Annotated in this window: 56 protein-coding genes and 1 pseudogene; 26 read left to right on the top strand and 31 right to left on the bottom strand. The window is 51.9% G+C overall.

Annotated features, from left to right (window positions below):
* Positions 1–30: 30 nt before the first annotated feature.
* A complete protein-coding gene (gene mutL, locus AC5JO6_RS10215) occupies positions 31–1830 on the bottom strand; it encodes a DNA mismatch repair endonuclease MutL (RefSeq protein ID WP_496080956.1) in 1800 nt (599 codons plus the stop codon).
* Positions 1831–1897: 67 nt separating this feature from the next.
* Positions 1898–3169, bottom strand: a complete 1272-nt coding sequence (locus AC5JO6_RS10210; protein WP_496080955.1) for an NAD(P)/FAD-dependent oxidoreductase — start codon at positions 3167–3169, stop codon at positions 1898–1900.
* A gap of 191 nt (positions 3170–3360) precedes the next feature.
* Between AC5JO6_RS10210 and AC5JO6_RS10205 the strand changes: the two genes are divergently transcribed.
* The 3 genes from AC5JO6_RS10205 (at position 3361) to AC5JO6_RS10195 (ending at position 5815) form a co-directional block, all read left to right on the top strand.
* Positions 3361–3741, top strand: coding sequence for a rhodanese-like domain-containing protein (locus AC5JO6_RS10205; protein ID WP_496080954.1), 381 nt, complete (start codon positions 3361–3363; stop codon positions 3739–3741).
* A gap of 214 nt (positions 3742–3955) precedes the next feature.
* The gene (locus AC5JO6_RS10200; protein ID WP_496080953.1) at positions 3956–4612 is read left to right on the top strand and encodes an SOS response-associated peptidase; all 657 of its coding nucleotides are present in this window, start codon (positions 3956–3958) and stop codon (positions 4610–4612) included.
* Positions 4613–4756: 144 nt separating this feature from the next.
* On the top strand, positions 4757–5815 hold the full coding sequence (locus AC5JO6_RS10195) for a hypothetical protein (RefSeq protein ID WP_496080952.1): 1059 nt from the start codon (positions 4757–4759) through the stop codon (positions 5813–5815).
* Positions 5816–5842: 27 nt separating this feature from the next.
* On the opposite strand, the gene AC5JO6_RS10190 is transcribed toward AC5JO6_RS10195, so the two are convergent.
* Entirely contained in the window at positions 5843–6088 is a 246-nt protein-coding gene (locus AC5JO6_RS10190; protein ID WP_496080951.1) for a transporter suffix domain-containing protein, read from the bottom strand.
* Between the two features lie 35 nt (positions 6089–6123).
* Here AC5JO6_RS10190 and AC5JO6_RS10185 point away from each other — a divergent pair, with 35 nt between their 5' ends.
* The 3 genes from AC5JO6_RS10185 (at position 6124) to AC5JO6_RS10175 (ending at position 8283) form a co-directional block, all read left to right on the top strand.
* Complete coding sequence (locus AC5JO6_RS10185) at positions 6124–6708, top strand: LOG family protein (protein ID WP_496080950.1); 585 nt, start codon at positions 6124–6126, stop codon at positions 6706–6708.
* 213 nt (positions 6709–6921) lie between these two features.
* Positions 6922–7581, top strand: a complete 660-nt coding sequence (locus tag AC5JO6_RS10180; RefSeq protein ID WP_496080949.1) for a general stress protein — start codon at positions 6922–6924, stop codon at positions 7579–7581.
* Positions 7582–7821: 240 nt separating this feature from the next.
* Entirely contained in the window at positions 7822–8283 is a 462-nt protein-coding gene (locus AC5JO6_RS10175; protein WP_496080948.1) for a BON domain-containing protein, read from the top strand.
* A 114-nt stretch (positions 8284–8397) separates the two neighbouring features.
* Here AC5JO6_RS10175 and AC5JO6_RS10170 read toward each other — a convergent pair whose 3' ends face one another.
* From AC5JO6_RS10170 to AC5JO6_RS10130, 9 genes are all read right to left on the bottom strand, one after another.
* Positions 8398–10089 carry an asparagine synthetase B family protein gene (locus AC5JO6_RS10170; protein WP_496080974.1) on the bottom strand — a complete coding sequence of 564 codons (1692 nt, stop codon included), beginning with the start codon at positions 10087–10089 and terminating at the stop codon, positions 8398–8400.
* 356 nt (positions 10090–10445) lie between these two features.
* Positions 10446–10922 carry a hypothetical protein gene (locus AC5JO6_RS10165; RefSeq protein ID WP_496080947.1) on the bottom strand — a complete coding sequence of 159 codons (477 nt, stop codon included), beginning with the start codon at positions 10920–10922 and terminating at the stop codon, positions 10446–10448.
* Between the two features lie 345 nt (positions 10923–11267).
* A complete protein-coding gene (locus AC5JO6_RS10160) occupies positions 11268–11759 on the bottom strand; it encodes a DinB family protein (protein ID WP_496080946.1) in 492 nt (163 codons plus the stop codon).
* Positions 11760–11968: 209 nt separating this feature from the next.
* Entirely contained in the window at positions 11969–14647 is a 2679-nt protein-coding gene (locus AC5JO6_RS10155; RefSeq protein ID WP_496080945.1) for a tetratricopeptide repeat protein, read from the bottom strand.
* Positions 14648–14933: 286 nt separating this feature from the next.
* Positions 14934–15104: a photosystem II assembly protein Psb34 gene (gene psb34, locus AC5JO6_RS10150; protein WP_496080944.1), complete on the bottom strand. Its 171-nt coding sequence runs from the start codon at positions 15102–15104 to the stop codon at positions 14934–14936.
* Between the two features lie 266 nt (positions 15105–15370).
* Positions 15371–16204, bottom strand: a complete 834-nt coding sequence (locus AC5JO6_RS10145; protein ID WP_496080943.1) for a thiazole synthase — start codon at positions 16202–16204, stop codon at positions 15371–15373.
* A gap of 12 nt (positions 16205–16216) precedes the next feature.
* On the bottom strand, positions 16217–16948 hold the full coding sequence (locus tag AC5JO6_RS10140; protein ID WP_496080942.1) for a Uma2 family endonuclease: 732 nt from the start codon (positions 16946–16948) through the stop codon (positions 16217–16219).
* Between the two features lie 206 nt (positions 16949–17154).
* Complete coding sequence (locus AC5JO6_RS10135) at positions 17155–17559, bottom strand: hypothetical protein (RefSeq protein WP_496080941.1); 405 nt, start codon at positions 17557–17559, stop codon at positions 17155–17157.
* 3 nt (positions 17560–17562) lie between these two features.
* A complete protein-coding gene (locus AC5JO6_RS10130; RefSeq protein WP_496080940.1) occupies positions 17563–17778 on the bottom strand; it encodes a hypothetical protein in 216 nt (71 codons plus the stop codon).
* Between the two features lie 166 nt (positions 17779–17944).
* Here AC5JO6_RS10130 and AC5JO6_RS10125 point away from each other — a divergent pair, with 166 nt between their 5' ends.
* The 6 genes from AC5JO6_RS10125 (at position 17945) to AC5JO6_RS10100 (ending at position 20650) form a co-directional block, all read left to right on the top strand.
* Positions 17945–18883: an HNH endonuclease gene (locus AC5JO6_RS10125; protein ID WP_496080939.1), complete on the top strand. Its 939-nt coding sequence runs from the start codon at positions 17945–17947 to the stop codon at positions 18881–18883.
* Positions 18884–19095: 212 nt separating this feature from the next.
* Complete coding sequence (locus tag AC5JO6_RS10120) at positions 19096–19314, top strand: transferase hexapeptide repeat containing protein (RefSeq protein WP_496080938.1); 219 nt, start codon at positions 19096–19098, stop codon at positions 19312–19314.
* Entirely contained in the window at positions 19311–19739 is a 429-nt protein-coding gene (locus AC5JO6_RS10115) for a type II toxin-antitoxin system VapC family toxin (RefSeq protein WP_496080937.1), read from the top strand. Before AC5JO6_RS10120 ends, AC5JO6_RS10115 begins: the two co-directional genes overlap by 4 nt.
* A gap of 104 nt (positions 19740–19843) precedes the next feature.
* Positions 19844–20116, top strand: a complete 273-nt coding sequence (locus AC5JO6_RS10110) for a hypothetical protein (RefSeq protein WP_496080936.1) — start codon at positions 19844–19846, stop codon at positions 20114–20116.
* Entirely contained in the window at positions 20113–20490 is a 378-nt protein-coding gene (locus tag AC5JO6_RS10105) for a clan AA aspartic protease (RefSeq protein ID WP_496080935.1), read from the top strand. The genes AC5JO6_RS10110 and AC5JO6_RS10105 overlap by 4 nt, the downstream gene beginning before the upstream one ends.
* Before the next feature lie 22 nt (positions 20491–20512).
* Complete coding sequence (locus AC5JO6_RS10100; RefSeq protein ID WP_496080934.1) at positions 20513–20650, top strand: hypothetical protein; 138 nt, start codon at positions 20513–20515, stop codon at positions 20648–20650.
* On the opposite strand, the gene AC5JO6_RS10095 is transcribed toward AC5JO6_RS10100, so the two are convergent.
* The gene (locus AC5JO6_RS10095) at positions 20642–21778 is read right to left on the bottom strand and encodes an ABC transporter permease (RefSeq protein WP_496080933.1); all 1137 of its coding nucleotides are present in this window, start codon (positions 21776–21778) and stop codon (positions 20642–20644) included. The genes AC5JO6_RS10100 and AC5JO6_RS10095 overlap by 9 nt on opposite strands.
* 780 nt (positions 21779–22558) lie before the next feature.
* On the opposite strand from AC5JO6_RS10095, the gene AC5JO6_RS10090 reads away from it, so the two are divergent.
* Positions 22559–22759 carry a DUF2811 domain-containing protein gene (locus AC5JO6_RS10090; protein ID WP_496080932.1) on the top strand — a complete coding sequence of 67 codons (201 nt, stop codon included), beginning with the start codon at positions 22559–22561 and terminating at the stop codon, positions 22757–22759.
* A gap of 84 nt (positions 22760–22843) precedes the next feature.
* Complete coding sequence (hemJ, locus tag AC5JO6_RS10085) at positions 22844–23437, top strand: protoporphyrinogen oxidase HemJ (RefSeq protein ID WP_496080931.1); 594 nt, start codon at positions 22844–22846, stop codon at positions 23435–23437.
* Between the two features lie 229 nt (positions 23438–23666).
* Here hemJ and psaC read toward each other — a convergent pair whose 3' ends face one another.
* The 6 genes from psaC to AC5JO6_RS10055 form a co-directional block, all read right to left on the bottom strand.
* Positions 23667–23912 (bottom strand): photosystem I iron-sulfur center protein PsaC, encoded by a 246-nt coding sequence (gene psaC, locus AC5JO6_RS10080; RefSeq protein WP_106255483.1) that lies wholly within the window; start codon positions 23910–23912, stop codon positions 23667–23669.
* A 162-nt stretch (positions 23913–24074) separates the two neighbouring features.
* Positions 24075–24347, bottom strand: coding sequence for a DUF3143 domain-containing protein (locus AC5JO6_RS10075; protein WP_496080930.1), 273 nt, complete (start codon positions 24345–24347; stop codon positions 24075–24077).
* Positions 24348–24404: 57 nt separating this feature from the next.
* The gene (locus AC5JO6_RS10070; protein ID WP_496080973.1) at positions 24405–24950 is read right to left on the bottom strand and encodes a J domain-containing protein; all 546 of its coding nucleotides are present in this window, start codon (positions 24948–24950) and stop codon (positions 24405–24407) included.
* Positions 24951–25204: 254 nt separating this feature from the next.
* Positions 25205–26677: an O-antigen ligase family protein gene (locus AC5JO6_RS10065; protein WP_496080929.1), complete on the bottom strand. Its 1473-nt coding sequence runs from the start codon at positions 26675–26677 to the stop codon at positions 25205–25207.
* Positions 26678–26701: 24 nt separating this feature from the next.
* Entirely contained in the window at positions 26702–27544 is an 843-nt protein-coding gene (locus tag AC5JO6_RS10060) for a YaaW family protein (protein ID WP_496080928.1), read from the bottom strand.
* A 42-nt stretch (positions 27545–27586) separates the two neighbouring features.
* Complete coding sequence (locus AC5JO6_RS10055) at positions 27587–27769, bottom strand: hypothetical protein (protein ID WP_496080927.1); 183 nt, start codon at positions 27767–27769, stop codon at positions 27587–27589.
* Positions 27770–27820: 51 nt separating this feature from the next.
* Here AC5JO6_RS10055 and AC5JO6_RS10050 point away from each other — a divergent pair, with 51 nt between their 5' ends.
* Positions 27821–28903, top strand: a complete 1083-nt coding sequence (locus AC5JO6_RS10050; RefSeq protein WP_496080926.1) for an NAD(P)/FAD-dependent oxidoreductase — start codon at positions 27821–27823, stop codon at positions 28901–28903.
* Between the two features lie 138 nt (positions 28904–29041).
* On the opposite strand, the gene AC5JO6_RS10045 is transcribed toward AC5JO6_RS10050, so the two are convergent.
* The gene (locus AC5JO6_RS10045) at positions 29042–29230 is read right to left on the bottom strand and encodes a hypothetical protein (RefSeq protein ID WP_496080925.1); all 189 of its coding nucleotides are present in this window, start codon (positions 29228–29230) and stop codon (positions 29042–29044) included.
* 342 nt (positions 29231–29572) lie between these two features.
* Entirely contained in the window at positions 29573–31003 is a 1431-nt protein-coding gene (locus tag AC5JO6_RS10040; protein WP_496080924.1) for a tRNA nucleotidyltransferase/poly(A) polymerase-related protein, read from the bottom strand.
* A 229-nt stretch (positions 31004–31232) separates the two neighbouring features.
* On the opposite strand from AC5JO6_RS10040, the gene AC5JO6_RS10035 reads away from it, so the two are divergent.
* Positions 31233–31481 carry a Ycf34 family protein gene (locus AC5JO6_RS10035; RefSeq protein WP_496080923.1) on the top strand — a complete coding sequence of 83 codons (249 nt, stop codon included), beginning with the start codon at positions 31233–31235 and terminating at the stop codon, positions 31479–31481.
* A 49-nt stretch (positions 31482–31530) separates the two neighbouring features.
* Here AC5JO6_RS10035 and arfB read toward each other — a convergent pair whose 3' ends face one another.
* Both arfB and AC5JO6_RS10025 read right to left on the bottom strand, forming a co-directional pair.
* Positions 31531–31944 (bottom strand): alternative ribosome rescue aminoacyl-tRNA hydrolase ArfB, encoded by a 414-nt coding sequence (gene arfB, locus AC5JO6_RS10030; RefSeq protein WP_496080922.1) that lies wholly within the window; start codon positions 31942–31944, stop codon positions 31531–31533.
* A gap of 119 nt (positions 31945–32063) precedes the next feature.
* Entirely contained in the window at positions 32064–33575 is a 1512-nt protein-coding gene (locus AC5JO6_RS10025) for a UbiD family decarboxylase (protein ID WP_496080921.1), read from the bottom strand.
* A 911-nt stretch (positions 33576–34486) separates the two neighbouring features.
* On the opposite strand from AC5JO6_RS10025, the gene AC5JO6_RS10020 reads away from it, so the two are divergent.
* Entirely contained in the window at positions 34487–35782 is a 1296-nt protein-coding gene (locus AC5JO6_RS10020) for a glycosyltransferase family 4 protein (RefSeq protein WP_496080920.1), read from the top strand.
* A 17-nt stretch (positions 35783–35799) separates the two neighbouring features.
* Here the strand turns inward: AC5JO6_RS10020 and AC5JO6_RS10015 are convergent, their stop codons facing one another.
* On the bottom strand, positions 35800–36546 hold the full coding sequence (locus AC5JO6_RS10015; RefSeq protein ID WP_496080919.1) for a 4'-phosphopantetheinyl transferase family protein: 747 nt from the start codon (positions 36544–36546) through the stop codon (positions 35800–35802).
* A gap of 3 nt (positions 36547–36549) precedes the next feature.
* Positions 36550–37437 (bottom strand): alpha/beta fold hydrolase, encoded by an 888-nt coding sequence (locus tag AC5JO6_RS10010; protein ID WP_496080918.1) that lies wholly within the window; start codon positions 37435–37437, stop codon positions 36550–36552.
* Positions 37438–37519: 82 nt separating this feature from the next.
* Here AC5JO6_RS10010 and AC5JO6_RS10005 point away from each other — a divergent pair, with 82 nt between their 5' ends.
* The 6 genes from AC5JO6_RS10005 (at position 37520) to AC5JO6_RS09980 (ending at position 45127) form a co-directional block, all read left to right on the top strand.
* Complete coding sequence (locus AC5JO6_RS10005) at positions 37520–38008, top strand: MEKHLA domain-containing protein (RefSeq protein WP_496080917.1); 489 nt, start codon at positions 37520–37522, stop codon at positions 38006–38008.
* Positions 38009–38164: 156 nt separating this feature from the next.
* Positions 38165–39082 carry a histone deacetylase family protein gene (locus tag AC5JO6_RS10000; protein ID WP_496080916.1) on the top strand — a complete coding sequence of 306 codons (918 nt, stop codon included), beginning with the start codon at positions 38165–38167 and terminating at the stop codon, positions 39080–39082.
* 134 nt (positions 39083–39216) lie between these two features.
* Positions 39217–40569, top strand: a complete 1353-nt coding sequence (aptA, locus tag AC5JO6_RS09995; protein ID WP_496080915.1) for an omega-aminotransferase AptA — start codon at positions 39217–39219, stop codon at positions 40567–40569.
* A 458-nt stretch (positions 40570–41027) separates the two neighbouring features.
* Positions 41028–41297, top strand: coding sequence for a hypothetical protein (locus AC5JO6_RS09990; protein ID WP_496080914.1), 270 nt, complete (start codon positions 41028–41030; stop codon positions 41295–41297).
* 510 nt (positions 41298–41807) lie between these two features.
* Positions 41808–42152, top strand: coding sequence for a hypothetical protein (locus AC5JO6_RS09985; RefSeq protein WP_496080913.1), 345 nt, complete (start codon positions 41808–41810; stop codon positions 42150–42152).
* Between the two features lie 293 nt (positions 42153–42445).
* On the top strand, positions 42446–45127 hold the full coding sequence (locus tag AC5JO6_RS09980) for a GAF domain-containing protein (RefSeq protein ID WP_496080912.1): 2682 nt from the start codon (positions 42446–42448) through the stop codon (positions 45125–45127).
* Between the two features lie 31 nt (positions 45128–45158).
* Here the strand turns inward: AC5JO6_RS09980 and AC5JO6_RS09975 are convergent, their stop codons facing one another.
* The 4 genes from AC5JO6_RS09975 to AC5JO6_RS09960 form a co-directional block, all read right to left on the bottom strand.
* Positions 45159–46364: a PAS domain-containing protein gene (locus AC5JO6_RS09975; RefSeq protein WP_496080911.1), complete on the bottom strand. Its 1206-nt coding sequence runs from the start codon at positions 46362–46364 to the stop codon at positions 45159–45161.
* Positions 46365–47006: 642 nt separating this feature from the next.
* Positions 47007–48299: an FGGY-family carbohydrate kinase gene (locus AC5JO6_RS09970; protein WP_496080910.1), complete on the bottom strand. Its 1293-nt coding sequence runs from the start codon at positions 48297–48299 to the stop codon at positions 47007–47009.
* A 276-nt stretch (positions 48300–48575) separates the two neighbouring features.
* Positions 48576–48887: a hypothetical protein gene (locus AC5JO6_RS09965; protein ID WP_496080909.1), complete on the bottom strand. Its 312-nt coding sequence runs from the start codon at positions 48885–48887 to the stop codon at positions 48576–48578.
* A gap of 403 nt (positions 48888–49290) precedes the next feature.
* Complete coding sequence (locus AC5JO6_RS09960; protein ID WP_496080908.1) at positions 49291–50484, bottom strand: quinone-dependent dihydroorotate dehydrogenase; 1194 nt, start codon at positions 50482–50484, stop codon at positions 49291–49293.
* Positions 50485–50787: 303 nt separating this feature from the next.
* On the opposite strand from AC5JO6_RS09960, the gene AC5JO6_RS09955 reads away from it, so the two are divergent.
* Positions 50788–53601 carry a sensor histidine kinase gene (locus AC5JO6_RS09955; RefSeq protein WP_496080907.1) on the top strand — a complete coding sequence of 938 codons (2814 nt, stop codon included), beginning with the start codon at positions 50788–50790 and terminating at the stop codon, positions 53599–53601.
* Between the two features lie 34 nt (positions 53602–53635).
* Here AC5JO6_RS09955 and cofG read toward each other — a convergent pair whose 3' ends face one another.
* Both cofG and AC5JO6_RS09945 read right to left on the bottom strand, forming a co-directional pair.
* Positions 53636–54607 (bottom strand): 7,8-didemethyl-8-hydroxy-5-deazariboflavin synthase subunit CofG, encoded by a 972-nt coding sequence (gene cofG, locus AC5JO6_RS09950; protein ID WP_496080906.1) that lies wholly within the window; start codon positions 54605–54607, stop codon positions 53636–53638.
* 234 nt (positions 54608–54841) lie between these two features.
* Complete coding sequence (locus AC5JO6_RS09945) at positions 54842–55579, bottom strand: helix-turn-helix transcriptional regulator (protein ID WP_496080905.1); 738 nt, start codon at positions 55577–55579, stop codon at positions 54842–54844.
* Positions 55580–56191: 612 nt separating this feature from the next.
* Here AC5JO6_RS09945 and AC5JO6_RS09940 point away from each other — a divergent pair.
* Both AC5JO6_RS09940 and AC5JO6_RS09935 read left to right on the top strand, forming a co-directional pair.
* Positions 56192–57250 carry a hypothetical protein gene (locus AC5JO6_RS09940; protein ID WP_496080904.1) on the top strand — a complete coding sequence of 353 codons (1059 nt, stop codon included), beginning with the start codon at positions 56192–56194 and terminating at the stop codon, positions 57248–57250.
* 291 nt (positions 57251–57541) lie between these two features.
* Positions 57542–57671: pseudogene (locus AC5JO6_RS09935) on the top strand (photosystem II q(b) protein); the annotation flags it as partial.

Here is a 57671-nt window from a genome sequence, read left to right as displayed (position 1 = left end):
GTTCAAGACAGGGTGGGTTTCCCATTGACTCTAAATGCCGTGGCTTTTGCCAATCACCCAATGGCGGCGGAAGAAGCGCGACAACGACGATTCTTCCAGCGTGAGGCAAATGGGGCGACCGTGGGGACACGTACGTGGACTGCGGGTTTGCTGCCACTGATCGAGCAACGTTTGCATTGCTTGCAGTGTGAGTGATGTGCCATTGCGAATGGCGCTACGACAGGCTGTAGCAACTTGTGCGGTTTGTAAATCGCCGCCCAGACTGAGTTCCAACAGCGCTTCGGTGCAGTCGTCTCGCTGTGCCAGTATTGCGGGAGCCGATCGCACCATCCACACCTGTTCGCCAAACGGCTCGATTTCTAAGCCTAACCGTTGCAACTGCTCAACCTGAGCCACCGACAATTGGTGCAACATCACAGCGGCTTCTAAGGAAACCAGTTGCCAGCGATCGCATAACTGCTCGTACAACACCCGCTCATGGGCAATATGCTGCTCGATCAGCCAAACGCCAGTAGGGTGCTCAGCGAGAATGTAAGTGTTGTGGACTTGGGCAAGGGCTTTGAGCGGTGAGGAGTGAGGGGTGAGGGGTGAGGGGTGAGTTACTTCTGCTCCCCTGCTCCCCTGCTCCCCTGCTTCTGACTGCTGAACCCTTCTAGCGCCATAGCCGCTTTCGGCTTCAGCAGTCTTTATTAACGTCCCAACTCGCTGAGAGTAAAGAGTGCTAGAGAGGTTCATCGGACTCAGACGGAGTGCCTGCTCGATCGCGCTAGCAATCTGTTCTCGCCAGTCGTCTAAATGATGCAGGTAGATTTCGGCTTTGGCTGGGTGACGGTTCCAGTCAATTTGGTCGGGAGGCACCTGGAGATGCACGATGCAAATGGGGAACCGATCGCGCGGCAACACTTGCCGAAAGCTTGACAGGATCGTCTGCTCTAGCGCTGGCATTGCTACAAAGCGCCCGTTGATGGCGACCCGGAGCCAATCTGGGCGGTGGCGATGACAGCGATCGGGTAAACCGAGAAGAAGATAAAGAGACGGCTGACGGCTGACGGCTGAAAGCTGAAGGGAATTTTGACTCTCGTCACCTTTTATCCTTTCGCCTTCATCCTTTATCCTTTCACCTTCTACCGTCAGTTCTTGCAAGTCTCCCATCTGTACATCGCGCAGAATTTGAGGCAGGATTTGCTGTGCGGTTTTACCAGACCAGAGATGAAACCAATCGCGATCGCGGGGAGACCCACTGTGAGTATCGGTTTGCTGCACCTGCCAGGTGACGTGAGGATGACAGAGCGCAAGTTGATGAATCATCGCTTGTACGGCTCTCATCTGTTGCGCGAGAGGAGGCAAGCCTTGACGACGAGCAGTCCAGTTACCAAAGAGGCGATCGACTGTTACAACCGTACCGGGCGCGATCGCCACAGGTTCTACCTGCAGTGGCTTGCCCTGGTTGTCGTAGCTGACTTGCCAACCCTCAGCCGCGTCGGCAGGGCGGCTCAAAATTTCTAAAGTGGCGAGTTGAGCGAGGCTGTGTAGCGCTTCGCCACGAAAGCCCAGGCTGGCAATGCGCCAAAGATCCTGGCGGTCTCGAATTTTGCTGGTGCTATGGGGTGCTGCGGCTTGCTTCAGGTCTGCTAAGCTCATACCCCCGCCGTTATCGGCAACGCGAAGTCGCCACTGCTCAGGGTAAAGCGAAATGGTAATGCGTGTTGCGCCTGCATCGAGCGAATTTTCTGCCAACTCTCGCACCACTGCTGCCAGCGAGTCAATCACTTCACCCGCTGCAATGAGATGCACAACCTCTACTGGTAAAGCTTCAATCCCAGATGCCATAGCTCCTAGTGTAGGCGAGGCAGGGGTAACTGGACTTGAGTTTTCCAGGAAGGCTGGAAGCTAAAAGCTAAAGTCTTACACTCGGTTTAACCGATGACAAGCTGCTAATCATCCCTGTCCCAATGCGACGGAGAGCGCGACCGAGAATCGCGTTAAAGGGCAGATCGCCTGCAAGCAGTTGGGTGGCAATGTGGGCGGCTTTGGGATTCTTAACACCATATTGATAGAAAATTTTGGGGTATTGGTAGAAGAAATAAGCCAGTCTACGGGCGGCATTAAAACTGTTGGCGAATTCGTCGTGGATGCGATCGCTATAGGCTTGAGTCGTCCCGCTAGTCACGCATGTTGCCGCGATGATGCCGCTTTTTGCTGCATGTAAAATGCCATCACCAAAGAGTGGATTGATCAGCCCAGCCGCATCGCCAACGAGCAAAATGCGTCCATCGGCTGTATTAAGTCGTTCTTTGCCGCACCAGATTGGTAGGGGATGGGCATGGAACTTCATTTGCGCGCGATCGTATGGGAGTTGCAGCATCTCTAGATAGTCGAAGATTGACTGTCGCAGTGCTTCTCGAATCTGACGATCGCTGCGGGCATCTTGACGAGCCGGACGAAACAAACCAGCCCCGATATTTAAGTGATCGGCTTTGGGAAACACCCAGGCATAGCCATGCTTCACGGCACCATATTCTAAGTGAGCCACATCTGATTGCAGATCGGGATGTCCAGTGCCCCACTCATGCGGAAACTCGACTTCCATACCCAGCGCGATCGCTCGTGTTTGCCGTAGTTTTGCTGCTTTTGCTGTCACGCCATTCGCACCATCTGCACCAATGACTGTGCGTGCCGTTGCCACAAAGGCATCACCCTTGCTGAGAGTGCCGTTGGCTTTAGTCACCTGAGCACGGACGCGGACACCATCATTCTCCACTTCTACAGAACGGACTGCCAGACCATCCCGCAACTCTGCTCCTGCCCGCACGGCTCTCTGCGCCAAGGCATTGTCAAACACAGAACGCTGCATCATCCAGATCGACAGTGGGCGATCGACACCCAGCGGATTAATCGCAGCCAGATAGGGATCATCAAAATGCCACGTCTGCCGTAGAGAGACCACATCGGATTCGACAAATGCCTCCGGTGCTAAATCGTAGAGCAGCGATTGCATCACCATCGGTGTGCCGCCGCCACAGGTTTTATGACGCGGCAGAATTTGCTTTTCCAGCAATGCTACCTTCAGACCCGCTTGAGCCGCAGTCGCTGCTGCCATTGCACCCGCTGGTCCCGCACCACAAACAATGAGGTCATAGTTCAACACCGATCGTTTCGCTCCAGACACTTATTCCAGTTAACACTACGCGACGCAGAAATGGGTCAGCGCAGGGAGAGGGGGGAGTTGAGACGATTTAGACACGATGCCTAACAGGACAAACCTGCACAAGCAGGGAAATTTGTAAACGTTTCAGCACAAATTTTTGCAAATTGTAAATTAACTTGTTACATTGCAAATATCGCTGATAAGGATTCCTCATGCACCATCTCTTCGGTATCATTCCCCTGCCGCCACCACTCAAGGCGCGATCGTTAGTTTATGACCTCAAAGCCCGTCTCGACTGGGGCAAGCCAGCGCTGACCATTTTAGATGTGCGCGATCGCAGCCTTTTTAACGCCAGTCATATCTCAGGCGCGCTGTCGATGCCAGTTGATGGACTGATCGATCGGGCGCGTATCAGCCTGCCGCTCAACCGCGATCTCTACATCTACGGCGAAACGGATGAAGACAGTGCTGAGATCGCCAATCGGCTTCGTGCGGCTGGTTACCGAAACGTCTCTGAAATTCGAGGTGGCGTGTCTGCCTGGAAAGCGGTCGGCTTTCCGATCGAGTCTGTGCTCACGATCGCCGAAATCTAGCCAGAGGGTAAGAGAGTTTTGCGTTTGACAGTGTAAGTTTTGGTTGAGATCACTTAGTTGAGATCAATTAGGTAGTTGAGATCAATTAGGAGTTGTACAGAAATAACAGCATGGTCTGTAGCCGTCAGCGAAAAGCTGATAGCTGATAGCTAATCCAAGCGTGTGCAGTGATTTTTTAGCAAGCTCTTCCAACGCAGTTCTCTGGTTTGCTCTCATGTGTGGACGATTTAGCCTCACTCAATCAACGGCAGCGCTTGCGGAAACATTCCAACTGGAGGAACTACCCGCATGGCAGCCACGTTACAACATTGCACCGACTCAAACGGTGATTGCGATCGCCAACGCATCCGGCTCACCACAAGCGCGACTGCTGCGTTGGGGGTTGATACCCAGTTGGGCTAAGAATCAGACAATTGGGGCAAAGCTCATCAATGCTCGTGCTGAGACTGTGGCTGAAAAGCCTTCGTTCCGTGCGGCATTCAAGCAGCGGCGTTGCTTGATTCTGGCAGATGGTTTTTATGAGTGGCAGCGAGTCGATCGCAAGACCAAGCAACCCTATTACTTTCAATTAGCTAACAAGCAGCCGTTTGCCTTTGCAGGGCTGTGGGAGCGCTGGCAGGGTGATGGTGATGTCGTTGAAACCTGCACGATTCTCACCACGCAGGCGAATGAGTTGTTGCAGCCCCTTCACGATCGGATGCCCGTCATGATTGATTCACAGGATTACGATCGCTGGCTAGAGCCAACGCTGGCACCTGATCACCAAGCCTTACTGCACCCCTACAATGCTGCTTTGATGCAAGGCTATCGTGTGAGCGATCGAGTCAATCGCGCTACGAACGAAAGCCCTGACTGTATAAATCCGCTTTAGTTTCTCTTTCCTCACAGGCTGAAACGATTAGCGCGTGAGGTAGCAATGTGAGGCACTGACTCACTCACCAACAACTTCCACTCTCCCTCTTCCAGCCTTCCCCAAGCCGTGCAATAATGATGCGACTGTCGTCCGAGCACGCTAATGGTACAAGCACCCCAACGTCTAGACGCTATCCATAGCGTTTCAAGAGCTTTTGAGCCGAGTGTCGATCTCCACTTTCGGTTACCTGACCCAGAAGATGAGCTGATCCCAGAACTGGAGTTTCAGGAGCAGGTGGAGCAGGCGTGGCAGGTGTGCGATCGCTTTGACCTGCAAACCGACATCTGGCGCGGACGCATTTTACGGGCAGTACGCGATCGTGAAAAGCGACATGGAGACGGACGCGGTACAGGCTTTCTCAACTGGCTGAAAGACCGCGAAATCAGCAAAAGTCAGGCGTACACCATGATTGAGCTGGCGAACAGTGCCGATACGCTCTTGGACGGTGGCTATCTGGAACCCGAAGATGTCAACCAGTTTAGCAAACGAGCGTTTGTAGAAACGGCGCAATCGGCTCCCGAAGTGCAGCAAATGGTGAGTGATGCGGCTCATCGCGGCGATCGCATTACCCGTCGTGAAGTCCGTCAGCTTTCGGATGACTGGACGGCGATGACATCAGATCTGCTGCCTACTGAAGTGAAACAAAAAGCGGCTGACCATACCATTCCGGCAAAATATCTTGCGCCGTTGGTCAAGGAAATGCAAAAACTACCAGAGAGCCACCAGGTTTCGATTCGCGCTGCCGTTGCGGAAACGCCCGACGTGGATACCCTCAAGCAAGCCACCTCTGAGGCACGCTATCTATGGCGCTACCTGGAAGCTGCTGCAAATGTGCAGGCACTCAACAACGAATCCCTCAATTTGGAATTGGCGCTTGAAGAAGCGCTCCGCCTTGGCTGTCTCAGTTCTGCTGCTGATTTGGTCAACCATGCTGCTCAGCTTGAGCAAACGGTGACGAAGCTTTATCTCACCTGGAAGCGCCTGAATGCTCTTTCTGAGCGACTCTACCTTGACAGCGGTGCGAGTACGCCGCATTTGCGATCGCTCCTCAGTTGTCTTGCGCCCCTCTCTGGCGACATCATTGAAACCTCACTGACAGGCGGCGGCGATCGAACGATTCGTCTCCAGGTGTTGTCGAATGCAGACGTGGAAACGCCTTAACCATTTACGCCGCCTACTTTACGCTGCCTACTTTCGCAGCACTTGCCTGAATCTTGCCCACAGATGGCGCGGATTAAGCCAATGGCGATATCGTTGTGCCACCTCTTTGCCCGCTAGCAACGCCCCAATCCAGAAAAAGATCTCGCCAAGAATGAGCAATCCTGGTACAAGCACAGCTTTCTGAGCCAGGGTAACTGGCATCAGGGGTATAGCCACGATCGCCAGCCACATCAGGCAAGAAAAGACAATGAGAAAGAACCCAAATTGCTTCATTCTGAACGTTTAGCACCTCTGAACCGTTCCCTCCCATGATGAAACATATCTGCGTTTTCTGCGGCTCTAATCATGGAGTCCGATCGAGTTACAAAGCAGCGGCTCAAGCACTTGGGCAAGCGTTGGTCAGGCACGAGTTGGGTCTGGTGTATGGCGGCGGTAATGTCGGCTTGATGGGCACGATCGCTGACGCTGTTCTTGCTGCTGGAGGCACGGCGATCGGCGTGATGCCCCAGGCTTTAGTTGACAAAGAGCTGGCTCATAAGGGACTAACTCAACTGCATATCGTTGGTTCTATGCACGAACGCAAAGCGCTGATGGCAGAGCTGTCCGACGGCTTCATCGCACTTCCCGGCGGCTTCGGCACCTTTGAAGAGTTTTGCGAGGTGCTTACCTGGTCACAGCTAGGGTTTCACCAAAAGCCGTGTGGCTTGCTGAATGTCGATGACTATTACAGTCCGCTGATCGCCATGTTCGATCACGCTACCAGTGAGCAGTTTGTACGTCCTCCCCATCGATCGCTCGTCCTGGAAGCACAAGACCCCGATCGCTTGCTAGAAAAACTCGCAGCCTACAAGCCGATTGCCGTTCCGAAATGGATCGATCGCCAAGAAATTTAGTAGTGAGAATGAGTGCCGCTTTCGCCCTTTCTACTGCCCCCTTTCTCACCCACGTCCTACTTCCTACTTCCCATTCCCTCTCTTAAGTCTGAGTACAGGTCATCTCTTCAGGACGAGGGAAATGTCGATCGCGCAAGACAGAATTAGTAGCGTAGATAACAAATTTAATTCCAAGTGAGCGAGACTTGATCTCTGCCGCTGGAAGGAGGAAAAATGGCTTTAGGACATCACAAGCGCGCAGTTGGTACCTTTTCTAACTATAGCGATGCCGAAACGGCTGTGCGTGAGTTAAGAGATAGCGATTTCCCAATGGATCGAGTTTCGGTTGTCGGTCGTGACACCGATCGTGCCGCTGATATTGCTGGTGCGGGTGCTGGCGACAGCCTCGGAGACAAAAGTAAGCAGGTGGCTCACGATACGCAAGCCGACGAAGGCGCAAAGAAAGGTGCCGCAGCAGGTGGTGCATTAGGTGGGCTGACAGGTCTACTGGTTGGGTTAGGTGCCCTTGCTATTCCTGGGATTGGTCCAGTGATGCTGGGTGGCGCGTTGGCAACCGCATTGGCAACGACTATTTCTGGTGGTGCGATCGGTGCCGCAGCGGGTGGTCTAGTCGGCGGTCTGGTTGGCTTAGGTATTCCTGAAGACCGTGCCAGAGTTTATAACGATAGCGTCTCTAAAGGCGGCTACCTGGTGATTGTTGACGGTTCTGAAGACGAAATCCGACGTGCAGAAACCGTCTTGAGCCATCGTGGTATTCAAGAATGGGGTGTTTATGACTCACCTGTGACGGATGCCGATCGGACAACTTACCCTACAGGCACTGGCACTGCCTATACAACGAGTGAAACGACGCGGCGTGACCCTTTGCTCTAGGGCGCGTTATCAATTAGCTCCAAAACCCTGCGGTATCAGCCTGATCGCGCCCGCCCCAACACACCGGGCTAGGGGCTGGCACACTTGCTGAAAAGCATGTGTAGTTGTAATTGATGACAGCCCCTAGCCACTGCCAGTGCTCGAAGTGCCTTGTAGAGGTGAGCCTCAGCCCGTCTCTACAGGTCTCCTTTAACCAATACGATTTCAAACGAATACGATTTCAAACGAAGGATGAAAACAATGAAAAAGATTATACCCCTGCTGCTAGGTGGCTTTTTGCTGGTAAGCACAGCCGCTTGCAACAATGCCAAAACTACGTCAGATGCTCCGAATGCCACCGACAACAATGGTCAGGTGCCCAAAGCCCAAGACGCTAAAACGGCTCAGGATGATGCGACGAACGACATTCGCAAGAAGCAAATGGAATCTGACATTCGGGCACGTGAGCAGCGCAACGAAGCTGGTGGCGATCAGATGAAACGAGCCGATGGTGATCTGGAAAGTGAAGTTCGTACCAAACTGGAAGCCAATATCCCCAACGGAAAACTTGTGGTCGATGCTAAAGATGGTGCAGTAACGGTCGGTGGCACTGTGCCAACACAGGCGCAGCTTGCTAAAGTTGAACCCTTAGCGAAGGAAATCAAGGGTGTTAAGAACGTTGCAGTTAAAGCAACCGTAGCTGCTCCCGCCGCCAAGCAGTAGACGCACAATCTAGTTAACGCTTTGTAAGGGGAGGCATCGCTTCCCCTTCTTTTGTAGTTGGCTCGATCTATGCGTTCTAACCACGCTTCCATCGTCTTCTGATGAACCAATCCATCACGGTTGATGTGCTGACTGCCGCGCCTGTAGCCAGTATTCCAGACTCACCAGCAACCAAAGCTTTACGCCATAGCGTCCCCAGATATCACCGTTGTACTCTAACCAGTTGCGGATGAGGGTTTGATTGAGATACGGAGCGATCGCGGCGTTGCGGCTTAGTAAGAGCGATCGTGCTTGGCGGTTCCAATGCTCCCGAAACCCAAGCTGTACGGGCACCATCATGCCGCTCTTGGAACGGTGAACAATCGCTGCTGGCAACAAATCGGCAACGGCTTGCTTCAGAACAGCTTTTTCCTGTACGCCTGAGAGCTTGTAATCTGGCGGTATGGTCATGCTTAACTCAATAACCCGTGGATCGAAGAGCGGCGATCGACCATCAATACCTGCCGCACGAGTCAGGTTATTCACTTTCGTCAAAATTTGATCCGCACCTTTGAAGGTGATGTTGAGTGCCATCAGCCGATTCAAGTAGCGATCGCTTGAATGCAGAACTGGCGTAAAGACCGATGCTTCTGACTGTACCGCTACCCAGATTTCGGGCTTCAGCAGTTGGGGCAAATCCGCCGCACACTTCTGAAACGAGTGCAGATAAGCTTGCAATGCATTCTGTGAAGCGATGCCGCCATACAGAGCATTGATGAGCATCGGCTGATTTTTGGGTCCGCCAAAGCAGGGATCGCCGCCCTCTCCATTGAGCACCGTCTGCACGGAATCTGCTGCCAAACGTCCCAGCAGTAGATTCGGCACCGTCAGGGGATCACCGATCGGGTCATCTAGTGCTGCCATTGTCTCTGGCAGGTGCTCCCACATATCCTTAAAGGTGATTTCCAGGATGTGGTGCTGCGTTTGACAGTGCTGCGCCACCAAGTTGGAAAATTCAAGCTCGTTGGGGCGATCGGCACCAAAATGAATCGAATAGGTGTGTAGTGGCGCATCGTGAAGTTTCGCTGCCAATGCCGTAATGCAGCTAGAATCCAAGCCACCAGAGAGAAAGACCCCCACGGGTTCTCCTGGCGGCAAATGCTCCTGCACAACCTGCTCAAGCAACGATCGGAGACGATCGCCATGCCACTCCAACGGCTGGTCGGGATGTGTAATTTGTTCTTGCAGGTGCCAATACGGTTGTATCGTCTCATCCGGCAGTTGCACTGAACTGCCGGGGCGTACTTCTCGCACCTGCTGCCAAAGGGTGCGTTCTCCAGGCACAAACGCGCAGCAGAGATAATCGCGCAAAGCTACCAGATCGATGGCTGCGGAAACGTAAGGCGCGATCGCACTCAAGGTTGGAGCAATCCAACGAGTCGCACCGTCTGTTGTGTAGTAAAGGGTGCGGACACCAGCCCGATCGCGCCCTAAATAGAGCTGTTGCCGTTCTCGATCCCACACCACAAGCGCAAATGCCCCCGGCAACTTTGACCAGGTGGTGATCCCTTCTCGTTCCCAGAGTTGAGCCACCAGCCAGCGATCGCGCTCAAGCAGCGTCGCCTCTTGATTTTCGACAACAAGTGCGATGTCAAACTCTCGCATCAGAAGTGCGCGATCGGGCAACCACACATCACCAATCAGCACAAAACGCTGGCTGGGGCTAATGGTGACTGAAGACTGATTGCGATCGCTAGCGACGATCGCCACATGATCATCCCGCCAAACAGTCGGCTCCTCTACCGCATTAACTGCACCATACACCACACGCCATGCTGAAACATCTGATGCCGATGGTGTGGGTGGACATGCAGGAAACCCGCGCCACCAATGCTTTAAACTCACAGCTTCTCGTACGTGCAATAGGGCAATCTTAAACGAGTTGTCAGCAGCAACGGTAGGTGGTTAGCGGTCAGCAGTCAGCGATCAGCCATCAGCTAGCTATTAGCGATCAGCCGTCAGCGCTCGGCTAGTCGTTTCTATCTGTACAGGCATGAGTAAGCAGTCTTTGATCTGGCAGCAGTAGAAGCCGACCATTGAACGCTTTCAAGGTGCCCGTTCTTCGCTGTCAATGGCTGCTGCATTGACCAAAAGCTGACTGCTGATGGCTGACCGATTTCAAGCTAGTACGATCGACTATTGCCTTTTTGAATATCCCGCGCCATCGCTCGAAACGTATCCAGGTTGGAATCTTCACGACGACGCTCTCTCGGATCTTTGATTTTGGGCGGATTGTCGGCTTTAGGCGTTGTCCAACCGCTGATTGGCGCTTTCTGCGCGGCAAAGGTTGAAGACCTGACGGTCGCCTGTGAGCCTTGTAGCGCGATCGCCTGATCTTTCTGCGCCTGCGATCGTTGGATTGAAGAAACTAACGAGGTTGTCCGGGGTACTTCACCATCAAGAGTTTTGGGGAACGATCGCTTAACCTCCCGTGCTGCCTGCATATAGTCGATGTCTCCAAACGTTTTGGCATCGCTAGAGTCAAGGTAAAAGGCTTGTGGCTTCGGCTTTGGCAGTCTTGGCGCAGCTTCTGGTGGTGGAGCCGATTCGGTATCCGCCGCTTGCTTGGCTCTAAAGATGCCTTTAATGAATCCAACCATGTGGCGTTATCCTGCTGTTACTTTATGTAAAGTATTATAAGTATTTATAACTGACCCCGGCAATGCTTTCAAGAAAAAGGATTTGAGGCATTGAGAAAGATTTAGCTGTCAGCTATCAGCTATCAACCGTCAGCTACTTGCAGTGAGAATAGTTGAGCGAGCAGCATCAAAGTAGCTACTGCTTACTAACGACTGACCGCTGACCGCTGACCGCTAATCTCAAGGTCGAATCACGTGATGCAGGTCTAACGACTATCAGCTACTTGCAGTGAGAATAGTTGAGCGAGCAGCATCAAAGTAGCTACTGCTTGCGAAAGGCTGACCGCTGACCGCTAACCGCTAATTTCAAGGTCGAATCACACGATGCATGTCTAATGACGGCGGTGCTACATTTGTCTGCGTCAGCATGTCGTGAATTTGTCCGCGATGATGCGTTTGATGGTTGAAAAAATGAGCGACCAGCAGAGCGGCAGGATCATCAAGCTGCCGCCCTTGATTGTTGACATACTGAATGGACTGCGCCAGAAACTCATTGGTCAAGCCAGCAGCAAAGGTTTCGATGTGCTCGTCTTGAGCAACGCGAGCAACCCGCAAGGCATCAAAGTTTTCATAGAGAATGGCGTTGAGACCGATTGACGGTGTAGTGCCGCCTTCAAAACGGGTCACCCAAATGCGATCGCCCACCATAATGTGATTGAGCGTGCCATGAATACTCTTAAAGAATGCTGGGCGAGTGCAGGTACGTTCTGCCTCTGAAAGCTGCGCGCAAGCATCGTAAAGTTTGCAGTTTGCAAGGGTGTTGTAACGTGCCAGCGTTTGGAAATGTTGAACGAGCATGGGGGAGGCGCGAAACGGAGATTTGAGTTTTAACTTCTGACTACACTTTTAGTCTTTAGTGAAGAGGGAGTAGGGAGTGGGGAGTGGGGAGTGGGGAGTCGGGAGTCGGGAGTAAGGGAGTAGGGAGTGGGGAGTCGGGAGTGAGGCTGTTTTCGCCTTTAGCCTTTAGCCTTTAGCCTTTAGCCTTTAGCCTTTAGCCTTTACTTTCGCTAAAGCTGTTTTAACACTTCGGGCAAGAGCTTCGCTGGGATTTGAGAGAGCGCTAGTGTTTGCCCTTTTGACCCGAATTCCGTATGGAAGGCACGCATGGTTTGGATGACGTAGCTGAACACAGTCTGGTAAAGCTCTGTTTGGGGTTGCCAAGTTTGGAGTGCCTGAAGGTGGTGGTGCAAGGCAGCTTCCAGGTGTGCGGAGCGTTGGGCGCTGGTTTCTCGACTATGTTTATCCGTAGCGACCTGGTAGTAAGCAAGCCCCAGATTATTATGAGTCGCGGCGGGATCAAAGGAGAAGGCAGTAGGGGCAACAGTATTGTCTGTTAGATATTCTACAGCAGCGATCGCGGTTTTATAGGCTGCGATCGCCTGGTGAAAACCTTCGCAGCGTTGCTCATGCTTATTCTCTAGCAGGTTCGCAAGCTGCCAATAAGCGGTACCAAGATTGTTTTGCGTGGCGGCATAGGCGGCAGGTGCAACGTCGAGTGTGCGATAGATCAGGGCTGCCCGATACGCACCGATCGCCCGTTGCAAGAGGTCAGCCGCCGACAGATCTTTGCCCTTAGCCGTGCCTACACCGAGGTTTGCCTGGGGCTGCTGTGCCAGATTCCAGTACGCAGTCCCTAGATTATTTTGAATCATGGCGTAGTGCATAGGCTCGCAATCGGGACTGTAGTAGCGCAATGCCTCGAAATAAGCCGCGATCGACTGTTTGAGTCGTCGTATGGGCTGCTGGTGCTGCGCCAGGTTCCAGTACGCGGTACCCAAGTTATTTTGCGTCGCTGCATAGCGTGCTGGATCGTCATGCAGTTGGCGATAGCGGAGGGCTGACTCGTAGGCTCCTACCGATTGCTCTAAGCTTTCTGCTGGTGTGCGAAACCGTGCCATGTCTCCATACGCCGAACCGAGATTGTTCTGAATCATGGCGTAGTTGTGCGGACGCGTTTCGGGATTGGTTTTGACCAATGCCTGCTGATACGCCGCGATCGCCTGATCCAGGTACGTCAGGCTGGTGTCCGTATCTGCTTCTTGCCGCGATAGCATCCAGTACAAATTGCCAATGTCATTCAACACGTCAGACCATTGCAAGGAGCCATCGTCTAGCCATTGCAGCGTCTGCTCGTACACACAGATAGTTAACAGTAAGTGCTGTGAGGACGCATTACCCTGCTCAATGCGATCGCGGCAAAGGGTACCCAGATTTTGATATGCCGCCAAGAGTGTTGCCTTTGGAGCCTGTTGCAGATGCAATTGCTCGATCTGCTGCAACGCCTGAACAATCCTCGAATTTTGGCTAGAAGCGTGTTCGCCCTCTTCAGCCACAACTGAAAGAATGAGGTCGGCTAACTCCAGTGCTGCCTGACTCTGGCTGGAGGAGTCCGTGTTGCTGAGCTGGGTTGGCGTATCGATCGGCTCCGCGATCGCAGAGCCAACAGCGCCGTTTCCTAGTAGATTTGCTGCTACAGGGGTCGTAGCCTTGCCATTTTGACTGTTCTGACTGGCATCCTGGTCGTCGCTTGAAGGGTCATTGCTTGAAGCGTAAGTGACGGCAGCATCGGCTACAGTGACCCTGTGAGTAGGCGCGATCGTCGGCGAAGCCGCTTCAGCAGCACTGTTCGTCTGATCCTGTACTGGCTCTGTAAGATTATCGGTATTCTGATGACTAGAGCCGTCTAACAGCGCTAAATCGTGGCTCAAAATATCCCAGAGATTCTCTTTTGGTACCGCTGCCTTCGCTGATTCATGATTTTGGCTAGCATTGACCGCCTGAGCGATCGTGTGGTGAGGCGGAAACGCGACTACACTCTCATCTGGTGGGCGATCGTCCTGGTTTGCCGCCGCTATGGGATGAGATGCGTACCTAGCTGGCGCTGCAATCTCACCTTGACGCTGATCTGCCTCACTGACAGCAGTTTGCGGCGGGGATGCGGCGGATGTGTAGCGAGTATCCAGACGAGCGGCAATGGAGCGCACGGGCGTTGGGTCGCCCTCAAATTCAAACAGAGCTGTGTGCCAGTTCCAAAAATTAGGCGCTGATTGCTGTACAACGTTCAGCCATGGACGCGGTAGCCAGAGCAGCAGCGGCGCTTCTAGACAGGACAAGTAGTGCTCAACCTGCTGTAGGGAGCTTAGAAAGCGCTTCTGTACCTGAGCAGGTTGACGGGTTAAGCGCTCGGTGCCCAAAATCTGAAAACCGGGCGATCGGGCGCGTTGACTAGATTCCTTCGGTGGCGGATACTGTGCCAACCACTCAGCAATCTGCACCATCGGACTGGGATCGCTCAGATTCAGGTTGAGGCTGACCAATCGAGGGTAAAGTCGGCGTGATGGCAACGGGATGTTTGAGAGTGGAGTCTGTGCATCGCGATCGTCTGTAACGACTGACAGCCGATGGTTAAGTGGCGAAGCAACGCTGGCAGCGCTCAGTGGGCTTGTCGGTGCCATTGCCTCGACTGCTAAAGGTTTGGGCGATGGATGCGCCAACTCTGCATACAAACGGGCAGCCAAACGGTTACGCAACGCCAAGTCATCGCAGACTGCCAGAAAGATTTGTCGACGCAGGTTCAGGCTGAACGCTAATTTCAGGCGCAGATACGCTTTTTGATTCTGTCCTGAAAAGACCTGAGCGCGATCGTGAGTGGGAGAAACTGTGGAAGAACAGTCAGCGAGTTGCATTGCAGGTGGTACGCCGTGTCGCGCGAAGCAGCCGGGTGTTTGAAGCTGATACCACTCTTTTCAGAGGATTGGTAGCGGCTTCAGGACGAAAGGCTGACATTGCTTGGACGAGCCAATTCACCGTTGGCGGCGATGAATCGGCAGTAGATACACCTTTATGCAGGAGTGGAACGATAAAACCGGGCGTTTACCTGAAGTAAACAGCCCGGTCATATTCTAAAGTCACTAATTTTTGTAGCGTCTTAGGCTCGTGTCAAGAGCTTGCTATCAAAAGAATGTTGTACCACTAGGATACCGAAACTGCAACAAACAAGAGTCCACCGATCAGAGCGACGGCTCCCGCTCCCAAAATGATGTAGTTCCGCTTCTGATTCGTGTTGGGCGGCTCAGCTTCATACATTTTGGGTTCGATCGCAAAGTTGTTTAGCCGTCCGCCTTCTTCAACGGTGTAACGCATAAGTTATCCTCAAGTATTTCAAAAGATTGTAACAGAATTGTAACAAAAAAGTGGGAATAACTCCCATTCATACCAAAAAGATTTGCGGATTGCTCATATTCCTGTCGAAACGTTACGACACGTAACACGGCTCGACGCGCCAGGGGCTGTCATCAATTACAACTACACATGACTTGCAGCAAGGGTTCCAGCCCCTAGACTGGTGTGTTGGGGCGAGCGCGATCATGCTGATACCGCAGGGTTTCGGAGCTAATTGATGACGCGCCCTAGGGCTTGGTATGGATAGTGCCTGTGATCGGTGAGCTGGGGCTTGCGTAAGTCTTGATGGGAATGCGTCCCGCTTGATAGGCAAGTCGTCCTGCGATCGCTGCCAGGTGCATCGCACGTGCCATTGCTGCCGGATTTTGTGCCTGGGCGATCGCGGTATTAATCAACAGCGCATCGGCTCCCAGTTCCATTGCCTGCGCTGCTTCGCTGGGTACGCCAATCCCGGCATCCACGACGACGGGCACGGTGGCGTTCTCGATAATGATCCGAATGTTGGCGGCGTTATTAATGCCTTGACCAGAGCCGATCGGTGATCCTAACGGCATGACGGTCACACAGCCAACCTCTTCCAACCGCTTTGCCAGTAGTGGATCAGCGTTGATGTAGGGCAGTACGGCAAAGCCTTCTTTGACGAGCTTCTCTGCCGCTTCGAGGGTGCCGATCGGGTCAGGCAGCAGATATTTAGAGTCGGGAATGACTTCCAGCTTGACGAAGTTGTTGTCTTCTTGCCCCAGCAGTTTTGCCATTTCGCGTCCCAACCGAGCGACGCGCACCGCTTCATCGGCGGTTTGGCACCCAGCGGTGTTGGGCAGCATCCAGATTTTGGTCCAATCCAAGGCTTCTGCCAGTCCTTCATGACCGGGGGCATTCGTTTGAACACGCCGCACGGCAACGGTGACGATTTCACATTCACTCGCAGCGATGCTCTGGCGCATCTCGTCAAAGTTGCGATATTTGCCCGTGCCTGTCATCAGACGCGATTTGAAGGTGCGTCCGGCGATCGTCAACACGTCATCTTTAGCCCGGTCTAGTGGTCGATCTAATAGTTGCATGATCATCAGTCCTCAACTCTTTGCATCATCAGGGGTGTGCCCAAGCGCGTGTAGTTGCGCTGTGAGTCGCTTAATTTCGTCTTCGGCTTGCTGAGCACGACGTTCCGCTGCATCGGCTCGTTGCCGTTCTTTGTCTGCCCGCTGGCGTTCCTGGTCGGCACGCGATCGCTCTTCCTCTGCCCGTTCCGCAATTTGCTCATAGGTTTCAAAGGGTTGCCCGTTGGGACGAATCAGTACCAGATCGCCCTCTGGCGTTAAGCCAAAGCAGACGTTCAACCGGGGGCTAACCCATGCCTCCATTGACTCGATCGCCTCTAAGCGATCATCTTGACGCAGAAACCCGCCGAGGCTGGCGCGATCGGGGTCATAAATGTAGTATTCCTCTACACCATAGCGTTCGTAAAACTGAAACTTGCGGGTCATTTCGGGAATGGTGTGACCGGGCGCAATCACCTCGAAAACCACATGTGGCGGCGTATCCGCTTCGAGCCATTGCTGGTAACTGGCGCGATCGCCCTTGGGTCGATCGAACACGACCATCGCATCGGGTGCCTGCCGCAATTTGTTGTCGCCCTCGACGGGATACCAGAGCAAATCGCCTGCCACAAAAACGTCTGAGTCGTCAATAAACAGCCAATCCAAGCCTTTTTTGATGTACACAATCCACTCAAACTGGATTGTATTCTCTGCCATTGGCAGTCCGTCTGATTCTGGGTAGATGATGGGCGATGAGGTCATGACCATTGGCGTTCCTTGCTGCTGCTTCTTCCAGCGTAGATCACAGTGTTACGACTGTTACGGCTTTTGTTGCGATCGACCCTCTTTCCCACACCTGTCACGGCTGAACATTTCAACCACCCTTGATTAGATCGTGTTCGTCAAGCTTTTTATGATGCGCGATCGGGGTAGCAGGATAAGGGTGGGTGGGGGCGATCGTTTGATCTAAGTGACTACGACTTGGGCGTGATTTCAATGTCTGCTTTGGAACGATAAAAGCAGACATTGAAATCAAGGAAAAAGTTAGTTTGACCCAGAATCAGCGGAGCATTTGGGCTACGTGCCCAGGCAAAGACCAGTTCGGTTAAGGGAAAATTTGCAATCTCAACTATTGCAGTGAAAGGAATGGCTTGCTGATTGCCAAGATTGCCTGCTAATTGAATGATAGCCCTACGTTCATCCCACTCAGTTCCCAATTGAAGACCGAGTTCATAAGGCAAGACATTTACTGTAGCGCCACTGTCTACCAACCCAACTGCTTTAATGCTCCGATCGCCGCGCCGTAGTACCAGTGGAATTCTTGGCAGACTATCAAACTCGTTTTGCGTTGGACTGGTGGTTGAATACTTGAATCGCATACATTATGGGCGATCGCTATCCGCTGGCTTAAGCGCGTCCATTAAAATGGCACCCGCACCAAAGCTATCGTAAGGAGTTGGCATGTTGTAGGTCTTGAACGGTTCTAGTGGCGCGATCGCTTCAGTCGTATCTAGATCTTCCACGAGAATCCGAATGAGTTTAAGCTTTTCGATGGCAGAAAGCTGCCGCGCCGCCGGAAGCACCTCAGCTAAGGTCATATCAGTATCCTCCTCATTCAGGTCTCCATGCCTCAGTTTACTGGATACCAGGGTTAGTAGCTATAACGCTATTAATACAAAAAGGGCAGCCTAATGGTATTCACACAGTCTCATTTCAGACGGTCGGTGGGCACATTAGGTTGGCAACCTACTGCTTGGTAAAATTATGGCAACATACCTTTTAACATGGAATCCGAATGAATGGGCTTGGGAGGATATAGATAAGTCATCGCGAGAAGTCAGTTCCGGTAAATCTGTTTTTATTGAATGGAGCTGTGGCAATACTAAGAAGATTCAAAAGGGCGATCGCGTTTTTGTGCTCAGACAAAGCGCTGAGCCAAAAGGAATTTGTGCTTCAGGTATCGTGATTGAGGGATCTTTTGAGGGTGAGAACTGGAAGGGCAATTCAGCACAATTTATTAAGCTCAAGTTTGACACCTTGCTCAATCCAGAAACAGAAAAAGTATTGCCTCGTCATCTGCTAAATAAAGCAGAGTTCTCCCGAGTTCGCTGGGATATCCAAAGGTCAGGAATTACAATCTACACTGAGGTTGCTGCTGAATTAGAAAAACACTGGACACAATTTTCTAATAAACCTAGTCTTTCAAATGCTGATCAGCTAGAAACTGAACAGCAAAAAGTTGAAGCTGAAGGTTATTTTGATACAGGCAATCTTGAGGATGCAAGAAGAAGAGTAATAACGTCAATTGTTCAAAGACGTGGGCAATCGGAGTTTCGACTTGGGCTGCTGAATGCCTATGCGGGTCAGTGCCCAATCACAAATTGCAATATCGAAGCGGCTATCGAAGCAGCACACATCATGTCCTATCGAGGAGATAAAAGCAATCACATTACCAATGGCTTACCACTCAGAGCAGATATACACATACTGTTCGATCTGCATTTGTTGTCGATTCATCCAGACACCTACCGAGTCCTTCTATCCCCTGAAGTAGCTTCATCTTCTAACTACGGTGCATATGCAGGTCAAAAATTGAGACTGCCCCAGAACAAGGCAGCTTCGCCAGATCGAACAGCACTGCGAAACCATTACGAAGTCTTTCTACAAAAGCATGAAAAGCCAAAGCAAAAGTCAGCCACATAGCTTCGCTGCATCTGACTAGGCTAACTCTTCCCACAAACCAAATTGCCATTAGAGAAACAAGCGATCGCGTTGTCTTACCGTTCTGATGCTTTTTATGGTGGGTACGATCGCTGCGCAATCTGAAACATCAGCCTTTTCCGTTGCTTCAGTCCCAGCGTTATACTCAAATTAATCTCGGATGCAGTGGATCATTGATGTAAGGAAAGAAAGCTGTGTTAGACGAAACAACGCTTGAACAACGCCTGGTAACACTTGAGGCAGCCGTTTCTGACCTTCAACAAAAGCTTGAAGAGAAGCCAGCCTCTAAAAACTGGTTAGAAAAGCTCATTGGTTCAATCTCTGATGAGGACGTTTTTCGTGAAGCTCTAGAGTATGGACGTGCCTTTCGTCAGGCTGACAAGCCAAATGATGAAAGCGGCGAACAATCGTGAAGTATTTGCTCGATACCGATCACATTAGCTTTCTACAGCAGCGCCGAAGTCTGGAATTTGCTCGTTTGACAGCTCGCATACAACCGTTCAACCCTGCTGATTTTGCGCTATCGGTTGTTAGCTTCCACGAACAAGTGCTTGGCGCTCATAGCTTTATCAACCGTGCCCAGACAAATGCTGATTTAGCGCGTGGTTATGCTCTGCTGTTAGAAATCCTTGATGGTTTTGCAATGGCTCCAGTTTTACCGTTTGATGCCAAAGCGATTGACGTTTTTGATCAGTTGCGTGAGCAGCGAGTTCGTGTTTCCACAATGGATTTGAGAATTGCCGCGATCGCCATATCCCACAAGTTAGTGCTGTTAACTCGAAATGTGAGTGATTTCAGTAAAGTTCCAGGGTTGGTAACAGAAGATTGGACGGCGTAGCGATCGCGTTGACTCAACGTTCTGATGCTTTTTGTGATGGGCGCGATTGGACTGCCTTCGTCACGTAAAATGGGAAAATCAGTAGGTTAGATAGAAACCGATGTATGTCAGTCCGGCGACCCCGTTATAGCAAAGAAGAATTCGCTCGACGTGGTGATGAAATCTACGAATTGCAGGTGCGCCCACGAGTAGAAGCCGAGCATCAGGGCAAGATTGTTGCGATCGATCTTGACACAGGCGCTTGGGAAGTTGATGCCAGCGAAATCGATGCTTGCGCCCGCCTTGAAGCACATCACCCCGACGCTCAAATCTGGATTGTCCGAATTGGTTCTCGTCATGTTCGGCGCTTTGGGGGACGCACGAAGAACGCTGTATGATCAGTGGCTCTGTCAACGTGGAATTTGAGCCGATCGTGCCCTTGTCAGTCTGCGCTGCCAATGGACAGATCCATACACAAGATGCGATCGTTGATACAGGGTTCAATGGTTGGCTTTCATTACCTCCAGACGCGATCGCTTTACTAGAGCTAACCTGGAAGCGGCGTGGGCGAGCAATTTTAGGCGATGGCAGTGAATGTGTCTTTGATGTCTACGAAGCAGTTGTTCTTTGGGATACGGACTTACTGACAATCCCAGTGGATGAAGCTGATGCAGAACCACTCATTGGCATGTCATTGATGGAAGGCTACCAGCTAACGGTGCAAGTGTTTGAGGGTGGTCGTGTAGAACTCAGTCGCCTACACAATCCTTGATCGCCCCTTCCCACAAATCAAATTGCCATCAGAAAAACTGGCGATCGCGTTGACCCAATATTCTGATGCTTTTTATGGTAGATGCGATCGCACAAAGCCACACATTGAGCGATCGCAACCGGATCAATTCGGTTGCATCCAATCACCTTACTTACCGTGACACACTGCGCGGGTCAAGGGCATCGCGCAGACCGTCGCCCAGTAAGTTAAACGCCAGAACGGTGAGAATAATTAGCAGTGCGGGGGGCCAAATCAGCCAGGGTTGCAGCACCAGAATCGAGGCATTGGTCGCTAGTGAGAGCATATTGCCCCAGGATGGATCGGGCTGCTGAATGCCCAAACCGATCAAGCTCAAAATCGACTCTGCCACGATAAAGTCGGGAATGGAAAGCGTGGCGGAAATCACAATATAGCTGGCGGTTTGAGGCAGCACATGGCGGATAATGATGTAGAGCGATCGTCCTCCCATTGCCCGCGCTGCCTGTACAAATTCACGCTCTTTAATCGATAACACCTGCCCACGAATCACCCGCGCCAACCCAGCCCAGCGGATAAAGGATGTAATCAGAATGATGAGCAAGAACCGTTGGGCGCTGCTGAGTCCTGGTGGTAGTACCGCCGCTAACGCAACCAGCAAATAAATACTAGGAATGGTCATCAGCACTTCAACCAGGCGCATCAGGACGCTATCGATCCAACCACCAAAGTAGCCAGAAATGCCGCCAACCAACATTCCAAGCGGGAACGAAATGATGATGCCAACCAGACCAATACTTAAGCTGATGCGTGCGCCATACAGCAAGCGACTGAACTGATCGCGTGCCTGCTCATCCGTGCCCAAGAGGTTGAATTTCCCCGCTCCAGCAGTACCAAACAGGTGCCAGTTGCCCGGGATGCCGCCAAATACCTCAACTTCATCAAACCTGGGATCGGCAAGCGAAAACCTGGTCGGCAGCGGTAGCTTAATTTGCAATAAACGGTATTCATCGCCGACAACAAAGAGTCGTAGCGGCGATGGTTTGCTGCGATCGACCACCAGTTGACGATCGCCCGTGTTTAAGTCCACTGGACCCTGTGTCGTGGGATAGACATATGGACCAGTAAACGCGCCAGCTTGATCTTGCCAATAGATTTGAGTCGGCGGCAGCAGTGCTCCGTCTGGTTGCGAGGCATACGGGTCATACGGCGAAACAAACTCGGCAGCGATCGCCGCTACATAAAACAGCAGCAGTAGGATCGCGCCAAGTCGAGCGAGAGGATTGTTCTTAAGTCGTTGCCACCAGTTCATAGTGCAGGCTAAACGCCGAGAAGTTGCTGTTAGTGCGGAGAAAAGCTGAGCGACCGAGTGACTGACAGGGTGATCACGCTCTTTAAAATCGTACTCCGAGTCCGTTCAAACTTAGCATGGACACGACGAAGAACAGAGGACAAATAGTCAGAAGGCACCAGATAGACAGCAGAGACAAAAAGTAGAAGACTTTTACGTTGATGTCGATCGCCTGCACCTACTTCCTTTTTGGCACTCGTAAATGTGCCAAAATCACGACTTTTTGCGGTTTTGCAATTCTTATTCTTCGCCAGAGTTTTCCCCACCGATTCCACAGACTTTCCACAGGTTTTCCACAGAGATCACGAGTTTTTCCACAGGATTACGCTCGTTTTCCACACCATAGAACCGTAGAATCGGACTTCTGCGTGTTGCGCGTCACTCAGCCGATCGCGCCTTCATGCTGAGAAAACTCTGCAAAAGACTAAGTAATGTTTCGGGGATCGCTTATAAATGCCGATTCTTTCGTTAGCCCGTTTAGGCATCAATGTTCAGTCGGGGATGAACGACATTGACAAGCAAACCGACCTCTAGGCACAATGATTGACTTATCCCCGCAAGCGTTCTGAAACCCACGCCAACAGCACTGTTTGCGTTTGAAGAATCCGAGCGACTGTGGTGTGTGCCTTAGTTTCAACGCTGCGGCACGCGAATCTTGTTGGCTTTTTACCAGGGTGCAACGTTGCATTACTTCCTAATCGCTTCATATCAACGTGCTTCTAGCATTCACTGAGGTTCTCAATGACCACGACCGTTAGCATTCTGGCTGAAATTCCTGAAGAACTTCATACGGCAATCACGCTCTACCTCGAAAGCCGTCCCGACTGGGATCAAGATCGCGTCTTTGCGGCTGCACTGTCCCTCTTTTTGTTGCAAAATGGAGATTGCGATCGTCGTGCTGCACGAGTTTACCTGGATGCGCTGTTTAACCATGCCGTTTAGCGATCGCGTCTTTGAAATTGCCGCTTTGAGCGATCGGACTCGACTGCAATTTTAAGCTCTGAGCGTTTTTAAGAGGGTTTCTTCATGGCTTACTACTGGTTCAAGGCGTTTCACATCGTTGGCATTGTCTGTTGGTTTGCGGGCATGTTTTATCTGCCACGGCTGTTTGTCTACCATGCTGAAGCGAGTGAACAGCCAGAGCCTGCTCGCGGCATCCTGAGAAGCCAGTATCAAATCATGGAGAAGCGCCTTTACAGCATCATCATGACTCCTGCCATGTTGCTGACCGTCGCTATGGCGATCGGTCTGGTCACAACCGAACCTGATGTGCTTAAGCAGCCCTGGATGCATGTCAAGCTTGCCTGCGTTGCCCTTCTGCTGGGCTACCACCATTACTGTAAGCGCCTCATGAAACAGTTGGCGGCAGATAAATGCAGAATGAATGCACAGCACTTTCGCTGGTTCAACGAGGTGCCAACGGTCTTTTTTGTTGTAGTGGTGCTGCTGGCAGTATTCAAAAACAACTTGCCGACGGATCTGACCGTCTGGGGCATTGTGGCGATGGTGCTTGGGTTTGCGATCGCCATTCAGCTCTATGCCAGAAAGCGTCGCTTGGCGAGAGAGCGTGCAGCCGTAGACCAGTCAGAGGACGGGTTACTTAGCAACGCAAGTTCTTAAACGTTGCCTGCATCGGTAGTCTGTCGTTAAGACACCTATAAAGAAGCCATGCAGGAGATGCTTAACCTCTTCCGCATGGCTTTTAACTGGGTAGAAATGTTATCCATTCGCGGGTGAAAGACCGCAATTTCTTTGAAAAACCAGCGGTCTGAATTGAAAAAACAGGGAGCGATCGCTCCCTGTTTAAATTTGAACCCACATGGATAAAACGAACGTAACAACAGCGCTTCTAATACGCCAGACCCATACTGCGGGTTGTTTCGGCTCCCAGGTAAACCCGGATGCTTAAGAAATCAGTAGGGCAGGCAGTTTCGCACCGCTTGCAACCAACGCAGTCTTCTGTTCTTGGCGATGAGGCAATTTGACCCGCCTTACAACCATTCCAGGGAACCATCTCTAGAACGTCAGTAGGGCAGGCGCGGACGCATTGGGTGCAACCAATGCAGGTGTCATAGATTTTGACCGTATGAGACATATTATGAAGGGCTCCAAATGAATGCTTGATACTTTGCAGCATTGATCAGCCAGCCTGGCGGCAGATGTAACCGCTGAAAGCTTCAGAGTCAACGCCAAGTTTACATCACCGCTGGAACCCTCTCTGGGAAAAGGCTGCAAAACTTCAAAGAATGTAATAGTTCTAGGGACCAGCAAAGACAGCATCTTCAATATCTTGTCGGCTGAGCGAGTATTTGAACGATCGCTGGATACTGTAGTCACTATCGCTGGGCTGTTTATAGCGAACCGTGAGCTGATCAATGTCCAAACACAGCTCCGCCTTCCAATCAGGGTGCTGGATGTGCCAACAATGCCGTTCGGCGCGATTTTGTTCACACCCCTGGGCAAGCAGCCATTGCTCAATTTCAGGGAGGGGATGATTGTAAAGAGGCGTATCAGCAGCAGGAAGTGACATTGAAGAGTTAGAAGGAATGGAGAACATGGAGTAATACTTTGTTGTGATAGCACAGGGTCAGATGTCTGGTTCCAGGCTGGCTGATGGTGAAGCAAGAGGAACATCCGCTTCCGGTTTGTGAACGCTGGTAGTGGTTTCCTGCTGAGGAGCACTCATGTGGGCGGTGATTGGCTGTAAGACCGCTTCGCCTCTGGTAATGCCGATCGCGATCGCCAACACTAAACAGCCCACAAACGTGATCCCAAGAATAAACAGGGCAAAAATTTCTCCAGGCGACAGCGGTCGATCGGTCGCGTCAAGGTAGGCAGATGACGGTTGAAAGGTGCTGGTTGATGGCGTTGATCGCTCATACCGTAGCGATCGCTGAACCACTGGAACAGACGAGTAACCAATCGTTTGGTCGTACGCTGTCCGCCGCTCCGGGCTGCTGAGCGTCGCATACGCTTCGTTGAGCTGCTGGAATTTTGCGGTGGCGATCGCCGCAGCTAGAGCGGTCGTGTCAGGATGATACAACTTGCTCAAGTCACGGTATGCCTGTCGAATTTCGCGTACAGAGGCTGAGGGGTGTAAGCCCAGTAAGCCGTAGTAACTCGCAGCCAACACCTGTTGCTGTGATGCCCTTACTTCGTTCTTGTCTTGTGGAGTCGCCCGATCCTGAGTCACGCGAAAATCCTGCTCTTTTCAGCGGTTAAAGCCTTGACTGACTTCTGCCTATTGTAGCTGTGTTACCGATTCGGGGCTAGGGTGAAGCAGTGAGGAGTGAGGGGGTGAGGGCATAAGGAGTGAGTCGAACTTACTCAAAACTCTCTGTAGTCTGGTTGTGTCGGCGGACACAGCCCAAACTCTAAACTCCAAATTCAAAACGCTTTTTCATCCTTTCTCTGATGCACCACTCCAGCGATCGCTGCCAGCAAGAGCCAGCCGAGTAAATTAATGCGAACATCAAACAGCGTAATATCCAGGAAACTGAAGAGCGTACAGCCTGTGAAAGCAACGAGGTAGCTGAAGTAAAGTAGGCGATCGTGGGCATCTGTCTGGGTTCCTGCGTGACTCAAGGGAACTTTGGAGTAGAGCAGGAGGCTACCTTGTACAACCACCCAACCGACTAGACCAAAGAACAGGATGGTAGATGGAGACCCTGTTTCAGCCGCCAGCATCAGCAATAGGTTGTGAGAATGCCCAATGAAGTAATGCATTTGTGCCTGGTAAAGGGGGCTGAAGTTGCGTAATCCCCAGCCTGTAAAGGGTCGCTGCTGCGCGAGTGACCAGGCAAAACGCCATTGCGTCTGGCGTAGTTGTGCAACGGGACGATCGGTATAGAGCTGATCAGTCAACCGCACCCAGAAAAATGCTGGCACGATCGCCCGCAACCAGTCGCGTCCTGGCGCTGGAGCAAACGCTGCACCAAGCGCACCACTGACGACAACGCCTACACCAATCAGCAGCCAACGCCATCCCAAATAAAGGGCATAGGCAAGGCAAGCAAAAACCGCGATCGCCCAGGCATTGCGAGAGTTCGTTAGCACCAGGGCGATCGCGTTGCCGAGAACGGCGACAGTGAGAAAAAGGCGGGTGAAGGGGGAGTGGGGAGTGGGGAGTGGGGAGTCGGGAGTCGGGAATGAGTCTTGAGTTAATGCTGCTCCCCCTGCTCCCCCTGCTCCCCCTGCTCCCCCCCTCTCCTGCCTCCTGCCTCCTGCCTTATCCCCCCAAAACGCCTCTACCCACAGTCCCAGGCTCAGCGTCAGCATCATTGCCAGATAGCTTGCCAGCACGTTTGCGTAGAAGAAGATCGATGCCATGCGACCGGGAGGCGTGCCTGTTGGATCGATCGCCCAATCGACGACAATCCATAAGATTTTCACCTGCCCTGACAGCCCCAAAAACTGTTGCCCTAGCCCGATCGCCACTACAGGCACAGAGCCAATCACCAGCAACCACGCCAGTCGGCGCAGTTGGGCAGGCGTTTGAATCAGCTCACTCAAGCCTGCAAAGACAAAAAAGAACGGCAGAAAGTTAAAAAGACCCAATAGTGAATCAGTCTGCTTGAACGCCAGAGCTGTACTGAGTAGCATCAGCAAACTCAGGATGGCAAAACCCCAATGTAGAGGACGGCGGATAATGCTGCGAAAGCGCTGCCTCCAAATGGCGATCGCCACAAACAAAATGCCCAAACCACCCAGCAACGGGCTGAACGGTAGCAAAAACACTGCCCATTGGGTCACATTCCAGGGTGTTTGGAGCTGGCGATCGGGATGGCGCTGACTTGGAAACCAGGTTTTCAACCAATGTCTAAACGTCATCGCCTGCTCGCCTGCGACACGTGACAGCATTGTTGTGAACTGGTATGGCAATGATCAAGCAATTTCAAAGCATTCAGCGCGGGTGAGACGAATCTGGGCGAGGGCGTAAATGGTTGGGATAATGCGACCATAGTTGGTGGCGATCGTTCGCCATCCCAAGTCTGCCAGAAACCATGCCCACATCGCTGGACCCACAACCGCGAAAATACTACGAACGGCAGTCAACCGTGCCGCACTCAGCGCCATGCCACGGCGAGCAGTTTGTATTGCCAGATAATGTTGAAACTGCGTCGCGGCGACTGCACCACCAACGCTCACTGCCTGCTGAGCCACCTGGTACGTTGCAAAGTGAAGTGCAAACTGACGCGCAATCTGCTGAATGAGCAGCGGACGCAACACAGAACTAATCGCGATCGCGCTACTTCCCTTCACCAACAAGCTTAACGGATCTTGCTGGAGTGCTAAAGGCAGTTGGGGCAAAATCTGAGAGTTTGTGAGCGATCGCTGTAGCCGAATCGTCAACGCGCCCCGCTCAGCAGCAGGCAGTTGCTTCCAGGCGCGCGACAGCAGCGAAAGAAAGACTTCTGCCTCTAGATCCACTGTGGACATCGATCCCTGGTAGGGCAGTTTGAGATGTCGACACACCTGAATCAAGATTTGGCGATACGTCAGCCGCTGTGTTTTCCGACTCAGCACTGTCACGCCATCGGCTGCCAGAAACCGAAACCGTTCCTCCAACGCATTCAACCAATCAGTGCGATCCTGACTCTGTACCACGATCGGGTCAGACGCATTCACATAGTCGAGTGGATTAAACTTGGGGCGAAATAGAATCTCCGTCAAATCTTGCAACTCATCCTCTGTTGCCAACTCCAACGCGGCTCTCAGTTCATCCACCCCCGTTCCTCCTCATCTACACATTGACTTGCTCTCATTATTCTACCCAATGGGCAAGGGAGTGGGGAGGGAGAGTAGGGAGTGGGGAGTGGGGAGTGGGGAGTGGGGAGTGGATAAGTTTTGAATTAGTTTTGACGCTGACGGCTGACGGCTGACCGCTAACGGCTGACCGCTAACGGCTGACCGCTGACCGCTGACCGCTGACCGCTGACCGCTGACCGCCAACTGCTAACTCCTCGATATAATAAATCGAGCTTTTAGAAAACACGTTTTTCCATGACAAACTTTTCGCTTGACTGTGATATCGCTGTCGTTGGTGCAGGTATGGCAGGATTAATCTGCGCGCAACAGCTTCAACAGGCGGGCGATCGCGTAATGATCCTGGAAAAATCACGGGGCGTGGGTGGGCGCATTGCGACTCGGCGCTTGCATGAGACCCTGGCAGATCATGGCACCTGCTATCTCACACCCAAAGGAGAGGCATTTCAAGGGTTTGTTGAGCGTTTGGTGGCGGCAGGCGTAGTGCAGTCGTGGACAGATACGGTGCATGAACTGAGTCCTGTGGGCACGCTCAGCGCCTCACCTGCGACAGACCGCTATCCGCGCTACGTTGCACCGGATGGGATGACGGCGATCGCCAAATCTCTCGCTGCCGAGCTGGACATTCGCTTTAGCCATTTGGTGCAGTCGTTGACGTTGGTGAATAACACTCACTGGCAATTAACTGTGCAGCGAACGAATTTAGATCAAACAAAGGTAACTGAGACCTTGACAGCCAAGGCGATCGTCGTGGCGATTCCGGCTCCTCAAGCCGCAGTGTTGCTACAAGCTCTGCCGTCAGACGTTTTGCCGGAAGCATTTTTGCAGCAAGTGCAGTCTGTCGCCTTTGTTCCCTGTTTGAGCGTCATGGCGGGCTATGCGCTCGATCGCCAGCAAGATTGGTACGCTCAGTATCCTGATGTGCGATCGCTGACCTTCACTAAGAATGGCAATCTCTCCTGGCTTGGGTTAGACAGCAGCAAACGGTCTGCGTCACAGCAGACTGTTTTTGTGCTTCAGAGTACGCCTGCGTTTGCCGAGCAGTATCTGGATGCGATCGATTTACAGGCGGCAGGCTACCAATTGCTCAAGCGATCGGCTGAAAAGCTGACTCCCTGGCTGGCAAAACCAGACTGGCTTCAGGTGCATCGCTGGCGGTATGCCTTTGCTAAAGCGCCCTTAGCAGACACTTATTTGGTGGCATCAACCCCTATACCGCTCGTTTGTGCTGGTGACTGGTGTGGCGGTACAAAAGCAGAGCACGCGTTTTTATCAGGGTTAGCCGCCGCAAAACACTTAAGCCACTCGCGTCAAAATTAAGTGCAGTGTTGCATGTTAAAAGCACCCAAACCTGAACCAGCTTCGGGTGCTTTTGCGATCGCTCGTTGGTGATGTTCTAGACATGGTGTTCCCTTTTTATAGAGACATGACCTATGATGTCCCTACAAAAGAGCGCTTTTACGTGTCAGCAGCGCCTTCACCAGCCCGGTTTGCGCCATCTTGATCGCCACCCTCAGCCTCATCACGACCACCGCCATCAGTGCGTCGTCTACCAAAGCGACCAGTGTTCGTTTTCTTGCGAAACTTCCGGGCGTAAGCCTGATTACGGAGAGCTTTTTCTTTCTTTTGGTTGCGGCGTTTAGCCATGTATACCCCTTATAAAACAGCCGACGAGTGAGCAACGATCATTCAGCGCTCGAAAACCTGACCTTTGTGCCATACGGATTGGGCGCTGACTCAAAAATCTAAGAGTGAGAAGATCACTTTAACATAATCTGCCGAGCTTGCCGGACACTGAGGTCTCAACTGGCAGGGCGAACGCATCCTGTCAATCAATCGAGCTAGTTCTCGATTTCCAGTCTATGTAGGCAGACTGTGTAGGCATAGTCGCGCGAATTTACTCGCTGCAGTTATGGCGCAGGATCCAGTCAGGGCAGAGCTTGTGTGGTTGAGTGTTGAAGAAGGCAACTTTAAGGCAAAAGCAGCCTTCTAGCACTCACGACGAGCAACAAATTCTGCGGCTAATTGCAGTGCCTCAGTCGCCGTGTTAATTTTTGCTTCGGCTCTGGCGAGTTGAATGACTGACAATAGTTGCCCGATCAGTGGACCAGCAGGCAAGTGTAATGCCGTCATGAGATCTTGTCCTGTGACCAGCGGTGTGGCATGAGCAACAGGATCATCAGGCGTGAGAAAACGGTGAATCAACGGCGCGATCGCCTCCAGCGGTGTGCCAATCGCAAGGGCGATGAGGGCGATCGCCGGAAAGGTTGCCCCTGCACTTTGAAAGCATTCGTACTGCTCCCGCAGCGACAAATCAAGCCGAGCAAACGGTTGTAGAGACCAGATTGTGTCGTTGACGGCATCACGCTTTGTTGCAAGACACAGTTTTGGGAGGCATCTCAGAATAGTGCTCACTGCCTGAACCTCCGTGCGGCTATACTTCAGCCGTCGTAGTTGTAGTTCGGCTTGAGGAGCATCAGACGGCAGTAAACTCGTCAGCTTTGCGGTGGTTAGCCAGGTACGAGTAGACCCCGATACGGTCAGTTCTGGTGGTTTCTGCGATGAGAGTTGAACCTTACCAATCCCCTTTAAGGCTGGATGACGATGATTTTTAGGGAGATTACGAATGCGACTGAACAATTCCCAGCCAAACGCAGGAAAGCTGTCTTGCACCATGATAGCAGCCTGATCGATCGCGGCTACCAGTGCTAAACTTTCGGCGGTGGCAGCCGGAAACCAATCGTTCAAGAGTGCATCCTGCCAAGCCATTGTGAGCCAGATCGTGCCCCTTGTTGAACTTAGCAGGTAATTGAGTTCGGACTGTACCCGCTCGGCGGCAATGTGTTGCAGCAATGTTGCCAGTTCACGGATGACCGATCGCGTTTCAGCCTCGACCGTAAAACCCAACTGTGCTGCCTGCCGATATGCCCGCAATAGCCGCAGGGGATCTTCTCGTAGGTTTTCGGGCGACACCATCCGCAACTGATGTTTCTGCAAATCGGCATAGCCTTGCAGTGGATCGAGGAGTTGATCGGTATGGGGATTGTAGGCGATCGCATTCACCGTAAAATCCCGTCGCTCCAAATCTGCTTCCAGCGTTGCTCCCACCTGTTGAGCAAAGTCTGCGGTGCCCTGCTCAAAGACAACTCGTGCAATCTGGCGTTCGGCATCCAGCAGCACGAAACCTGCTTTATAGTGGCGGGCGATCGCCTGTGCCGTTTCGACCGCGCCCACAGGCATCACAAAATCGAGATCGAGATACTCGCTTTCTCGCTCTAACAAGGCATCGCGCACAGTGCCGCCCACCAAACATGCCGAGCGGGGCAACCACTCCAGGCTAAAGGGCCATGTTTTGGGAGAGAGCGCAGAAGACACTGCTGGCACACTCAATTGATACTCTAAATCTAAACGCTGATTCAAGCCCGTCCAATCCAACCCGCTGACAGTACAATCTGGCGCTAACGTCCTGAGCGCCTTGGCTCACTTACCACAGCCTAACGCCGCCAGCGCTTCTCTGCACGTTACTACGAGAATCAGCGTAACGAAAATCAACCTGGCAACCGCTGCATGATGAGTGCGTCTGAGCTAGAGTAGCAGAAAAGCATCTGACATTCTGAATGTTCACGCTTTGATGCGAGAAATTTGAGCCATGTGTATTTGCATCAACTGTCACTACGTCGATCGCTGCTCCACCTACAATGCGGTCGAACATCAGCATCAGCAGCCTCACCTGACGGAAACGCCCGATTTTGAGGCGACAGAACCGACCATCAACGTCAACATCCGTCAGGATGGCGAGATTATTGAGATGGAATGGGATGTGGTGGGCTGTCTAAGCTTTGCCGAAGAAAAAGGTAAATGGTCGAAGCTACGTCCGGGTGAACTGGTGCCGACTTAACGGTTTTTAGATCCCCGACTTCTTGAAGAAGTCGGGGATCTGAGAAGCCTTAGTCTGTCACCTTTCCGCGCAACGTTTTGATCTGCCCACGCTTCGTTTTGCTGTCGAGCCGTTTGCGCTGAGAACTCCGCGATGGTTTGCTGGATTTGCGCGGTTTGGGAAGCACGATCGCGCTTTTAATCATCTCCTGCAACCGCTTCAACGCCTCTTCCCGGTTTTGCTCCTGGCTCCGATGCTCCTGCGCTTTAATCACAATCACGCCATCTTTGGTCAGGCGCTGATCGTTGAGCTTTAAGATACGCTCTTTGTAGCGATCGGGCAGTGAAGACTGCACTACATCAAACCGCAAATGGATCGCCGTTGCCACCTTATTCACATTTTGCCCACCCGCGCCCTGAGAGCGAATGGCACTTAGCTCAATCTCCTGCTCTGGAATGCTCACGGTATTGGAAATTTGTAGCATGACGTGCTGATAAAGATAAGAGCCGACGAGCGCTCACTTGTTTAAGCAAACGCTTCTTCAGTTAGCGCATAGAGGCGTTACAGGTGAAGATCCTACGAAGGAAACCAACCGTTTTGACGCTACCGCATATCGTAGCCAAACAGATTTGGGTTGACTTCACCCAAATCCAGATCTGCCAAGCCGTATTCTGCCCAACGCCGATCGACCATCGCCGCCACTTCTGGATCAGACTCCAGTGGCGTATTCCAGACGCGATCGGTTTCGGGTGAAATTTTGGTCGTGGCATCAATGCCCATGCGTCCACCCAGACCAGCTTTTTCGGTGGCAAAATCCAGCGAGTCAAACGGCGTTTCGGGCAGGATGAACACATCACGGGCAGGATCGACCTTGGAGGCGATCGCCCACACCACGGCACGCGGATCGCGGATGTTGATGTCCTTGTCCACCACGATGACAAATTTGGTGTACGTGAACTGAGGCAGCGCGCTCCAGAAGGCAAGTGCGGCACGACGAGCATGACCGGGGTATGCCTTGTCGATCGCCAGAATCGCCGTCTTGTAGCTCAACGTTTCCATCGGCAAAAAGAAATCCACAATTTCGGGCACCTGTTGCCGCAAAATCGGTGTGTAAATGCGGTTCAGCGCCAGTGCCATCATTGCGTCTTCCTTGGGTGGACGACCGCTAAACGTGGTGAGATAGATCGGGTCTTTGCGATGAGTCATGCAGTGAAAGCGAATCAGCGGTGCGGCTTCATTCACCCCACCATAGAAGCCCATGTGATCCCCAGCGGGACCATCCACCCCTGTCTCGCCCGGAGTGATTGTGCCTTCGAGAACAATTTCTGAGTCAGCAGGCACTTGCAAATCCACCGTTTTGCACTTGGCAAGATGTACCCCTTCTCCGGCGTACAGCCCTGCAAACAACCATTCTGAGAGGTCGATCGGCAAAGGAGTCGCCGCTGCCATGATGAGGAGAGGATCAACCCCAAGGGCGATCGCCACTTCCAGCTTTTGTCCCCGTTCTGCGGCTTTACGAAGATGACGGGTTGCTCCTCTTACTGAGAGCCATTGCACCGTCATCGTGTTTTTAGACTGCAACTGCAAGCGGTACACGCCCACATTAATCGTTTTGTTCTCACAGTCCTTCGTGATCATCAAACCTAACGTCACTACCTTATTGGCATCATCTGGGTAGACCTTCAAGAGCGGCAGTTGGGTAAGATCCACGTCCTCACCTTTCACTACTACTTGATGGCACGGTGGCAGCAGATCGCGGCTGGGTTTGGCTTTGAGGACATCGAAGAGTGCTTGTCCAAGGGCGATCGCCTGCGGTACGGTTTTCGGCGGTCTGGGTTGATACAGCAGCGCCAGTTTCTTCCCCAACGTTTCCAGTTCGGCAGGCGTTTCCAGATTCATCGCCCAGCAAACGCGCTCTACCGTGCCCATCACATTCACTGCAACGGGATAAGGAGAGCCTTTGACATTCTCAAACAACAGCGCTGGTCCGCCTTTTTGCAGCAGTCGCTGAGCAATTTCGGCAATCTCCAAATCTGGATCAACCAGAGCCGTAATTCGTCGCAGTTGCCCACGCTGTTCTAGCTGTTTGATGAACCCACGCAAATCTCTCGTCATGATGAAGCCATGTAAAGCATCTCTTCTCATTATGAGGCGAGACTGTTTGCTCTGGACAGCGCCCACGAAGACAAGCCCGTTCATGCAGCCCGATATGCTTGCTTTCGCTAGGGCTGGATTAAGAAAAGCGATTAGAAATTAGTAAAAGCTATATTAACCTTTCGATTCTTATTTATTACTTATGTCAAGCTGAGCTGCTCAAGGTGCGATTTGTTACAAGCACGTAATCATACGAAAAGTCTGCTGCTAGATTTTTCTCTTGTCAAAGCTCCATAACTCCTAAACAGCCGCTTTGGTGTGACAAAGATACCGTTTTATCTACGTAGCTAGTTGGAGTTGTAGAGAACACAAACGCTACAGTTTCATCTTCTTTTGATCGTCGCTTTTGTACATTTTGCAGGGTGCCGTAATCGCTGACCTATGATAAAGTTACCGTGAAGCAGAGGTGCATTAAGCACATCAAGCGCAGGTAATTTTTGTATCCTTTAGAACTGTTTTTAGTTAAATAACTTGTTAGGGTACGCAGCTCACGTGCATTGTGGCTGATGCCATACGCGTTTTAACTAACGCCTTGTTCAAGGTTAATGGGAGCTTGAATGCTAGGCAACCTTATGAATTAATTAGTCGGTTTTGGTTTCTTTAAGCAGGCTTCTAGATGCTTTAGGTCAATCTCAGAAGCGTTGTAAGCCTGGTTTTGAACGTATGGCAAGATTGTCATAATGGTATATTCCTGATGTCCGGGTTCTGAATGTTCCTTCCCTGGAGTGATGTAGTGACAATAGCTTTTTTATAGGTTGATAGTCACATTCTAAATTGTAGAAAGCGAGCTGTGCTCTTGTCAGGATGGCTGAATCTGGCGCTCGTCACGCTTGGTAGTTGTCAACTCTAGTAGGAATGAAGCTTGTAAAGCCATGGTTTTTTCAAATCAAAAGCGTATTGCTCTAATCTCCGTTCATGGTGATCCAGCCATTGAAATTGGTAAGGAAGAGGCAGGAGGGCAAAACGTTTATGTGCGCCATGTTGGCGAAGCCCTGTCGCGTCAAGGTTGGTGGGTTGATATGTTTACCCGTCATGCACACCCTGAGCAACCGTCGATCGTTGAGCATAACCCTCACTGCCGCACCATTCGCTTAGCTGCTGGACCGCAAGAGTTCATTCCGCGCGATGAAATCTTTGAATTTTTGCCAGAGTTTGTACAAAGGTTTCTGGAGTTTCAAAAACAATTAGACGCACCTTATGAGTTGATTCATAGCAATTACTGGCTGTCTTCCTGGGTAGGCATGGAATTAAGCAAAAAGCTATCGATTCCGCAGGCGCATACGTATCACTCGCTGGGAGCGGTGAAATACAAGTCTGTTTCAACCATTCCCCTGATTGCAAAGACGCGCTTAGCGGTTGAGAAAGCGTGCTTAGAAACGGTGAATTGCGTGGTGGCGACTAGCCCTCAAGAACGTGATCACATGCGATCGCTCGTATCCGCTCGTGGCAATGTTACTATCATCCCCTGCGGTACGCGTATCGATCACTTTGGTACAGTGACGCAAGCAGATGCACGTCAGGCACTTGGCATTGCACCGGACGAAAAAGTGGTTCTGTATGTCGGACGGTTTGATCCTCGGAAGGGGATTGAGACGCTCGTGCGGGCTGTACACGCCTGTCAAGCGCGGGCAACCGAAAAAGTGCAGCTAATGATTGGTGGCGGTAGTCGCCCTGGACATAGCGATGGTGATGAACGCGATCGCATTGAAAGTATTGTGTCTGACTTAGGTCTTGAAAGCATCACTTGCTTTGCTGGTCGGCTCAGCCAGGACGATCTCCCGACTTACTACGCAGCGGCAGACGTTTGTGTGGTGCCCAGTCACTATGAACCCTTTGGGTTGGTCACGATCGAGGCAATGGCGTGTGGTACACCCGTTGTGGGCAGCGATGTTGGTGGCTTGCAGTTTACCGTTGTACCGGAACAAACAGGGCTGTTAGCGCCACCCAAAGATGTCCTAGCATTCGCAGCCGCGATCGATCGCCTGTTACTGAATCCGGATTGGCGCAATACATTAGGTCAGGCAGCTAGAAAGCGTGTTGAAGCCACGTTTAGCTGGGATGGTGTAGCAACGCAACTGGGGCAGTTGTATGACACACTCCTTGAAGAAGCGTCTCAAGCAGCATCTCAGGAGCTACCGTCTAAAACACTCGTTCAAGCCAGTGCTTGAGAGTTGGTCAAGCAGCTTTAGAGTAGTCCAGTTGGTGCAAGATCTTCCCATTGCCGCAAAGACAGCGATCGCTCGCGTGAGTCGGCAGCGATCGCCGCTACACAGTTTGGTGCTGGTGTAAAGAGCTGTACAGACCATGAGTGAACTGGTCGCACAGCATTGTTCCAACTGACGAGCTGGGCAATGTCACTGTGAATATGAAGTGCGATCGCGCTCAAATCCATTAACCCGTCTCCACTCGCTTTGAGCAATGCTTCTTTACACGTCCAGTGCTGAAAGAACGATCGCAACCGTGATGCTTCAGGCAAAGCATGAATAGCGGCATGTTCTTGTGGCGAGAAAAAGCGCTGTGTCAGTTCTTCCAAATTGTTAACTGGACGAAGATACTCCAGGTCAATGCCAACGTGGCAGCCACGAGCGATCGCGCATAGCATTAGCTCCTCAGAGTGAGAGATGTTGAACGTTAGACCATCGGCTAAATCGCTTACTAGCGCTGGTTTGCCGTGATCGCCATAGCAAAATTGAAGCTGTTCAGGCGATATTTGCAAATAGCGTCCTAAGAGCGCCCGCAAGATGCCCCGACCGACAATAAAGCGATGAGCATCGCGTGGAAATCGGAAGCGATCGGCTCGTTTTTGTTCATCAGCCGATAAAGTAAGGGCGAATTGGTGCAACTCGCTAGAGGTCACAGCAAGACTCGCTTGCCAGATGCAGATTTCTGTTGCGAGCAATGCTAAAGCGCCTGAAGGTTCGCCACGCGTCACGCTCTATACCCCAGCGTCTTGCAACCATTCAAGGATGAGCGGATTCACCAATTCGGGGCGATCGTCCTGGGGACAATGCCCCGTATCAGGAAGCGAAACAAACGTGAGCGGATGTGATTGGGCAAATTCCTGATAAATTGCTGCGCCCGCGATCGGTGTCCAGGGATCAGCGGCACCCCAGAGAACGAGCAACGGTTGACTCACGGCTGGCAGTAATTCTGCTGGGCTAGGACCTGGAGGCGCAGTGAGAACCGAGGCAAAGACTCGTTGAGCGCCGTCATCACAAGAGGGCACGTAGAGCATATCTACCAGTTCATCCGTGATGGCTTCCCGATTGCGATACACCTGAGCCAGTGTGCGACGAATGCGGTGCTTTTGGCGAATTTGATTGAACATGAAGGCACCGAAGCGGGGCGATCGCACTAGATTATTGAATATTGCCATCGCCAACCGTAAGGGTGGATTCAACTCACTGGGACGATGGTTCATACCGCCAGCACAATTCAGCAGCACTCCTCCAGACGCAGTTTCGGGATGGTTTGCTAACATCATCAGGCACAGCAAGCCACCGATCGAGTTGCCAATAAACACAGTCGGGACTTGAATGTGAGCGCTCCAGAAATCCTTCAACAACTCCTGCCAAAGTTCCAGGCTGTAGTCCAGCGCTGGCTTTGCCGAACCGCCGAACCCCAGCAGATCGATCGCAAATACCCGATAGCCGCCTGCTGCCAAGATTGGAATATTCTGTCGCCAGTGACCCAACGAAGCGCCAAACCCGTGCACCAGCAGCAGCGGCTTGCCTGTGCCAACTACGGTGTATTGAATGGAGTAGCCACGCCAGTCCCAGGTGAGTTTTTCCAATGGCGCTAAGGTCAGTTGTTGAGTCACCACAGAGTTTTATGAAGAATTTGCAACACTTCCATCATAGTATTCTGTGAGCTAGTCTAACCATTCAGTCGCATTGGAACTCATCGTGGCAAGTATTGTATGCCCCTGGCAGCAGCCAGCCGTCATTCAGCAGACCCAGCATTTATTACACAGCTTTCAGCATTGGCTCGATCGCCCGCTCCTAACGGTAGACGGATCGCCAGTTGAAACCGCAGAGGCACTGTTTCATGCTCCCTTCGTTGTGGTCTCTCATGGCGTAGAGACAGACCCCATTCTTAACTACGGCAATCGTCAGGCGTTAACACTGTGGGAAATGGATTGGGGACAGTTCACCCAAACGCCATCCCGCCTAACCGCAGAGCCGATGGAGCAGGAAGAACGCGATCGTCTCCTCGCACAAGCCAAAGCGCAGGGCTACATCAGCGACTACAAAGGCATCCGCATTTCCAGCACTAGACAGCGGTTTTGGATTCAAGATGTCGTAATTTGGGACGTACTCGATGAGCAAAATCAGCGCTGTGGGCAGGCGGCAAGATTCGATCGGTGGGAGATTTTAGAAAAGGCTAAAGGATGAAGGCTAAGGGCTAAGGGATAAAAAATAAAGGCTAAAGGATGAGAGTTTTAAGCTTTGAGTTATTCTTGCTCCCCCTGCTTCCTCTTCTCCCCCTGCTTCCTCTTCTCCCCCTGCTTCCTCTGCTTCTGACTCCTTACTCCTCGCTCCTCCCCTCCCATGCCTCTACCGATCGTCTACCACCCAAACTACGTCGCGCCGTTGCCAGACGGTCATCGATTTCCGATGGCAAAGTTTCGGCTGCTGTATGAGCGCTTGCTGGCGGATGGTGTGGCGGAGGTGTCGCAATTTCATACACCAGAGCGATCGCCGCAGGAGTGGCTAGAGTTAGTGCATACACCAGAGTATGTGCAGGCGTATTGTGACGGGACGTTGGATGCTAAAGCGCAGCGGCGGATTGGGTTGCCGTGGAGTCCCGCTTTGGTAAATCGAACGTGTGTCGCGGTGGGTGGTAGTGTGCTCACTGCCCAATTAGCATTGCAGTATGGCTTGGCGTGTAATACGGCAGGTGGCACGCATCATGCCTTTCCTGGCTACGGTTCGGGGTTTTGTATTTTTAATGATCTGGCGATCGCTGCCCGCGTTCTTCAAAAGCTGAATCTAGTGCAGAAGGTATTAATTGTCGATTTAGACGTGCATCAGGGTGACGGTACCGCGCTTATTTTTCAGGATGACCCCAGCGTCTTCACCTTCTCAATGCACTGTGAGGTCAATTTTCCGGGCACTAAGCAACAGAGCGATTTGGATGTGCCGCTACCCGAAGGGATGGAAGATGAGGCGTATTTACAAACGCTGGCGGATTACTTGCCTGATGTCTTAGACAAAGTGAAGCCAGATTTGGTGCTGTATGACGCTGGAGTCGATCCGCACTTGGACGATCGGCTGGGCAAGCTGTGTCTTACGGATACAGGGCTTTTTCGGCGTGAGATGCAAGTGCTCGGTACGTGTGTCGCCCAGAATTACCCGATCGCGTGCGTCATTGGTGGCGGCTATGCCGATGATTTACACACGCTAGTTTATCGTCATTCGCTGCTTCATCGGGCTGCTAGTGAAATCGATCGCCAATATCGGCTGTAGACTCTACCCTTTTTACACCTGCCCTTCTTACAGATATGTAACTGTGACGGAGTAACGCGAGCGGTTCATGCCAGGATAAAAGGCTGTAATCCATCACCGCTCCAAGCGAGCCGATAGCCACACCCGTAATCGTGATGCAAACCGATCAGCCAATGACTCCACTCCCCACTCCCCACTCCCCACTCCCTTCGTCCCTAGACGCTTTCTGGATGCCCTTTACCGCCAATCGGCAGTTCAAAGCCAAGCCTCGTTTGATGGCGGCAGCGAAAGGGATGTACTATACCACCGTTGATGGACGTGAAGTACTCGACGGTACAGCGGGTTTGTGGTGCGTCAATGCAGGGCATGGTCGTGAAGCGATCGCCGCAGCCGTGCAGTCACAAGTGATGCAGCTTGATTTTGCGCCGACCTTTCAAATGGGGCATCCAGGTCCGTTTGCGCTTGCCGATCGCCTCGTCAAAATGCTTCCTGGCGATCTCAACCACGTTTTTTTCACCAATTCTGGCTCCGAGTCAGTCGATACTGCCCTCAAAATTGCGTTAGCGTACCATCGCGTACGAGGAGAAGGCACGCGTACACGGTTGATCGGACGAGAGCGAGGCTATCACGGCGTTGGGTTTGGCGGTATCTCTGTGGGTGGTATTGCGCCCAACCGTAAGTTCTTCGGCAGCTTGATTCCGGGGGTTGATCACCTACCGCATACGCACAACCTTGAACACAATGCCTTCACGCGCGGTCAGCCTACATGGGGCGCACATCTGGCAGATGAACTGGAGCGCATCGTCACGTTGCATGATGCTTCGACGATCGCCGCTGTTATTGTCGAACCGCTGGCTGGCTCAACGGGAGTGCTGGTGCCGCCGAAAGGGTATCTGGAACGCCTACGCGCTATCTGCGATAAATACGGCATTTTGCTGATTTTTGATGAGGTGATTACGGGGTTTGGTCGGTTGGGGTCGAGCTTTGCAACAGACTATTTTGGCGTACTGCCCGATCTGGTGACGGTGGCAAAAGGCATTACCAATGGCACGATTCCGATGGGTGCCGTGTTTGCACGGCAGGGCATTCACGATGCCTTTATGCATGGGGCTGACAACGCGATCGAACTCTTCCACGGCTACACGTATTCCGGTCATCCCGTTGCCTGTGCTGCTGCCGAAGCCACACTGGATATCTACGAAGCAGAAGGCTTGTTTGAACGCGCCCACAGTCTGACAACCTACTGGGAAGATGCCGTCCATTCCCTTAAAGGCTTGCCCCATCTTATTGACATCCGCAATCTGGGTCTGGTTGCTGGCATTGAGTTAGCATCATCCGGGCAGCCTGGTGCTCGGGGCTACGAATGCCTGGTCAACTGCTTTGAGCAGGGGCTTCTAGTGCGTACCGCAGGCGATGTTATCGCTCTGTCGCCACCACTGACGATCGAAACTAGCCAGATTGACCAACTCATTGAGCGGCTTGCCAGCGTAGTGAAAGCGTTGTCATAAGCATAGGAACCGCCAATCTACAGATAGGCAAAGGGCATTGCTGCGGGAGCGATCGCCTAAAATTTTAGCCAGATTCAGCAGAATGTTGGATAAGATTCAGCCTTATGTCTGGACAATGTTGAAAGCTTTCGATGCTATTCTGCAACACGGTGGGTATATTTGCTGCTTCGTATTACGAGTCTTACGGATTCCAAACCTATGACTTAAATTCGTGGTTGACGGCTTGTAGCACTGTTACATACAACTATATGCAACGCTCCAAATCAGCTCAAAGCATCAGTCTTGAAGTACTTGTAAATGATTGAGCGAATTGGCTGAAGGTTTATTTATCCAATAAGGATAAAATCTTAAAATAATAGGTTTAACAACCTGGTTATGCAAAGGGTAAAGCTCGTCATACGTGTGAATAGATCATCCACCATAGACGTTGTTTCTTCAGAGTTGGCGATGGAGTTCACTTGACATTTATTCGACTTGCAGATCTAATCATTAACACTGAATGCATTGCCACAGTCAGGCTTAGTGCCTATGCAGCAGCGGATCAAAAGGAAGACATCCCTCTCGTTAACCTTTGTTTGATGTTGCCAGAAGGTTCAGTAGATGGTCAAACTAGAGTAAAAGCTGGACATCTTAGAAGTGTGGAGAAATTAGAGTTTGAAGGAGATTTAGCATTGGCGATCTGGAACTATTTTCTTGAGTCAGGTATGGTTCAAGTTTTATTTGATTGAGCTTTTTGAGAGAGCCACGAGCATTTTAATCAGGGGTGGAGCTTTAAAGCTTGAGGGTCTAGAAGTATCTCTTGTTTGAATTTATCTACAGCAAGTTTACTCACCTAAAGTAAAAGTGCTTTGTCGAAAAAGTTAGCTCAATAAAGATTTTGTAAAGACAGGATTACACTATGGCGGATTATTATTCTGTCGTTGTAGGCTCTAGATGCAAGTCTGTAATACAGGTCTTACATCGCATTCACCTAAAGATGCACATTACCGTAGGATGCGTTGGTGGCAGCAAAACGCATCATTGCTGGGGGTTTCCGGTGCGTTACGCTTCGCTAACACACCCTACATCTAATGCTGCTTCACATTGAATTGGTAGTACAAAGGTGCTAGCTCGCTGGGGGATCATCCGGCAACAGGAGCTTTCCACCGCTTACGACTGAACCGCGCATCACCAGGGGTATCTATCTTTCGCTTCAAACCTGGGTCATCTTCCGGTGGTGTTTTTAAGGAACTGGTTGAATGAGCTTTTTTAATGCAGACATCAATTTTGATGAACGCTTACCTGAGGAATTAACGCGGGGTCATGCTAATTGTGCGCCTCGTGAGGCATTGCAAGCATTTGACTTTGGTGCTCATTTGGAGCAGTTGGCAGTGTTCTTGGCGCAAACCTGGAAGGATGAGCATCCTGGCGCAACGGTGCATTCTGAAGATGACTTGAATCACTGCATTTTGGCAGTGACAACGGAACTGGCGATCGCCGCTAAAGCAGTTGGAGGTCCGGTGGCTCTAGCGATTTTGACTGGTGGCGGTTCCGCCGCTGCCCGTGCAGTTTGTAAGCAAGTGCTTGCTAACGACTGCGCGTAAGGTCTTTCCAGCCAACTGTGAGCGGATGGAGTGTTGCAGTCACGCTTCACCACAGAGTTTATAGCGGGAATTTTGCGGCTGAGAGCGCCGTAGAGTCTGGCATGTGCTTGCTTTTGCTATTTTTTCTGCAAAAACGTGGGTCTGACTTCCCTCAATTGAAGGCGATACAGCCTGTGAGATCAGGGTGTCGGGGAGCGGGTGTCGGGTGTATTTCACTTGAGCGAGCACTGTCATAGACCAATTTTGCAGCCAATTTTGCAACCACTATTGATGAGATCTGAGATGAGGCTTTTATGACAAACCAATTGACCGATCGAGTGCAGCCAGCGTTTCCAGTTGATGAGCCTGATCCTTCTAAGGACTCTGAGCGATCGCAGCCTCAGCTCAGCTCTGACCAAAGTAGAGCTAACTCTCTGCAACCGCGATCGCAACGGCAATGGTTCGGGACCCAATCCATACGACACAAGTACCTGCTGGGTTGGGTGACATCAGGAGTGTTGTCTATTGTGGGAATTGCGGGTGCGGGGGCATGGTTGACTGCCTCAATCACTCAGGGGCAACTGGCTGCTGGTGCAGGGCAATCGGCAACCGCTAAGCAGCAACGGACTGAAACAATACGTCAACTTGTCTGGCAGCAGCAGCTATGGACGATCGCGCTAGTGCTGACAACCCATACAGGCGTACTGCTATTGCTCTATCGGGCGATCGCCAGACCCGTCAAACGGCTACAGCAAGATACGCAAATGTTCTCTCTGGGGGCGCATGAGATTCGTGCCGAGGTGACGGCAACGGATGAAATTAGCAAAATCGCTCAGGTGTTTAACCAACTGGCAGATAGCGCAGTAGCGGCTGAATCACAGTTTGCTGACCAAACCTACCAGCGGGAAACTGAAGTCAGACAAACCCGCCTGATCGGTCAGATTGCAGGGGCGCGGGCGCGGACGGAGCAAGACTTAGAGTCAGTCTTAGAACAGGCGGTTCAAGGTGCGAAGGCAACGTTGAACGTGGATCGCGTGGTAATCTACCGCTTTTTCTCTGATTGGAGTGGCTATATCTCGACTGAAGCGGTGACACCAGGTTACCCGATCGCCCTGGAAGACAAAATCGAAGATGCCTGCATCAGCGACAGCTTAATTGAAGCCTATCGGCAGGGGCGAGTCGTAGCGACGAATGATGTCTTTAACGCAGGGTTTCATCCAGAGCACTTAAAGCTGATGACGCGGCTGCAAATCAAAGCCAATTTGGTCACCCCCATCCTGAAGGATGATCAGCTTTATGGGCTGCTGATTGCTCATCACTGCGTAGCGACGCATCGCTGGAATCCCGGTGAAATTGATTTTCTGAAGGAGCTTGCCATCCAGGTTGGGCTGTCCCTTGATCGGGTCACGTTTTTGGCACAGAAAAATGCTGAAACTGAGCGAGCGCAGCAGCTTTATCATATTAGCTCACGCATTCGGACGACGCTGAGTGACCAGGAGCTTTACAACACGACGGTACGAGGTGTGCGAGAGACGCTGAAGACGGATCGGGCGATCGTGTACCTGTTTGACGCAGCCTGGAAAGGCACGATTGTTGCAGAAGCGGTAGAGCATCAGTATCCCAGCGCCCTTGGCACGATGATTGCAGACCCGTGCTTTGCCGAAAACTATGTAGATAAATACAAGCAGGGGCGTGTGCAAACGTTGGAAGATATCTACAACGCTGGACTCACCGAATGCCATCTGGCGCAATTGGAACCCTTTAAAGTCAGAGCCAACATGGTTGCGCCGATCCTGGCGAACAGTACGCTGCATGGTTTGCTGGTGACGCATCAGTGCTCGCGGACACGCTCCTGGCAGGAGCCGGAAATCACCTTCTTTAAAGAAGTTGCGGCTCAGATTGGGCTTTCCCTCGATCGCAAGGGCGTTTTGCACCAGCTTGATCAATCGCGTCAGCAAGCTGAGCAGTTGGCAGACGAACAGCGTCAACAGCGAGAAATCTTGCAGCGGCAACTGGTGGTTTTGCTAGACCAGGTCGAAGGGGCGGCATCGGGCAACCTGACTGTGCGGGCAGATGTGACTGCTGGCGAGATTGGCACCGTGGCTGATTTCTTCAACGCGATCGTCGAAAGTTTGCGGCAAATTGTCGTGCAGGTGCAGCAAACGGCAACGCAAGTTCATACCGCACTGAGCGAAAACGAAACGACCATTCAGCAACTCGCGGCTGAAGCACTCCAGCAGTCAGACGACATTACCCAAACGTTAAGCTCTGTTGATCGTATGAACGCGTCGATCCAGGCGGTTGCAGAGAGTGCCCATCAGGCAGCCGCCGTTACCCATACGGCTGCTTCGACAGCAGAGGCAAGTCAGGTGGCGATCGACTTCACCGTTCACAGCATTTTCGAGCTACGCGAAACGATGTCTGAAACCGCTCATAAAATGAAACGTCTGGGTGAATCGTCGCAGGCAATCTCGAAAGTCATCTCCCTCATCAATCAAATCGCGCTGAAAACCAACATGCTCGCGCTGAATGCAGGCATTGAGGCAGCACGAGCAGGCGAAAACGGCTTGGGGTTTGCTGTTGTCGCCGAAGAGGTTGGGGAACTCGCGGCACAGTCAGCATCGGCGACTCAAGAAATTGAGCAAATCGTGGACGACATTCAGCGGGAAACACGTCAGGTGCTGGAAGCAATGGAGCAAAGTACGGTGCAAATGGTGGAAGGTACTCGACTGGTTGAAGATGCGAAGCAGAATTTGGGGCAACTCCGTTACCTCTCAAAGCAAACCGATCAACTTGTGCAATCCATTTCAGAAGCAACCATTTCACAAACGCAAATCTCCCAGGCTGTGGCGCTGTTGATGCAAAAGCTAGCGCAACGATCGCACCAAACCGCTCATGCCTCTCAGCAAGTAACCACTTCACTGCAACAAACAGTTGGCATTGCTCAAGCGCTGCAAGTATCAGTGAGCACGTTCAAGGTCGAGCGCACAAGTTGACGGGATGTTATTAACAGTTAGTGAAGAATAGTTAGTGAAGACTGACATCGTGATGCGTCGCTTCGCTTAAATCGCGTATAAAGCTCTGAATCGCTAGCCGATCGCCATACTCAATCAGGCGACTACTAAGCTCGATTGGAATATCTGTACCATCTTTGTGGCGCAACACGTGTTCAAAGAAAGACTTGCCGTGCAATCTCAACCGTTGCGATAGCTCGGAAAGCACTTCTGTACCCCACAGTGGTGCCACCTCATCAAGACTCAACTTGCATAATTCTTGACGTGTATATCCCAGTTGCCTGGAGGCGTTCGTATTTGCGTCCAAAATGCGTCGTGTCAAAGCATCCAAAATCAAAATCGCGTCGTTTGTAGACTCAAATAGATGCTGATACTTTGCTGCCGATGCTTGCAATGCGGCTTCTACCTGCTTACGTTCTGTAATTTCTTGAGTGCTAAAAAGGACAGCCTCAATGTGGTCAACTGTGCCTTGAATCGGACTGAGAGTGTACTCATACTCTCGCATCCCATGCAATGACGTTGTGAAACTGATTTCACTGGTAAGGGACTGCCCGGTTAAAAACACGGTTTCAAATTGAACTGTTAGTTGTGCGGTTGTCTCTGGTGGTAAAGCAAACGCCTGTATGGTTTGTTGAAGCGCATTATGCGGCTCTAACCCCAGCGATCGCACCCCCATCGGATTGATGTAGAGCAACCGCCGTGAACGATCGCAGACAAAAACAGGAGCTGACATGGTTGCCAGAATGCGCTCCCTTAAGTCGGTTTGAGGCTCTAACCGGGCAGCCAATTGCAGTCGACCCGGCTCTAATGCTTGCTGCGAACTATCCGTACGCTGACTGCGCTGGCTGATTTCAACGATCGTTTGCGGTAACAGGCTGATAGAGGCTTCACCAAGCGATGTTGCAAGTAAGGCTCTCAGCGAATGGCTAAATTGTTCCAGGAGTTCAAGACGATAAACAGTACTGGTATCTGTACAGGTCATTTTCTGTAGGCTGGAAAGCTGCTCAGAAAGGAGCGTCATACTGCTTTCTACCGTTTCCAGCCGCTGCTGAAGCATTTCGATCGTCACTGGCATTTTGGATGGCAACGACAAGCCGAATGCCTGCCCTAGTGCTTCGGCAACGACTGTGGTTCGGTCTTTGCCTGTTGCTCTTGCCTGGGTTTCGATCGCCTGTGCCAACAGCGCTGGAAACCGAAACGTCATCGATTTGCTAGTCATTGGCGGCATGGGATAAAGGTTGTCAAAACTGCTTAAGCCCTCGGAACGCTGCTGTTATACCTTTCCTATAAACTGTAGCTACAGATTCAACCCTTGGCTGGCGGTCAGCAGTCAGCGGTCAGCAGCAAGAACGAATCTGTAGGGCGATTTTGTAGAATTGGTATTACGTCTATAAAGCGGCAGGTACATAGCGAATGGTGCGATCAATCCCTTGCCGATCTGTAGAAGGTCGATCGTAGAGCAGTGCCCGACTGACTAACGACACCGCTGATGTCATACAGTGTAATCAGCCTATGACACAGCCTCATGCAAACCCATGCGTGTATTTACCTGATTTCAATGAGCAAAACCCGTGAACTTCTCAGCATAATTGCTGATATCTCTACACTTTTTCGATGTTGCGGACATCATAGCCAACTGGTTCAGGCTCATGTAAGACAGACCGTAAGGAAATGCTAAGGAATGAGAATTAAATAAGATTGGCTTTTGTAGGATGTGTCAGGCGTGAGCCGTAACGCATCACAAGCCTTGGAGTCTACGCAAGTATGTGGTTTGATTAAAGCCACGATCCTAAGTGTTTTGCAAACAACGATAAAGCTACGCTCTCGATTCACGCTCTCTTGAGCACGTAGTTGTTCAGGCTTACAGCGATTGCCTGCCCGTAAATGCAGTCATTGTTAGTAGCGCCGTCCCATAAGCAGCATCTGGTTGCTGCGATCGCTTCACTGGAACGCCAAGCTGTCGCAACCGCAAGGCAGTCCATGCCGCATTACGTGCCCCACCACCTGCCGTATAAACCTGCTGTAGTGGTGTTGCGCCCAACGCTTGCAGTAGTCGATAGCCTTCCGCCTCAATCCGCGCCATGCTCTCTAACAGTCCATGCAGAAACGCGACTGGATCGGCGGGTCGTGGTTCTAGACACGGTAACAGGTGGGGATCATTCACTGGAAAGCGCTCTCCTGGTTGCGTGAGCGGGTAATAGTCGAATGGACTCGTTTGCGCAACGGGAATGCGATCGCTCAAATCCACCAACTCTGCTGGGGTGAAAAACTGCTGTAAGACAGCGCCACCTGTATTAGAGGCTCCACCCACCAGCCAGCGATCGCCCAGCCGATGGCTATAGATACCATGAGCATTGTTTTCGACTGGCGTTTGGCTGAGCAACTTCAGCACGAGTGTTGATCCCAGCGAGGTAACGGCTTCTCCCGGTTGTGCTGCTCCACTTGCCAGAAACGCGGCAATGCTGTCGGTGGTTCCTGCACAAACCTGGCAGTCAGAAGGCAAAGTGAATCTCTTGGCAATAGCTGGCTGCACGGTTCCGATCGGCATTCCTGGTGCGACGACGCGGGGTAGAAGGGGGGCGATCGCTAAATCGGTCAGCCAATCTGGATAGCGCAAATTTGCAACGTCGTAGCCCAGCTTCAGGCTGTTGTGATAGTCACTCATGCCTAGTTGACCGTGCAGCAGAAACCCTAACCAATCTGCCTGATGCTGTAAGTATCGCGCCTGCGAAAAGACGGACTGCCGACTCCACCACAGCAGTTTCACCAGGCTAGAGGTGGCACTCAGCACAATCTGCTGACCGCGAGCGTTAGTGTAGAGCGCTTGCAAAAATAACTGTCGTAAAGTGTCCACTTCTGACGCTCCACGTGCATCGTTGTAGAGAAGTGGTGTTGTCACAGGTTGTCCTGCTGCGTTACACAGTAATACGGTAGAAGAGGTGCCATTGATGGCGATCGCCCTTAGTCTTTGCCGCTCTGCGCGATCGATGTCTCCTAACAGTGAGAACAACGTGTCCTGCCAGCAATCGAGCAGTTCTGACTCTGCGACGGTGCCAAAGGTACGGCTTGCTTGAGAGCACAGATGCGCTTCGGCATCAATAACGGCGAGGCGTGCTCCCGATGTCCCGAAATCAATGCCAGCGTAAAAACTCATAGCTTAGGTAGTTGTACAGAAATAACAGCATGGTCTGTAGCCGTCAGTCCTCAGCCGTCAGCTTGAACGTGAGCGCTGAGTGCTGAAAGCTATCCCAGCATCACTTTCACAAATCAAATCGGATCGCTATAGCTGATAGCTGATAGCTGATAGCTGATAGCTGATAGCTGATAGCTGATAGCTAATCCAAAAGTGTGCCGTTATTTTTTAGCAAGCTCTTAGAGAGTCGCTCACACAAGTGCTAACAATTTGGCAACACAATTCTCCTCTATGTCGTTAGTTGCGTGGTAAAGCAACGGGTTGCTCTGGTTTAATCTCTGGTTGCGCTTGTGTGCCTTGACGAACGGTCAGTACGTTCTCACTAAGAGGCGATCGCGGACGAGTCAACAGCCGGATCTCTTGTTCCAACTCCGTCTGTCCGGCTTTAAAGAAGTCCTGGGCGCTAGAAGGAGTCAAGTCCCGCGAAAATTGCTGTAGTTTGGATGGCGGTAGGCGATCGCTGTGAGGCACTGACTGAGCCAACGAGGCACTCGCCGCTACGAGCGTGAATGCCATCGCGGTAGAAAAGGCATAGACTACACGTTTCATTGGGTTAGCCCTCCTGAAAAGCAGCATTTCACTTCAAGCTAGCCTGTCTTGTCTGCTCCTGCCGTCCTCCGGTTGGAGCAATGTATCGCCATAGTCACATGCGCTCAAAGCTGCCCTCACCCTAGCCCTCTCCCAAAAGGGGCGTTGCTGGATCTGGGTGTGAAGCGCTTGGGTTGCCCTCACCCTAGCCCTCTCCCAAAGGGCGAGGGGACAAGCGTCTCTGCTCCCTTCTCCTTGGGGAGAAGGGTTGGGGATGAGGGCAATTCATACATGTATTCTGCAACGCCCCCAAAAGGAGAGGGAACAAGACTTCTAGCTCCCTTCTCCTTGGGGAGAAGGGTCGGAGATGAGGGCAAATCATACTTGCATTCAGCAATGCCCTAAAAGGCTTTTGCCCTAAGCGCTATTCCTTGAACCCGATCGCCTGCTCCAATGAAGTCAATCCTCGCTCCTCCAGCTTTTGCAGTATCCCCTCTAAAATGCGGCGCACCATCTCAGGACCTTCGTAAAACCAACCCGTGTAAACTTGCACTAAGCTAGCTCCCGCCGTGATTTTTTGCCAGGCATCCTCTGGCGTAAACACCCCGCCAACGCCAATAATCGGTAGCCTGCCTTGCGTTTCTTGCCAGATGAACCGGATCACGTCGGTCGATCGCTGCCTTAAAGGGGCACCGCTAATCCCACCCGCTTCCTCCAGTACCGACTTGCCCGTCGATCGCAGCACTTGCGTCTTCAACCCATCGCGTCGAATGGTGGTGTTAGTGGCAATCATGCCCGCCAGCTTGTGCGTCTGAGCCAGTCCTGAGACCGCAGCGATCGCATCCCACTCTAAATCAGGTGCGATTTTGATCAGCAATGGTTTCTGCTCAGCATTTTCTTGCTGAAGTGCCGCCAAAATTGGTTCGAGCTGATCGGCTGCCTGAAGCGATCGCAACCCCGGCGTGTTCGGCGAACTGACATTCACTACAAAATAATCACCCCAGTCCTTGAGCAAGCGAAAACTACCCACATAATCTGCCGCTGCTTCCTCTAGCGGAGTGCGTTTAGATTTACCTAGATTGATGCCGAGGGGGAAGGGAGTGGGGAGTGGGGAGTGGGGAGTGGGGGAAGAGCTTTGACCGCTGACTGCTGACTGCTGACTGCTGACTGCTGACTCCCACCGCTGCCGCAACGTTGCCGCCATCAGTGCTGCCCCCTGATTGTTAAAGCCCATGCGATTTAACGCGGCATTGTCTAACGGTAGGCGAAACAGTCGCGGGGTTGGATTGCCAGGTTGAGCAGTGAAGGTCACGGTACCGAGTTCTGCGAAGCCAAAGCCAAAGCTCGACCAAACGCCAGAAGCAACCCCATCTTTGTCAAACCCAGCGGCTAGACCGATCGGGTTGCTAAACCGCAAGCCCCAGAGCGATTGCGCTAGGCGATCGTCCTTCAGGCAATAGGCTTTGGTTAACTGAGCTTGAAGCCAGTGAGCAGGAGGCTGGTGGTGATGGCGATCGAGCCAACCCAGAGCGCTCAGCGTTTGCTGATGCAACCACTCTGGATCTGCCTTTAGCCCTGAGAATAGCGCTGGACGAATGACAGATCGATAGATGTCCACTGTTTTAAAGCTAGATATGTTTTAGAGCTGCGGTGTGTGAACCATTTGTGCTGTGCGATCGTAAGCATTACCATACCTCAAGCGTTGCTTTCTGCCTGAACGTTCTGCATTTGCACTGAACCCTCGAAAACAAACTAGGATGATTACTAACGCTCCTACAGGTGGCGGCAGTCTACTCTGGTTGCATTGCCCACCTGATTTCAGTGTAACTTTTTACCTGAAACTGATTACTTGCCAGTAGTTTGCCTGACGCAAGCTGCTCCGCTCATATTCGTTGTATTGGCGTACCTATCACTGCACTCAATGGTTCCACCAAAAGAGCCAAACGCCAACGATAAACAGTTGGTTGCCCTGGGGCGAGTCCTGCAAATTTTGCGGGAAGAAGAAAATTCCGATGTTCTCATTGATACCGCCCTTAATTACCTTGAAGCTGAGTTTGACTACAGCCTGATCTGGATTGGTCTCTACGATCGCCTGGAGCATCGCCTGTATGGTAAGGGTGGAACAACGCCGTCTGGCAAGATACCGCTCCTCAAGCAGCGGTTTTTGTTGAACCCTGGTGAGCTATTAGAACAGGTCGTCATTCAGCAACGTCCGCTGGCAGTTCCAGATTTGCGACAGGAACTGCGGGCTGGTGAGTGGCGCAAAGTGGCACAAACTTGTGACGTGCAAGGAACAGTGATTTTCCCGATTCGCTACAAGGATCGGTGCTTTGGGGTTACGCTGCTAGGCTCAACCCTCTGGGGTGCGTCACCGCGATCGGACGAAAAAGCTCGGCTGTCAATGGTTTTGGGCGGACTGGCAACAGCGCTCTATCAAATTGAAGCCGAGTGGCAGCGACAGCAAACCAAGCGCCCCGATCAACCATTGCTGACACTGTTGACGAAGCTGCGATCGCTCACTGGTTTGGGTGCTCGGTTAGAAGCCATTGTCGAAGAAACGCATAAGTTTGTGCAGCCAACGCGCACCAATGTGTACTGGTTTGAGCGCGAGCGGCGGTATTTCTGGCGACGTATCAGCAATCGTCAAAAGGCGGCAGGGTTCAGTGAGGCAACCCAACTCGCCTCAGGCATCACCGCGCAAGAAGTGAGCAGTTTTTATCAGGCGTTGCTCGCCGATCAACTGGTGGCGATCGGCGAGGCACACAGTTCCCTGAAAGCAGATACGACAAGCCGCCTGATGCAGCAAATGCGGGCGCGATCGCTCCTGGCAGCGCCAATCTTGTTTCAGAACGAACTGCTGGGTTTTCTGGCAGTGGAAGGGAGTGAACCTCGCATCTGGGAAGACGAAGAGAAAAGCTACATGCGCGGTGCAGCGCAAATCATCGCCCTGATTGCGCCCCTGGATGACATGGAGAACACTATTGACCAGATCCAGCGCGATCGCGTCCTCACTGCCGAAATTGCTCGTTCGATTTACAGCGAAGAGGATTGGAAAGCCACGCTCACCCTATCGGCTGAACAAGTTTGCAAACGTTTGAGAGCCGATCGCTTTTTGGTTTTGCTCTACAACTCAGAACAGGGCACGTTTGACCTTGCGTATCAAAGCCAACCAGCGAATCGTCGCCCGCTGACTGCACCACTTAGCACACTCAACGAAGCTGACTGGAAACTGCTGGAAAAAAGCCGCGACACTATTGGCATCGAAAATTTGGATGGTGATTTGCGCCTGCTGGCATGGCAAGATCGCCTGCTAGAACTGGGTGTGCGATCGCTCGTGCTTTGTAATGTCTCACTTGGACACCCCCTCGAAGGGCTGGTCGTCATTTGTCATGAAAGCCCGCGTACCTGGAGTCGCCCTGAGCATGATCTGGTGCGGGTTGTCAGCCAGCAACTGGGGCTGATTTTGCATCAGTGGCAACTGCAAAAACAAAATGAGCAACAGCAGAAGGTCAACCAAACCATTCAGTGGGGGCTGACGATGATTCAGCAAATGCACCAACTGGAGCCTCTGGAACGATCGGCGCTGCAACACATTGCTCAAGTACTTCAGGTGCCTCTAGCAACGCTGGTTGTTTGGTCGCCAGGTGAAACCAGCGGTCGAGTGGTCAGTCCGATCTGGAGCAGCGATCGGTTTACCATCAAAGTCGATGCAGTGATCCCAGTCCACACGGATGCCTTGATTCAGTGGGTGCTAGAAAGCGATGGCGTGCTGCCGCTAGCGATCGCTGACCTTCCTGCTGAAACACGCCAGTGGCTCACCGGATCTGGCATCGGTCAACTGTTGGCGATCGCTTTGAGAACCGCTCCAGACCACGAACCGTCAGGCATTGTGCTGATTGCTGATGGGGTTGATCGTCAGTGGTCAGAGCGGCACCTCAGTGCGTTGGGTACCCTCGTCAGCCAGCTAGCCTGGTCACGTCGCTACCTGACCTTGACCCAGAAACTGTCTGCTCAGCGTGAAGCGCTGGAGCAGTTGAACTGGTACAAGCAGCGATCGTTGGAGGAACTGTACCGATCGCTCCTCCCGAATCTGAAGCGCCTCCAAGACCTTGGCAACCCTAAAGATCCCCTTTTCAGCACTCGGCACCAGCAGATCTTACGCCAGCTTAACGATGCCGTTGCTCCACTTTCCCCATTGATACAGACAGAGCAGTGGCGACTGCAAACCCAACTCCGCACGCTCTCGCTGGTTAGTTTGCTCAAGCGATCGCTAGGGCGAGTAGACGGACTCATGAAGCAACAACAGCTCTGGTCTCAGGTACACGATGAAACCAATCTTACGATTAGTGGCGATATTACCAAGATTGAGCTGGTGCTGCATGAAGTCTTGCTGAGTGCCTGCCAACGGTCTGATGTGGGTGGACGCATCGACCTGTGGTGCCGTCAGATCGACAACCACTGGCTCGAACTTTCCATCACCGACAGCGGCGAAATGGAGCCACGCTTGCTGACCGAACTAGAAACCGGGCGGGCTACTGATCTATTAGCACCATCGACTCTTGATCAACCACCAGGACAACATCTGCACATCTGCCGATCGTTAATGAAGCAAATTGGCGGCGAACTGAATCTCTATAAACTAGACGATAACCGCATCTTGAGCCGTGTAGTCTTGCCATTGGCGACGAACGATCGTGCCACCACCCCACAAAAGAACGAGAAGCCTAGAGCCTAAGAAGCAAGCTGATAGACACACTGATCCCCTCTCTCTAAACCTGCACTCTCGAAGCTCCTAGCCGCTTTCGCCAGCCCTCGACCACGTTTCTCAGCTCGATCGACAGCCACTGATCGTACTGTGGATAAATTGGCAGTCGCGGTACCAGCTTCCAACCACTAGAAGCCAGACTGGTTGCCAGTTCAGCATCGATCGGGTGTGGGTAATCCGGATTCACTTCATCATGTGGTCCAATACCACCCAGGTCGCTTGCACCAGCGTCCAGACAGGCAAGTAATTGCGATCGCGAAACTAGATTCGGCGGAATTTGCAGTGCAATATCAGCAGGCAGAATGCGTCGAGCCACTGCGATCGTGGCAAGCAATTGTGCGGGAGAAAAGGCTGTACTTGCCCATGCTTCCGTTTGTCCAGGGCTATAGGGCTGCAAAATGACTTCTTGAATGTGTCCCCATCGTCGATGTAGTTGCGCGATCGCCTCTAATGTTTGCCAACGATCCGCTTCGGTCTCGCCAATACCTAACAGTAGACCTGTGGTGAAGGGAATTTGGAGTTCACCCGCTTGGGCAAGCTGCTGCAAGCGGAGTTCTGGACGCTTGCTTGGCGCATGGCGATGGACGGTTTGCAACAGGCTCGGTGTCACTTGCTCTACCATCAAGCCCATTGAGACATTGACGGTTTTCAGGTGAGCCATCTCAACAACGCTCAGCGGTCCCGCATTAGTGTGTGGCAGAAAGCCCAGCGACAGAGCCAGATCGCACAGTTCATAGAGATGTTGGAGCCAGCGCGATCGTCGATCGCTCTGAGGATGTACCTCGCCACTCAAGATCAAAATTTCAATGACACCCTGATGTTGGAGCGATCGTAGCTGCGCTTCTGCATCAGCCAGAGTTAGCCAATCGCTTTTGCCCGGATCAGTCCGAAAATTACAGTAGCTGCAACGGTTAAAGCACTCATAGGTCGGCACCAGCGTATAAGCAGGACTATACGTCGCAGTTTTAGCATTCATACAGCAGGCTTGAAACGAGCAATGTTAGATACAGGTACTCCGATCAGACGATCGATGGGGCACCAAGACCCCTGGAAAGTTTGTCGTCGCCACCTTACAGGCTAACCTTTCCTCAAGTTTCATCGCGTTGTTTCCGTGTTCTTTAAATGTCAGATTGACCCATCCCGACAATCCACAAGCTAGAGTTAAGCCTTTCTCACTCCTGCTCCGGACTTCTAACTCCTGCGGTAGCGCTTAATCGCAGCACCAGAACTTTTCACGTCCCTGGCAACTGCGCTTCTTCGCATAGACATTCTTCACATGCGTTTTGACCGTATTAAGGCTGATTTGCAGCATTCTGGCGATGTCCTGGTAAGAATATTCTTGCCGCAGTAACATCCAAACTTCTGCCTCGCGCTCCGTCAGGTCATACTTCTTACGCTCGATCCGTAGCTCCTCCTGCAAAAGGTCGTTGCAGTTTTCTAAAAACACCAGGATATAGTGCTGCCGACCCTGATCAGATGACTGGAGACCTGCATCTCGTTGAGTCGTTAGATCAAGCCAACGAGCGCTGATGCGGATGGTTTGACCGGTTGATGTCTGGCACTCCATGACAAAGGGACGATCGCTCCTCGATTCCTCTCGCATGAGCCGATGGCAAACTTCCGACACTGCTGGTGGCAACTCAAGTGGCGGAAATTCACTGCCCGACAGATACTGGCAGAGCGATCGCGCCTTGGCATTCCAGTACAACGGCTGTATCGTGCGAGACGTGACAATTACACCCTGATTCAGCGACTCCAGCAGACTACTCCGGATCAAGTTCAGCGTGGTTGCTTCGCTTGATGGTGCGTTAGCACCTTTCTGTGGGTCGCCAGAGGCATGTTTTGTCAGACGTGATGAAGGCTTACCAGCTTTTTCAGTGGTGCGAGGGCTAAATAGCGAACCAGGAAAGGGTGGTTCTAAAGAGGCAAACAGTAGGGGGGCTGTCATCGATCAGACTCCACAAACGATGCCGCTATTTTGATTGCTCCCCTGATGAAGACGCAACGAGCAATCCGCAGCCCGCAACAGATCGCCGAAGCAGGCTCACTTGCAATGCACAAATCCGAAGAGGGGTGAACTAATCCGAAGTGAGGTGAAGTTTTTTCCACTTCCGGATTGTAAGAAGCCTCCAGTTGGTCAATAATGAACTCAAGCCAGCAATATAGCTGTAGCCCTAAGCGCCTATCTTCGTTTTTAGCAAAGAGGCTGTGACAGAGGCGATCGCATCAATCTGCTTGAACATCAATCTGCTTGGACACTTTTGCCATTTCAGTCTCAAGAGACTCCTGATCCGGACACCGAATCAAACCGCTCTGCCCGCATCTAAAAGCAGAATCGATTGTTTCAAACGCTGACCTTTTAGCTTCACCAACGGCTTTCAGATTCCGCACAGCGACTCACCAATGTTCCTTATTGTCGGTCTAACGTTCATGAACGGACTCACCCATTTGGGTACTCTTCACCGTTCTCACGCCATGAGCCGCTGTCAAACGCTCAAGAAAAATCGTTAGTACTCGTCCTCTCTCCATATCTGGCAAATCAATGAGTTCTCTGAAGCCTGTGCCCCAATCTGATGATCGGTTAGACCCGGAGTCGCTTGATCGGTTTTTCCCGCTGGCAGAACAACGCCTCTACATGTCGATGCTGATGGGGCGCGGAGGCTTGACGCGTCGTCGAGCAGAATATTTTGTCCGTCTTTGGGCATACCTGCTGCTCAAGCAACGGCAGTTGTCTAGCGATCGCTTAATGCCACCACTCAGGCAATTGCATTCAACAGATGGTTTAATCGCTTGTACGCATCGAGAAGCCGCAGAACTGTTTTATGGCAACCAGGATCGAGGGAGCGATCGCGCTGCTGGCATGATGATCGATCGCTTCGTGGCACTCGGTCTGCTCGAAAAGCAGTTCGATGGACAAACCCTTTGCCTTCAGATCCGCTCGATTCCAGAGCTAGAAACACGTCTTCAGCCCCAGACACCCGTCACGCTTGTTCCAGATGCATTTAATCCCCGTACAGATACGATCCCGATCGCAAATCTCATCGCCCGCACCTATGCGGAGTTGATGAAAGACGTTGCTACAGCCTCCCACAAAATTGCTAAAGCGTTACGCAGTTGGGCACAACAGTATCCCCACGGGTTGCGGGTTCTTCGTCGGTCTGACAATCTCAACCCAGTGGGTATTTCAGTGCTCTACCCCGTGACCAGCGAATCGGAAGTTCACTTCTTTCAAGCACCGAGTAAGAGCTTTTATCTGTCCTCTGATGTCACTATCGATCCCTTCACAATGGCGGTTGTCGGCGATCAAGACTGCACATCTGTTTATATCCGCTCCTGGGTCATTGATACCCCTTACCTTCAAAGCGAGAACATCTACTTGTTGCTGGAAGACAGCCGTAAGACGCTAATACAGATGCAGCAAGATTTTCCCAACCTCTGTGATCTCTACTCGCTCATCCTGCATCCTCTCTACGAAGACTTGCGTTTGGCATTGGGCTTTCAAAAAACGTTTCAAGATACACAGCGGTCTTACCACTGGGTTTATCTCGCGCTCGATCGCTTTGTAGAGCTAGACATTGAGCAAGCGCTGAGCACTATGAAGCAAAGTCTGAGCAAGTAAAACCACTCGCCAGAAAGCGGCAATAGTGTTCTGCCAGTCTTTAAATCAAAAAGCGATCGATGAGCGCGCTTCAGATGACGTTGCTGTAACGATGTTTTCTCATAAAAGTAGACACACGTTAAGGACGATTTACAAAGCCTGGGGCTTTGCTCACAGGCTGTCCAGAACATTAACACACTGAACTACCTTAGCTTTTGTTGCATCTACTTTACAAAAAGCAATGTTCGGTTTATACTACTAAACATGCAGGTAAAACTGCTAAATACGTTAAACCAAGCACTCATAACCACCATGACTACGACTTTACAGAGACGCGAGAGCGTCAACGTCTGGGACCAGTTTTGCAACTGGGTGACCAGCACCGATAACCGCCTGTACGTAGGTTGGTTCGGTGTCTTGATGGTACCCACCCTGCTGGCTG

The sequence above is a fragment of the Tildeniella sp. genome (genome assembly GCF_059505325.1).
The sequence above is the reverse complement of the archived record's forward strand: the minus strand, read 5'-3'. Positions and strand labels throughout refer to the sequence as shown.

Excerpts from the sequence above, each read along its gene's own strand:
- mutL (WP_496080956.1), bottom strand. The coding sequence starts at position 1,830 with ATGGCATCTGGGATTGAAGCTTTACCAGTAGAGGTTGTGCATCTCATT.
- AC5JO6_RS10205 (WP_496080954.1), top strand. The coding sequence starts at position 3,361 with ATGCACCATCTCTTCGGTATCATTCCCCTGCCGCCACCACTCAAGGCG.
- AC5JO6_RS10200 (WP_496080953.1), top strand. The coding sequence starts at position 3,956 with ATGTGTGGACGATTTAGCCTCACTCAATCAACGGCAGCGCTTGCGGAA.
- AC5JO6_RS10195 (WP_496080952.1), top strand. The coding sequence starts at position 4,757 with ATGGTACAAGCACCCCAACGTCTAGACGCTATCCATAGCGTTTCAAGA.
- AC5JO6_RS10190 (WP_496080951.1), bottom strand. The coding sequence starts at position 6,088 with ATGAAGCAATTTGGGTTCTTTCTCATTGTCTTTTCTTGCCTGATGTGG.
- AC5JO6_RS10185 (WP_496080950.1), top strand. The coding sequence starts at position 6,124 with ATGATGAAACATATCTGCGTTTTCTGCGGCTCTAATCATGGAGTCCGA.
- AC5JO6_RS10180 (WP_496080949.1), top strand. The coding sequence starts at position 6,922 with ATGGCTTTAGGACATCACAAGCGCGCAGTTGGTACCTTTTCTAACTAT.
- AC5JO6_RS10175 (WP_496080948.1), top strand. The coding sequence starts at position 7,822 with ATGAAAAAGATTATACCCCTGCTGCTAGGTGGCTTTTTGCTGGTAAGC.
- AC5JO6_RS10165 (WP_496080947.1), bottom strand. The coding sequence starts at position 10,922 with ATGGTTGGATTCATTAAAGGCATCTTTAGAGCCAAGCAAGCGGCGGAT.
- AC5JO6_RS10160 (WP_496080946.1), bottom strand. The coding sequence starts at position 11,759 with ATGCTCGTTCAACATTTCCAAACGCTGGCACGTTACAACACCCTTGCA.
- AC5JO6_RS10155 (WP_496080945.1), bottom strand. The coding sequence starts at position 14,647 with ATGCAACTCGCTGACTGTTCTTCCACAGTTTCTCCCACTCACGATCGC.
- psb34 (WP_496080944.1), bottom strand. The coding sequence starts at position 15,104 with ATGCGTTACACCGTTGAAGAAGGCGGACGGCTAAACAACTTTGCGATC.
- AC5JO6_RS10145 (WP_496080943.1), bottom strand. The coding sequence starts at position 16,204 with ATGCAACTATTAGATCGACCACTAGACCGGGCTAAAGATGACGTGTTG.
- AC5JO6_RS10140 (WP_496080942.1), bottom strand. The coding sequence starts at position 16,948 with ATGGTCATGACCTCATCGCCCATCATCTACCCAGAATCAGACGGACTG.
- AC5JO6_RS10135 (WP_496080941.1), bottom strand. The coding sequence starts at position 17,559 with ATGCGATTCAAGTATTCAACCACCAGTCCAACGCAAAACGAGTTTGAT.
- AC5JO6_RS10130 (WP_496080940.1), bottom strand. The coding sequence starts at position 17,778 with ATGACCTTAGCTGAGGTGCTTCCGGCGGCGCGGCAGCTTTCTGCCATC.
- AC5JO6_RS10125 (WP_496080939.1), top strand. The coding sequence starts at position 17,945 with ATGGCAACATACCTTTTAACATGGAATCCGAATGAATGGGCTTGGGAG.
- AC5JO6_RS10110 (WP_496080936.1), top strand. The coding sequence starts at position 19,844 with ATGTCAGTCCGGCGACCCCGTTATAGCAAAGAAGAATTCGCTCGACGT.
- AC5JO6_RS10105 (WP_496080935.1), top strand. The coding sequence starts at position 20,113 with ATGATCAGTGGCTCTGTCAACGTGGAATTTGAGCCGATCGTGCCCTTG.
- AC5JO6_RS10095 (WP_496080933.1), bottom strand. The coding sequence starts at position 21,778 with ATGAACTGGTGGCAACGACTTAAGAACAATCCTCTCGCTCGACTTGGC.
- AC5JO6_RS10090 (WP_496080932.1), top strand. The coding sequence starts at position 22,559 with ATGACCACGACCGTTAGCATTCTGGCTGAAATTCCTGAAGAACTTCAT.
- hemJ (WP_496080931.1), top strand. The coding sequence starts at position 22,844 with ATGGCTTACTACTGGTTCAAGGCGTTTCACATCGTTGGCATTGTCTGT.
- psaC (WP_106255483.1), bottom strand. The coding sequence starts at position 23,912 with ATGTCTCATACGGTCAAAATCTATGACACCTGCATTGGTTGCACCCAA.
- AC5JO6_RS10075 (WP_496080930.1), bottom strand. The coding sequence starts at position 24,347 with ATGTCACTTCCTGCTGCTGATACGCCTCTTTACAATCATCCCCTCCCT.
- AC5JO6_RS10065 (WP_496080929.1), bottom strand. The coding sequence starts at position 26,677 with ATGCTGTCACGTGTCGCAGGCGAGCAGGCGATGACGTTTAGACATTGG.
- AC5JO6_RS10050 (WP_496080926.1), top strand. The coding sequence starts at position 27,821 with ATGACAAACTTTTCGCTTGACTGTGATATCGCTGTCGTTGGTGCAGGT.
- AC5JO6_RS10045 (WP_496080925.1), bottom strand. The coding sequence starts at position 29,230 with ATGGCTAAACGCCGCAACCAAAAGAAAGAAAAAGCTCTCCGTAATCAG.
- AC5JO6_RS10035 (WP_496080923.1), top strand. The coding sequence starts at position 31,233 with ATGTGTATTTGCATCAACTGTCACTACGTCGATCGCTGCTCCACCTAC.
- arfB (WP_496080922.1), bottom strand. The coding sequence starts at position 31,944 with ATGCTACAAATTTCCAATACCGTGAGCATTCCAGAGCAGGAGATTGAG.
- AC5JO6_RS10025 (WP_496080921.1), bottom strand. The coding sequence starts at position 33,575 with ATGACGAGAGATTTGCGTGGGTTCATCAAACAGCTAGAACAGCGTGGG.
- AC5JO6_RS10020 (WP_496080920.1), top strand. The coding sequence starts at position 34,487 with ATGGTTTTTTCAAATCAAAAGCGTATTGCTCTAATCTCCGTTCATGGT.
- AC5JO6_RS10000 (WP_496080916.1), top strand. The coding sequence starts at position 38,165 with ATGCCTCTACCGATCGTCTACCACCCAAACTACGTCGCGCCGTTGCCA.
- aptA (WP_496080915.1), top strand. The coding sequence starts at position 39,217 with ATGCAAACCGATCAGCCAATGACTCCACTCCCCACTCCCCACTCCCCA.
- AC5JO6_RS09985 (WP_496080913.1), top strand. The coding sequence starts at position 41,808 with ATGAGCTTTTTTAATGCAGACATCAATTTTGATGAACGCTTACCTGAG.
- AC5JO6_RS09980 (WP_496080912.1), top strand. The coding sequence starts at position 42,446 with ATGACAAACCAATTGACCGATCGAGTGCAGCCAGCGTTTCCAGTTGAT.
- AC5JO6_RS09975 (WP_496080911.1), bottom strand. The coding sequence starts at position 46,364 with ATGACTAGCAAATCGATGACGTTTCGGTTTCCAGCGCTGTTGGCACAG.
- AC5JO6_RS09970 (WP_496080910.1), bottom strand. The coding sequence starts at position 48,299 with ATGAGTTTTTACGCTGGCATTGATTTCGGGACATCGGGAGCACGCCTC.
- AC5JO6_RS09965 (WP_496080909.1), bottom strand. The coding sequence starts at position 48,887 with ATGAAACGTGTAGTCTATGCCTTTTCTACCGCGATGGCATTCACGCTC.
- AC5JO6_RS09955 (WP_496080907.1), top strand. The coding sequence starts at position 50,788 with ATGGTTCCACCAAAAGAGCCAAACGCCAACGATAAACAGTTGGTTGCC.
- cofG (WP_496080906.1), bottom strand. The coding sequence starts at position 54,607 with ATGAATGCTAAAACTGCGACGTATAGTCCTGCTTATACGCTGGTGCCG.
- AC5JO6_RS09945 (WP_496080905.1), bottom strand. The coding sequence starts at position 55,579 with ATGACAGCCCCCCTACTGTTTGCCTCTTTAGAACCACCCTTTCCTGGT.